Consider the following 57,671-nt stretch of genomic DNA (forward strand, 5'->3'; position numbering starts at 1 on the left):
GCAAACGTCTGGCGCAGCGCTGTGCTGATGAGGTCTTCCTCCGTACCAATTTTCTGTTGCTCCAGAATGTAGAGCGGCTTATAGAACTGGGGGCTGCGCTTGTTGATTTCGTCCTGGAGCATGCTCACCTGCGCGTTCTGGCAGCCCAGGCTGAGCACGGTGGCTCCGGCCACGTTGGGGTGCGTAATGTAGCCGGCCAGCAGGCCGCAGAGCGTCTGGGCATCCTGGCGAATACCGCCGCAGCCGCCTTCGTGCTGCAAAAACCGCACGCCGTCCACGTTGGGAAACAGACGGGGTTTCTGGCGGCTGATTTCGGCCGAGTGCAGGTCGGTAGCCAGAATTTCCTCTACCGTTTTACCAGCCTGCATCAAGGAAATCAGCTCCTGGGTCTGGGGCTGGTAGCTTTTCTTGCGGCCGTAGCCCAGGTCATCGACCAAGGCCGCTTCGAGCACCTGAATGTTGCGGTTTTCGCAGAATACCAGTGGAATAACCAGCCAGTAGTTGGCCGTGCCCACGCGGCCGTCGGCGCGGTGGAAGCCCATGAAGTTGCGCTCCTGCCACTTGGTCACATCGGGTACGGGCCAGTTCAGGCGGTGTACGCCGGTGGTCTGGTCGAACGAGTCGGTGGCGTGCTGAATGTTGGAGGTGGTGAGCAGGCCGCCAAGCGGAATACGCTCCCGCACTTTGCCGACGAGCACGCCGTACATGTGTACCAGGTCGCCGGGCTCGAAGGCCTGGGGCGCTACTTTATGCTTGGCCGGAATAGCCTGGGTGGTCGTTATCATACCATCCTTCCACGGCACGGGCGTACCGATGGGCAGGTCGGTGAGGGCGACCAGCACGTTGTCGTGGGGATGAATCTGGGCTACTAAATGCTTCATGAGGCAAGGGAAACCTTTTGGGTAAAATAGCTGGCTAGCGTGGCCTGGGCGCCATCCTGCAGCAATTGGTGCAGGTATTTCTCGACGCGGGCCGCGAAACCGGGCAGTTGGGCCAGATCATGGCCCCAGAGGGTTTTATTACGCAAAACCGTAGCAGTTAATTCCGCGGGGCTCAGGCGCTGCCAGAGGTCGGCGAAGTAGCCAGCCTTCTCGTCCTGAATCGGGTATTGCTGGCCGTTGGCCTCGCCGTACCACCCGTCGGGGCGCTGCTCGGTGCCGCGCATAAAGAGCAGATAGGCGGCAAAACCCAGAGCCATGTAGTCGGGCACCACGGCCAGTTTCTTGTAGTAATGCAGCAGCGTGGGCACGTTGCGCATTTGAATTTTCATGGTATAGTTGAGCGTGATGCCCAGCCAGCGGTGCTCGATGTAAGGGTTGCGGAACCGGTCGAGAACCTGCATGCCGAAGCGCTGGCCCACTTTCTCATCCACGGCGTAGGGAATGCCAGGCAGCAGATCAGCCAGCATCAGGTTCTGGATAAAGCCAGCCAAAGCCGCGTCGTCCATGGCCCCGCGCACGGTGTCGAAACCGGCCAGGTGGGCCAGCCCGCAGCTGAGCGTGTGGGTGCCGTTGAGCAGGCGCAGCTTCAGCTCCCGGAACAGGTCAATGTTGGGCTGCACGATGACGCCGGCATCGGCCTGCTCAAACGACAGCACCGATTTGACATGCGCGTTGCCCTCAATGGCCCAGAGCAGGTAAGCTTCCGACATCGTGAGCAGGTCGTCGGAGTAGCCTAGCTCGGCTTCCAGGGCGGCCTGGGTGGCCGCGTCGGGGCGGCCGGGCACGATGCGGTCCACGAGCGAGTTGCAGAAGTGGTTGGCCGCTTCGAGCCACTCGATAAAGTCCGCGTCGAGGCCGTTGAGGTGGGCCAGCTCCAGCACGATGCCTTCTAGCTTTGAGCCGTTGTTGGGAATCAGCTCCGTGGGCACAATCACCAGCCCCTTGTCCAGCGCGCCATCGAAGGCCTGGTAGCGGGCATACAGCACGGCCAGCAGCTTGCCGGGAAACGACTGGGGCGGCGTAAGCTGAATCGACTCCGAAACCAGCTGAATACCCACCTCGGTGGTGTTGGAAATGACCACCTGCAGCTCCGGGGTGCGGGCCACGCGCAGCACGTCGGCCCACTGGCTTTTGGCCGACAGTACCCGACTGATGGCCGAGCACACCACATTTTCCTCCACCGTCTGCCCATCGGCCACGCCCCGGATGCAGAGCGTGTAGAGCCCGTCCTGGCGGTCGAAAGCCGTGGCGTCGCCCCCGTCGGTCGACTTGACCACCACGATACGGCCGTTGAAGAAGCCCTGGCGGTTGGCTTTGTCGATGAGGTAGTCGGGCAGGCCGCGCAGCAGCACGCCGGTGCCGAACTGCAGCACTTTTTCGGGCAATTCAAAGTGCGTCGCCTCGGGCATTGCTACTGCCGAGGGCGAGAGGGCAAGTGCCGCTTCTTTGGATAAACTGGCCATGATTCCGAGCCTTAAATTTTGCTTCCTTCTTTCTTCTCCCACTTCTGCTGCCACTTCGGATAGTCCTTGGTCAACAGTTTCTGCGGCCACACGCTGGCGTACACGTAGCCGGTGCGGCGCTCATTCTCAATCTCGCTCAGCGTGCTCTTTTTCACCCCTTCCCGGCCCACGTAGATGGGCTTGTTGGTTTCCAGATCGTAGAACCGGGCCCACAGCACGCTGCCCGCCTCGGGCACGATTACTCGGTCTTTGCCCTTGGGCTGGGTGGCATCGGCAATATCCTTCACCGCGAAGCCGTCCATTTTTACCAGCTCAAACCAGGCAATAGCTGCCTGAATCGACTTTCTCACTTCCGGCGAAGGGTTGTCGAGCGTCAGCAGAAACTGAACGATACCCACGCTTTCGGCGCCACTGAGCGAGGCCAGCTCGAAGGCCCGGGCCTTCACCGGCAGCAGCGTTTTCCGGTCGTGCTGGGCGCACCACACCGTGAGCTTCCCATTCTGCACGTACTGGGTTTTGAGGATGCAGCTGATGCCGCGCTCTACGGCCTGCTGCGCCAGGGGCACTAAGCTCGGGTCGAGGGCGGCGTAGTCGCCTTTGCGGTCGGCCACGGCTTTGAGTAGCGTCAGCACCCGCACCATGGCGTTGTCGTTATAGGTAATCTGGGCGCGGTAGCCGCTGCTGTCGGGGTAAAACTGGGGGAAGCCGCCGTTTTTGTGCTGCATTTTGAGCAGGTAGCGGATGCCCTTTTCGGCCCCGGCGCGGTAGGCCGCGTTGCCGGTGGTTTTGTAGGCTGTAGCCAGATATTCGATTTCCCGGGTCGTGGCGTTGTTGTCAATGGTGGCATCCTTGGCGTTAGCAGCGGCCAGGGTGCTGGCTTTCAGGGCGGCACTCAGCGGGGCTTTGTAGTCCACTTTCTTCTCCTTCACGGCCTTGGGCCAGCCCCCAATGGCGCGCTGATAGACCAGCATTTTCTCGGCGGTGGTATCAATGGCTTCGGCCAGCTTGCCGCCCATTTTCAGGGTCTGGGCAGCCGAAACCGACGAAGTGCCGGCCGTTTTCCACTGCCCGCCGAAGGTCCAGGCGGCGTCAATCTGCCGGGCTTTGGGCGCGTTTTCGGCGGCGTTCAGGTTGTCGCGGTGCCAGGCGTAGTCGCCGCCCTGGCGGTGGCAGCCGGCGTAGTACACGCGGCGGCCCCACTGCGGCGTGCCCTTGCCCGACTGCGCGGCGTAGATATCCGCATCGGCCATGTTTTTGGGAAACTTGCAGTCAACCAAGTAAAACTGCGACTCGGTATGGTAGCGGCCCAGCTTGAAGTTGTCGTCGCCCTCGAAGGTGCAGTTTTTGAGCACCGTTTTGGCGTCTTTGCTGCCCGAGCCATCGTGCCAGATGGCAGCATTCATATTGTGGCAGATGAAGCGGCAATTCTCAGCGTAGGCCCAGCCGCGGGGGCAGTAAAAATCCACGCTGCCTTCCATCGTGCAGTCCTTGAAGTAGTACAGGCCAGCTTCGGCGTCCCAGGGGCTCACCGTGTCGTTGCCGAGGGTCCGGAAGGTGCAGTTTTTCACCGTTAGGCGCGTCGTGCCCTTGCCGGTGTAGAGCGCCATCTGGTGGTCGGTCTTTTTGATCAGCTTTTTGCCGCTGGGGTCCGAGGGGCAGTCGATGGTGACGGGGCCGGTGGCTTCGGCGCCGTAGGTGTTCATCACCGTAAGCTTTTCGAGCGTGATGTCGGGGCTGTTGCGCAGGCTGAGCGTGGCAATGGTCCAGTCGCCCGCAGTAGCCGGGTCGCAGCGGAACATAGCGTTGGCCTGCGAAATGGTGATGATAACGCCGGCTTCACTTTCGCCCTGGAGCGTGATATGGTCTTTACCGTCGATAAAGACCTTTTCCTTGTAGGTTCCTTTTTTGATGCGCACCACCCGTTGCTGAGTGCTGCTGTTGGGCAGGCTGTTGACGGCGGCCTGAATGGTCGGGAAGTCGCCCGAGCCATCCAGCGCCACCGTCAAATGCTGTGCATAGGCCGAGGAAACCTCTCCCAAAATTGCCCCTGCCAGCACAAGCATTGCCTTCAAATACCCTTTCATCAATTTATTCTTCAGTTGGGTTGCCCCGGTTCTACACAAAATCTTCCCGCATCGGCGAGAAGGCATCAATCAGCACGCCCGCCTCGAGGCACACCACGCCGTGCCACACGTCGGAAGGCACGTAAAACGCGTCGCCGGCCCGCAGCACCTGCTTTTCCTCGCCCAAGGTCACTTCAAACACCCCGCTCTGGATGTAGCTCTGCTGCACGTGCACGTGGTGGTGCATGGCCCCTACCCCGCCGGTTTCAAAGGTCACTTTCACCAGCATCATCTGCGCATCGTACGAGATGATGCGGCGGCGCATGCCGGGCCCCACGTCGGTCCAGGCGACGTCCTGTTCGGCAATGAAGCTGGCCGGAAGTTGCTGGGTGGCAGTGCTCATCAGTAGGAATGTTGCGGTGAAAAAACGAGTTAGCGGAGCTGGTCCAGCGGCACGGCGTCCATGTCGGTATACTCGCGGTTTTCGCCGGCCATACCCCAGATGAAGGCGTAGTTGCTGGAGCCGCAGCCGGTGTGAATGGACCACGGCGGCGAGAGGATGGCCTGCTCGTTGCTCACCCACAGCGGGCGGGTTTCGTTGGGCTCCCCCATCATGTGCAGCACGCGCTGCCCCTGGGGCATATTGAAGTACAGATAGGCCTCCATGCGCCGGTCGTGCACGTGCGAGGGCATCGTGTTCCAGACCGAGCCGGTTTTGAGTTGCGTCAGGCCCATTACCAGCTGGCAGCTCTGAATGCCTTCGGCGTAGATGTACTTGTAAATAGTGCGCTGATTGGCCGTTTCCACCGCGCCCATTTCCACCGGCGTGGCTTCAGCCTGGGTTTTAAGCGTGGTCGGGTGCTGGGCGTGGGCCGGAGCCGAGAGCAGGTAGTAGCGCGCCGGCTCATCGGCCGAATGGCTCAGAAACTGCACGTCCTGGCTGCCTTTGCCCACGTAGAGACAGTCCTGGTTGCCCAGCTCGTAGGTGGTGCCATCCACCGTCACCTGACCGGCACCGCCCACGTTAAGAATGCCCAGCTCGCGGCGCTCCAGAAAGTAGTCGGCCTTCAGGTTCGGGGGGCAAGGCAAGGCCAGTGGCTTGTCGGTCGGCACGGCGCCGCCCACAATCATCCGGTCGTAATGGGTGTATACCAGGGTAATATCATCAGCCACAAACAGGCTCTCGATCAAAAAATGCTCGCGCAGTTCGGTCGTGTTCATGCCCGCAGTTTCGCGGGGGCTGACGGCATAGCGTTGGGTCATCGGTGGGTCAGTGATTTAGTGAATTAGTGAGTGAATCAGGCTTGGTTGACTTGGTTGATTTAGAAGAAAAAACTCGCTAAATCACTAAGTCGCTAATTCACTATCGTCCCATCCAGCCGCCGTCGACGGTGAGGATGGTGCCGTGGACATAATCTGCAGCTTCGGAAGCCAGAAAAACGGTGGGACCTTTGAAGTCGGCGGGGGTGCCCCAGCGGCCGGCCGGAATGCGGGCCAGAATGCTCTGCGAGCGGTCCGGGTCGTTGCGCAGGGCTTCGGTGTTGTCGGTGGCAATGTAGCCGGGGGCAATAGCGTTGACGTTCACGCCGCGGCCGGCCCACTCGTTGGCCAGAGCTTTTACCAAGGAGCCAATGGCGCCCTTGCTGGCCGCATAGCCCGGCACGTTGATACCACCCTGGAACGTGAGCAGTGAAGCCGTGAAGATGATTTTACCCGACCCCTGCGCCAGCATGCGCCCCCCAATGGCGCGGGCCAGGCGGAAGGGCGCGTCCAGATTAATATGGAGTACCTCGTCCCAGAGCTCATCTGAATGCTCGGCAGCCGGGGCGCGCTTGATGGTGCCGGCGTTGTTGATCAGAATATCGATGCGGGGAAAATCCTGCTGCACCTTTTCGATAAAGGCGTCTACCGACTCGCGGCTGCTGAAGTCGGCCTGGTAGGCGTGAAACTGCCGGCCCAGGGCCTGCACCTGCTGCTCAGTGTCGGAGCCGCTCAGGGCCAGGGTGGCGGAAACGCCGATGATGTTGGCCCCGGCTTCGGCCAGGCCCAGCGCCATAGCCTGCCCAATGCCCCGGTTGCAGCCCGTGACGAGGGCAAGTTTACCGGCAAGGCTGAAGCTGGAAGAGGAGCTGGGGGTGGACATCGGGCGGGTTGGGTTTGGTAACTTTTTAGGGAATGGCAATCAGTTTCGGGCACTATCTGCCCGGAAACCGGTTTGATAAGATTACACGACTGCGCAGGCAAAAGGAAGAATAGCACAATGTTTATTTGCGCAAACGTTATCGGGAACGTTGCCGATAGCGCAATTTCGGCGGGACCGAAACCGGGATTAGGAGAAATTCGGAATAGAACTCTACTTTAGCCCCCGGAATGCTCCCTCCCACTGCGTTTCAACCAATTGCACTTTAACAAGCCCACCCCTTGGATAACGTTACCATAAAGGATATTGCCAAGGCGCTGAACCTGTCCACCTCCACGGTGTCGCGGGCGTTGCGCGGGAGCTATGAGATTAATGCTGAGACCAAACGGCTGGTGATGGAGTACGCCGAGCGGCTCAACTACCGGCCCAACCCGATTGCGCTTAGCCTGAAGGAAAACCGCAGCCGCGCCATCGGCGTCATCGTTCCCCAGATTGCCAACTACTTCTTCTCGCAGGCCATCAACGGCATCGAGGCCATTGCCTACAACCGCGGCTACCACGTCATTATTTTCCAGACCCACGAGTCGTACGAGCGGGAAGTGGTGAATATGCAGCAGGCCGTGTCGCGCCGCGTGGATGGGCTGCTGATTTCACTTTCCAGCGAAACCTCCGACGTAACCCACCTGCGCGAGCTGCAGGATCAGGGCATGCCCATCGTGCTTTTCGACCGGGTTTCGTCGGAGCTGAACGCCACGCAGGTAGTAGCCGATAATTTTAAGGGCGCTTTCGAAGCCACTGAGCACCTGATCTGGTCGGGCCGGCGGCGCATTGCCCACCTCACCATTCCGCCCTACATGTCCATCACCCAGGAGCGGCTGGCGGGCTACCGGGCGGCGCTGGAAAAGCACGGCATTGCCTACGACGAAAACCTGGTGCGCTACGGTACTTTCGGCCCCGACGAGGTGGGCCCGATGGTGGACGATCTGCTGGCCCAAAACCCGCGCCCCGACGCCTTTTTTACGGCCAGTGACCGGCTCGCGGCAGGCTGCCTGGGCGCACTGCAGAAGCGGAAGCTGCGCATTCCGGAAGACGTGGCCCTCATTGGCTTTACCAACATGAACGTGGCCGAGCTGCTCTCGCCGCCGATGAGCACGGTGGTGCAGCCGGCCCAGGAAATCGGGCAGGTGGCCGTCGAGCGTCTCATCGAGTTGATTGAGCGCAAGCAGAAAGCCGCCCCACCGAGCGTCATCAAAATCCCGACCACGCTGATTGCCCGCGACTCGACGCGTACGGTGGTGGAATAGGCACCAATTCGGACTGCACTTGTGGTAGCCGCAAAACGGCGTCCCGGCCTGGCTGGGACGCCGTTTTTGGTTGAAGCGGCTGCCCTAAACAACAGGCTCCGAGAACGTTCCCGGCAACGTTTGCACAAATAAAGGCCGGAATAAAGCGGCAAAGGATCAGGAATTTACGGTAGACTACCTCTCCTACTTTCCACCCTGACCTGTTTTGTATGCGCGTATTCTGTACTCCCCGTTCCTTTTATCCAACTGCTTCCGCTCTTTTCGCCGGCCTGCTCGTAGCCGCCGCGGGCCACGCCCAGCAAGTGCCCGCCTTTCCGGGTGCCGAGGGCTTCGGCCGCAACGCCACCGGCGGCCGGGGCGGCCAGGTGGTGGAAGTCACCAACCTGAACGACTCGGGACCAGGCAGCTTCCGGCAGGCGTTCAACGAGTTTCCGGGCCAGCCCATTACCATCGTGTTTCGGGTGGGCGGCATCATCGAGCTGGCCACGCCCCTGCGCCCGTCGCGCTCCAACGTGACCATTGCGGGCCAAACCGCGCCCGGGGACGGAATTTGCCTGAAAAAGCACACGTTTAAGATTTTCGGCAACAACATCATCGTGCGCTATATCCGCTCCCGGCCCGGCGACGTGTCGGGCTCCAACTCCCCGGCGGTGTACGGCATCAACATGGAGAACTGCAAGAACTTCATCGTGGACCACTGCTCGATGAGCTGGGCCATCGAGGAAGTGGGCACGTTTTACGACAACAAATATTCGACCGTGCAGTGGTCAATTTTTAGTGAGAGCCTCAACTCGTCGTTCAACGGTAAGGGCGACCATGGCTACGGCGGCGTGTGGGGCGGGCAGTATGCGTCCTACCACCACAACCTGATTGCCCATCACCACAGCCGCGCCATTCGCTTCAACGGTGCCCGCGCCCACGACACCACCGCCGTGGTGGATTACCGCAACAACGTTATCTACAACTGGGGCAACAGCAACGCGGCTTATGGCAACGAAATCGAAATCAACGGCGGGTCGGGCCAGTTAAATCTGGTTAACAACTACTACAAAGCCGGCCCGGCCACGCCGGCCAACCGGGCAGCCAACATTTTTGAAATAACGGAAGCCTACAACGCGGCCCTGCCTAATAAACCGGTGGCCACCGTGTATGCCAGCGGCAACCACGTGACGGCCAATGCCGCCGTGTCGGCTGACAACTGGGCCGGGGGCCTGCGGGTGAAATACTACCCGGCGGCCACGCTGAGCCAGTTCCGGCAGGCCGCGCCTACCACTGGCCTGGCGCCCATTACCACCCAAACCGCTACCGAAGCCTACGCCTCGGTGCTGCTCGGGGCCGGCGCCACGCTGCCCCGCCGCGACGCGGTAGACAGCCGCGTCGTGAACGAAACCGCCACCGGTACTGCCAGTGCCGGCAGCCCTGATGGCAGCGCCACTTACGGTGCCGGCCAGGGCATCATCGACTCGCAGAGCGCCGTGGGTGGCTGGCCAACCTACAACCCGGGCCCCGCCCCCACCGACACCGACCACGACGGAATGCCCGACACCTGGGAAACGGCCCGGGGCCTGAACCCTGCCGATGCCACGGACCGCAACACGTTGGACAGCAGCGGCTACACTATGCTCGAAACCTATATCAACGGCATAGCCGCCACCGTAACGGCCACGCAGGCGCCGGCCAGCCTGCAGTTGGGCGTGTATCCCAACCCGACCCGGGAAGAAGTGCTGCTGCAGCACCCCACGGCCAGTAAGGCCGCCCGCATCGAGGTGTACAGCTTTGCCGGAAAGCGCGTAGCTACCTTTGCCAGCGCAGCCGGTCAGCAGCAAACCCTGCTGCCCTTGCGCCGGCTGGCGGCGGGCAACTACCTGATCCGCTATTCTGACGGCAGCCAGCAGCTCACGGCTAAAATTGTCAAACAGTAAAAATTTCAATTCCTTACTCAGCTTCAACAGAAACGCCCGGCTTGTGCCGGGCGTTTTTAGTTGGATGGCTGACCACTGCGCACTACTCTTCCGCCGGCAGCCGCGACACCAGCAGCACGACCACCACCCCCAGCACGGCCATCAACGCCAACGACCAGCGCAGGTTGGCGGCCGACGCAATGAAGCCCACCACCGGCGGCACGATCAGGAAGCCGATGTAGCCCACTGTGGACACGCCCGCAATGGCCGCGCCCGAGCTGAGCGTGGTAGAGCGCCCCACCAGGCTGAACACCATCGGCACCACGCACGACACGCCCAGCCCCACCAGTGCGAAGCCCAGAGCCGCCGGCAGCGGCTGCGGCCACAACACGGCCAGCAGCAGGCCCACGCTCATCAGCAGGCCGCTCACGCGCAGCAGCGGCTTTATTCCGTACCGATTCGCCAGCCAGTCGCCGATGAAGCGGCCGGTGGTCATGGCTACCATGTAGGTGGCGAAGCCGGCCGCCACCCAGCGCGGCGGCGCGTGCACGGCCTTGTCGAAATACACGCCACTCCAGTCGTACATCGTGCCTTCGCAGGCCATGCAGGCAAAGCAGATCAGTCCGAATTTCAGCAGGTGCTTATCGGGCAAAGCAAAGCGCGGCCGGGCGGGCTTGTCCCCGGCCGCCGCGGGCGTAGGCGGCAGCTCCAGGCTGCGCGGATAGAAAGCAAAAGCCAGCCCGGTAAGCACTAGCCCCACGGCAACGAAGTGGTAGCCGGGCGCGATATTGAGCCCAATGAGCAGCGCACCCACGGCAGCAGCGGCAAACCCGGCCACGCTCCAGACGCCGTGAAACGCGGCAATAATGGAGCGGCTATACAGGGCCTGCACCCCCACCGACTGCGCGTTCATCGAGATATTGAGCAGATTGCGCGACGAGCCGAAGCAGAACAGCACCACCACCAGCTGCCAGGTATGGGCAGTGAAGCCCAGCAGAGCCAGGGCCACGTTATATAGCACAGCGCCCGTGAGCATAATCTGCCGGCTGCTGAAGCGCTGCAGCAGGTAGCCCGTAACGGGCAGCGTGAGCATGAGCCCCATGGGCAAAGCCAGCAGCACGCCGCCCAGCTCAGCTTCGTTCAGGCCCAGTTGCTGCTGCAGGGTGGGAATGCGCGAGGCCCAAGTGGCATAGCCGAAGCCCGAAACCAGGAAAAACACCGCAATAGCCAGCCGGGCCGCCGCCGGCTGGGGGACCGAAGTAGCTACGGCGGCTTGCGGTTCGGCAAGTTGTTGGGATACGCTCATCTTCTCGTTGCTGCAAACCCAGGCTCAACACCCCGGCCGGCCAATGGTTCAACTACCGGTCTTGCTATAGTTCTTCACACCAACTCATCCACAAACAAAACGACGCCCGGCATAAGCCGGGCGTCGCTGTAGCAGACGAAAACACAAGGGCCGGAGCCGTTACTGCTTTACGATTTTGGAGGTGATGCGCTGCTCACCGTCCGAGTACTCTACCAGATACATACCAGCCGTCAGAGCCGAGAGGCGCACGTCGGTGCTGGTCGTGTTGGGCTGGGCCGTAAAGGAAGCTACTTTCTGACCGTTGAAGGAGTATACTGCTACCGTAGCGCCTTTTTTGGCGGCCGGGTGGTTTACCAATAAGTTATTCTGAGCCGGGTTTGGAGCCACATTCAGGGCTTGCTTAGCCACGGCAGCTTTGTTGGCCAGCGCCACCTGCAGGCTCTTGAAGGTTACGTTCTTTAGCAACGCGTAGCGGCCCACACCGCTGCTACCGGCACCAAAGTACAGGCGAACAGTCAGCGTCTGGCCGGCCGCCAGGGTTACACCGCTGCCGGAATTGAGCGCAAAGCGGAAGGTACTGGGTACACCAGGAGCAACATACTGGGGCAGCAAAGCACCCGCCGAAGAAACACCACCGGTGGCAGAGCCAAACGAACCGTTGGACGTGGCTGGCAGCAAACCGCCCGGCGTCGTCACCGTGGAATTGGAAATAGCGGGGCCTTTGCCAGACGTGATGCTAGCGGAGTCGGCCGTGAAGTTGCTGAGCGAGTACATCACGACAATCTTACCGGCCGCCGTGCTCACCATCGAGGCATCCAGAATTACGGAGTCGAGACGGGTAGGTGCCGAAGCAGTAGCCGTGAACTGCTCATAGAAGGTACGACGGGGGTTGGCACCAGGGCCGGGAGGAGTAGCTCCCGAGCTCCAGCCGCCACCATTGGCCAGCACGGCAAAAGCCTGCCCCGTTTCGGTCGAGTAGGGCGCGTAAGCAGCAGCTCCGGTGGGTATCTGCCCATCGGAAATAGTCAGGCGCTTAAAGGTAGCAGCGCCACCCGTCAGGCCGGCCGAGCGCACGGCGGGGTTGTCCTGGTTGTTGACCCGCAAAGGCCACTGTACGAAACCGGGGGTTTGAGCGGCGGCCTGCCCGGCCGTGAGCAAAGCGGCGGCAAATGTGAAACCGGTGAGTAGATTTTTCTTCATGAGAAAGAGAAACTGTGTGGGAATTTTAATTTTAGCGATACTTCCTGCAAGCCGCATTCCACAGGTAAGGAATGCGTCTTCAAGTTTCATTTTTACCGGTACAATGAGAAGCAGATACCGGGTTTAATTTGTGCAAACGTTACCGGGAACGTTGCCAATAAACATTCAACGGGCCCAATCCTTGTTAAAACACAAGCTAATCAGCTTATTGGAACGCTACAGTTTGCCCACGCCTGCACCCTGCACCACTATTTCCTTCACCTGGGCCGCGTCGTTCAGCACCGAGGCATATTGGTAGGGCGGCGTTAACGAGCAGGTGCTGGTAGTGGGCTGGGAGCCGGTGCAGTCTACGTACATATTATCACTCACATCCCATTTACCCAGCACGTCGCTGTTTTTGGATACAACCGGGTTTTTCACATCCTCGAAGTAGTTCTTCTCCACCCGCAGGCATGCCCCTACCCGGCTGTTGATGCCGGTGCCATACACGTGCTTATAGTAGTTGTTAAAGGCATGGCCCGTCCCAAAGCGGTATACCGGCACCCGCTCGTGGATATTGAGGTAGTAGTTGTGGTGAAATGTAACTTTCCGGTCCCCCGCATCCTTGTCGGAGTTGCCGATCAGGTGGGCTTTATGGTGGTCGTGGAAGTAATTCCAGGAAATGGTAATGAAGGCGCTGGCTCCTTTCGCGTCAATCAGGCCATCATACAGATCCTGGTTGAGCTGGGTGGCCGGATCTTGGTTGAAGAACTCGCAGTGGTCAAACCACAGGTTCTGGCTCGTGCCCTGAATCGTGATACAGTCGCCGTCGTTTACCGCCACTTGAGGCCGCTTCTCGTCGTTGATCTTGGTGTTGGTAACGGTCGACATCGTGAACTTCAGGTTCTGCACGATGATGTTGCGCTGGTCGCTGATGGTGAGCCCGACGCCCTCCAGAAAGCCATTTTTGCCCACGCCCAGCAGGGTTTTGTTGGAACTCACCCGCACCGAAGCACCCTGCGTACCGCCCGAAATCGTACCGCTGATGGTAATGATGAGCGGCTCGGCGCTTTTGGCGTACTCCGTTAGCTCGGCCAGGGTAGTAGCGGCCACGGTGCGCCCGCCCGCCCCGCCGGTAGTGCCGCCGTTTTCCGTCGCAAAACCCACTGGCCCGAAGGCCGGCGTGATACTATTGGCCGCTACCGGAGTGCCACCAGCAGTTGCCGGCACCGCGCCGCCCACGGCCGGCGTGGCCGCCTGGGCCGCCCCCGTTACTCCAGCCGATTCTACCGGTTTTTTAGCGCAGGCCAGCATGCTGATCAATAAGCCGGCGGCTACGATTGGTTTGGTAACAATACTCAGGCGCTGGAAACAGGCAACGGGCGCAACAGGTAGCTTAGGGACTTGGAAATTCACAATAGGGAGAGTTAGGAGCCGTTTTTCGGAGTTCACGAAGCCGGCAGAGCAGATACTATACAAAACGAGGAAGCGCAAACCGTTCGTCGGCCGCTCCGCCATTTCCCACTTAACTGGAATGGCCAGAGCTTTCCTCACCACGAGGCCGACGTCCGGTTTGCGCTTTACCTCCTAGCGTTTCGACTGTTGCAGCAGCCAGTTGGCCAGGTCTTTCCCCGCTTGAAAATTCTCGTATTCGGCCGGAATCTTGCGGCCGTCCACGTATTCGTTGTACAGCCACGGGTCACCCACGGCCAGTACGGTGCCCTTGCCCAGCTTGGCAGTGGCCACAATGTTATCCGGGCCCTGCACAATGACGGCTTGGGCAGGTTTGGTCAGCGCCAAGGGCGAGAGTTCTTTGATGTAGGCGGCGTGGGCTTTGGTGAAAACCGGGTTGCCGGGCGTCAGAGTCACTTTGCCCTGCTCAAACTGGCTGCCTTTCACCATGTTCACGCTTTTGCTGGTGTACTGGATACCGAACGATTTGGCCAGCTCGTTGAAGCGCTTGGTTTCGCAGTTGGCCGTGTCGTTGGCCATCAGCACCAGCACGCCGCCGTCTTTCACCCAGTCGGTCAGCACCTTGGTGTCGGCGGCCGTTACGAAGTTGGGCTTAGCCGTTTCCTTCTTGGTGTCCGGGTCCACGATGATGTAGACGTCGACGCCCTTGAGCGAGGCCTTGGTGGGCGCGGTCGGCACCGAAACGGTTTTGGCGCCCAGGTCGCGGAAGGTGTTGCCCCAGAGCCAGAAGCCCGAGTGCATCCGGTCTTCCCAGGTGTAGTGAAACCGCTCCTGCTGACCGGTAATGGCGCTTTTGCGGTACTCGTTGTTGAAGTAGTAGTCGAGGCCGATGGTTTTGTTCTGCCCCACTTTCAGCGTCTCGGCAATTTCCATTTCCAACGCCGCCATAATGAACGGCCCTACCCCTTTCAGGTCGTTTTTGCGCAGCGGCTCACTCAGGTAGTACTCGAAGCTGCCGTCGCGGTATGGGTTGCCGCCCAGGCCGCCCACGCTAACCGTGCCATTGAAGGCCAGGGCGCCGTTTTCCTCGGCCACAAAGGTTTTGATCAGCCCGTCGTAGCCTTTCTTGGCTACTTCAGCGTACTTTTTATCGAGGTAGCCCATGCGTACGCCCTTGGCCAGCATATACACAAACATGCTGCTGCCCGAGGCTTCGGCGTAGTTGCCCTTGCGCTCAGCTTGGTCGACTACCAGGGCCCAGGTGCCGGTTTTGGCATCCTGGTACTTAGCCAGCACCGGGGCCAGGCGCTGCACGTTCTTGATGAGTTGTTGGCGCTGCGGGTGGTTCTGGGGGAAATAGTCGAGCACGTCGACTAGCGCCATGGCATACCAGCCCATGCCCCGGTCCCAGAAGTTGGGGCTCTGGCCGGTGGTTTTGTTGGCCCACTTCTGCTCCTTGCTTTCGTCGTAGCCGTGGTACATCAGCCCCGTTTTGGGGTCTACGAGGTGCTTTTCGATGAGGGCAAACTGCTTGGCCACGTCGTCGAAGCCCTCGGGCTTGTTGAACACGGCGCTGTATTCGGCGTAGAAAGGCTCGGCCATGTAAAGGCCGTCGAGCCACATCTGGTTCTGGTACACTTTCTTGTGCCAGAAGCCGCCTTCCTTGGTACGGGGCTGGCCGTCGAGCTGCTTGCGCAAGAGCTGGGCCGCCTTGATGTACTTCTCCTGCTTGGGCACCGATGTCTGGCTCATCGTGAGCAGGGAGTGGCCGGTGGTCAGGTTGTCGAGGTTGTAATCTTCGAGCTTATACGTCCGGATGGTACCATCCTCGCGCACAAACTGGTCGAGGTCCTTCTGCAGGTAGGTGAAGTACTTGGCCTCGCCGGTACGGTTCCAGACGCGCTCCAGGGCTTTCAGCATCAGGCCCTGCTCGTAGTCCCAACGGGCGGTTTTGCGGGAGCCAATCAAGATGGAGTCGGGGTGCCAGCCGATAAAGGAATCGGCCATGCGCTGCGACATCGGCTTGGCCGGCGCGGCGGTTTGGGCTTCGGCGGCCGAAGAAAGGGCCAGCAGGCTCAATAACAGGGAAACGGGCTTTTTCACGGGTCTTAGAGCTTGGAAATGGTTACCGTTTTCTTGGAAACTTTGTCGCCGAATTCCAGGTCTTTCTTCGCGGCTTTGGTGTCGGTGTTAGCCAGCTTCACGTTCTTGGCCCGGTCGCCCGTCACGCGCATCAGCAAGGCCGCGCCCGGCGTGTACTTGATACCGTCGAGGGTAATATCCTTGCTGTTCTGGATTTCCATTACCGGCAGCGTCTCCTTGGTCAGCATGGTTACGTTTTTCAGCCGGATATTCTCGGCCTCGATGCACACCAGGCCCTTTTTGGCCTGCATCACCGCGTTTTCAATCACGATGTCGCGCAGGGGCATTTCGGGCAGACCGCGCAGCATAATGGCCGTTTCGGCCCCGTTGCAGGTAATATCCCGAATGTCGATGTGGCGGAACTGAGGTGTGCCCTCCCCCAGCGGCTCAGCCTTGATAACGGGCGGCGCCGTCGATTCGCCGGCCAGCGGCACTGGGTCTTTGGCCATGTAGTATAGGTCAAAGATGATGGCCTGGCCCACGATATCCTTCATATCCACGTTGTTGATGAAGATATTCTCCACCACCCCACCCCGGCCCCGGGCCGCCTTGAAGCGCAGCCCGATGTCGGTACCCATAAAGGTGAGGTTGTAAGCATAGATGTTGCGCGCCCCGCCCGACATTTCCGAGCCAATCACGAAGCCGCCGTGAGCGTGGTACACTTTCGTGTCGCGGATAATGAAGTTCTCGGTGGGCACACCGCGCTTGCGGCCCTGCTCGTCGCGGCCCGACTTGATGCAGATGCCGTCGTCGCCTACGTCGAAGGTGCAGCCTTCCACGATGCCGTTTTTGCAGGATTCGAGGTCAATGGCGTCGGTATTCTGACCGTACTCGGGGTTGAGCACCGTCACGTTGCGCACCGTAATGTCCTCGCTCAGCAGCGGGTGCAACGACCACGCGGGCGAGTTCTGAAACGTAACGCCTTCCAACATCAGGCGCTTGCAATGGTCGAGCACGAGCATATCGGGCCGCAGGAAATCCCGAATTTCCTCATAATCCTTCACCGTTTTGCCCTCTTTCCAATAGAAGGCTTCCGGAATGGTCGAGCCCTTCAGCGAAGCCGCCGACGGATACCAGGTGTCTTTTTTGTCGTTCGTCACACCGCCGCCTTCCACCAGCCGTTTCCACTGGGTTTCGGTCAGCTTGCTTTTCTTTACCGAACGCCAGGTGTTGCCCGCGCCATCGAAGGTACCGAGGCCGGTTACGGCAATGTTTTCCAAGTCTTTACCGTAGATCTGGGCCTGGTTGCGCACCGCCTCCACGCCTTCCCAGCTGGTCCGGATCAGGTGGTAGTCGTCGTGCTGGGCGCTGAACTGCACGAAGGCGCCTTTAGCCAGGTGCAGGTTCACGTTGCTGCGCATCTCAATGGGGCCGGTCAGCCAATGCCCGCGCGGCACCAGTACCACGCCGCCACCGGCTTTGCTGCTGGCATCAATGGCTTGCTGAATAGCAGTGCTCTTGGTGAGGCCGTCGGGCAAAGCCCCAAACTTCACAATCGACAGGGTATCGGCGCGGAAGGAGGGCGTTTTAACCGTGGGCAGGTTGGGCCGGGGCTGGTCGGCGGCCAGGGCCGCGCAGCCGGTGAAAAGCAGGCCCAGCGTGGCCGTAAAGGCAAAAGGAAATTTCATACGGGGTGGTTTTACGTCTACCGGAGGGTTGGGAAGCAGACTACAGAAAGGAGAGAATTGGCCGGGAATGAATACCCAAACAATTACACTATTCCAGGAATAGGGCTAGACAAAGACCTTGCCTATACTTCCGTTAAGATTGAAGGAAATTCAGGATTCTTCACCGAAACGGGCATATTATCTATGCAAACGTTACCGGGAACGTTCTCAAACGGTCATCAGCGCTTGTATTTTCAGCATCTGCTGCCAGCATTTTAAAGTCCAGTAGTGCTATTTGCTGCCCCGGCCGCGCAATGAAATGCACCGACGATTGGCTTTTACCCCGGTTGCGCCAAGCGGGACTTTAGTTGTACCACATGGCTTATGTTTATTTAAATTAATTCTAAATAAATTTTGCAAAGCCGAAAGAGGCTACTACATTTGAACATGTTTAGACAGATTCTAAATAGAGAAACAGGTAAAGTTTTAGCCTATCAGCCCGCTTTGCCCGAAGCCTTATTTTGATAATCAACTTTCGCCTCTTATGCGTCAATATCTGCATCACAACGATTTCGGCTGCATTTCGCGCTGCCCCAGTGGCTGCTGTCTGCACCTGTACTTTGGCAATGTGGCTCTGTGCCTGAAGACCGACGAGCTAACCGAATGGCGGCACGTAACGGCCCGCTTGTATCAGCAGCACGCCCCGCTCCTGCCCGACACCACCAGCCGGTGCATCACGCTGCCAGGACCGGTCGAGTATCAGGCTTTCGTGTTCACGCTGGAAGAGGTTTTTCTGCTCCACGACCTGCTGATGAGCGCCGGCCTGCTACTAGAAGCCGAGCTGATTCTGGCCGGCGGGCTGGTGGAATAGCGGCGGAAACGGGACTGATAGTCAACTTTATTTCGCCGGCAACACTACTAAGGCTTAAATATCTGCTGCATAGAATATTAACAACGGTAATAAAGCCCTGACCTAGCGTTCTGCTGAGGTAGGCGAAAAGGCTTTTTTGGGCGCAATCTAGTTTTCTCCCGTAAGTAAAGGGCTGAAGAACCAGAAGTTGAACGCCTATGTCTCGTACTATTATTGTCTCCAACCGCCTGCCCACTAAGGCGCAGCGCACCGAAGAAGGTCTCCATTTTACGCCCAGTGAGGGCGGCTTAGCCACTGGTTTGGGCTCCATTTATAGGGCCGAAGGGAACGTGTGGGTAGGCTGGCCCGGCCTGGAAATTGAAGACCCTATTGAGCAGCAGTTCGTGACCCGGGAGCTGCGCGACGACAGCATGGCCCCGGTATTCCTGACCCAGGACGAAATCCGGGACTACTACGAGGGCTTCAGCAACGAGCTGCTGTGGCCTACGTTCCACTATTTCAGTCAGCACGCGGTGTATGAGCAGGCCTACTGGGACTCGTATGTGGGCGTGAACCAGAAGTTTTGCGACGCGGTGCTGGCTTTGGCCGGACCCGACGACACCATCTGGGTGCACGACTACCAGCTGCTGCTGCTGCCCCAGATGCTGCGCGCGGCCCGGCCCGAGTGCAGCATCGGCTTTTTCCTGCACATCCCGTTTCCCTCGCACGAGCTGATCAGGGTGCTACCCTGGCGGCAGGAGCTGCTCGAAGGCATGCTGGGGGCCGACCTCATTGGGTTTCACACCTACGGCTACATGCGCCACTTCCTCAGCTCAGCGGCCCAGCTGCTGGGCTACCCCAGCCAGAACGGCCTGATTGAGGTGGGCCAGCGCACGGTGCTGGTCGATGCTTTTCCAATGGGCATCGACTATGACAAATACGCGCAGGTGGCCGAGTCGGAGGAGGCGCGGGAGTGCGAGCAGCTCTACCGCGACGCGCTGAACGACTCCCGGGTGATTCTCAGCATCGACCGGCTCGACTACACCAAGGGCATTGCCGAGCGGCTGCGGGCCTACGAGCAGATGCTGCAACTCTACCCCGAGTGGCGGGGCCGCGTAACGCTGCTGATGCTGGTGGTGCCCTCGCGCGACCAGGTGGAGAAATACCGCGCCCTGAAAGTGGAAATAGACGAGCTGGTGGGCCGTATCAATGCCGACTACCGCACTATTGCCTGGATGCCGATTCAGTACTTCTACCGCTCGTTTCCGCTGGAGCATCTCTCGGGCCTCTACCGATTGGCTGAAGTGGCCCTGGTAACGCCCATGCGCGACGGCATGAACCTGGTAGCCAAGGAATTTGTGGCTAGCAAGGGCGACCGGCCCGGGGTGCTCATTCTGAGTGAGCGGGCCGGCGCGGCGCGGGAGCTGTCGGATGCGCTAATTATCAACCCCACCGACACCCGGCAGCTGGCCGAAGCCATGCACGAGGCCCTGGTGATGCCCGAAGACGAGCAGCTGCTGCGCATGAGCAATATGCAGGCCCTGGTGAGCACCTACAATGTGTATCACTGGGTACGGCTTTTCATGGACCGGCTCACCTACATCAAGCTCAAGCAGCAAACCCTGGCCACCGATACGCTGGGGCCGCAGGAGCTGCAGCAGCTCCGCACCGACTTCGACCAGGCCCGGCAGCGGCTGTTGTTTCTCGACTACGACGGCACGCTGGTGCCCTTCACCAAGAACCCGCAGCACGCCAAGCCCGACGAGGAGCTGCGCCTGCTGCTACAGGCCCTGAGTGCCGACCCGCGCAACCGGGTGGTTATCATCAGTGGGCGCGACCGGGATACGCTCTTCCGCTGGCTCGGCGACCTGCCGCTGGACTTCATTACCGAGCACGGCGTGTGGCTGCGGGCCCAGGGTGCCGACGAAGAATGGACGATGCTGCAGCCGATGTCGGCGAGCTGGAAGACTGAAATCCGGCCGTTTATGGAACTGATTGTGAGCCGTACGGCGGGCTCGTTCATTGAAGAAAAGGAATACTCGCTGGTGTGGCATTACCGCCGCGCCGATGCCGACCTGGGCGACGTGCGGGCCCGGGAGCTGGTGAGTCACCTCAGCTTTATGGCTTCCAACACCGATTTGCAGGTGCTGGAGGGCAACAAGGTGGTCGAAATAAAGAATGCCGGCGTGAACAAAGGCGCGGCAGCGGCCCGATGGCTCGCCACCTACCCCGCCGACTTTATCCTGGCCATCGGCGACGACCGGACCGACGAAGACACCTTCCAGGCCATGCCCGAGGATGCCTACACAGTGAAGGTGGGCGAAACCGGCCGCTCCTTTGCCCGCTTCCATATTAAGTCGCACCAGGATGTGCGCCGCACGTTGCGGGCCCTGCTATAACCTCCCCCGGCCCACATCTGCTTGATACGCTGGGTCCATGAGAGAGGGGAGCCACGGCGGCGCAGGAGATACCTGCGGCCTTTTTAGCAGCAAAACGCCCGTTGCGGAAATCCGCAGCGGGCGTTTTGCTTTCGGTTTGGGCATTACGGATTTCCGCAATGGGTGTTTTGGGAGTGTTTTGCTTGTTGGGGATTTCCTCAGTGGCTATTTCGATACCGTTTTGACCATTGGGGAAATCCGCAATGCCTATTTCGCTGCCGTTTTGCCCGTTGGGGATTTCCCCAATGGCTATTTCAACCCCAAAAAGCCCGTTGGGGAAATCTCCAACGGGCCTTTTGGTGCAAGCAGTACCACTTCACCTATACGAAATTCGGCCGGTCGAGCTTTTTGGCAATGCGGTAGGCCGCGTTTACCAGGCCCACGTGGCTGTATGCCTGGGGGAAATTACCCCACTGGGAGCCGGTTTTGGCATCCACGTCTTCCGAAAGCAAACCCAGGTGGTTGGTATAGCTGAGCAGCTTCTCAAACTCCCGAGTGGCATCGTCGAGGCGGCCCACGCAGGCCAGGGCTTCTACGTACCAGAAGGAGCAGATGAGGAAGGTAGTTTCGGGCGTGCCGAAGTCGTCGGGGTGGCGGTAGCGGTAGAAGAGCCCCTCGGGGGTTTTCAGCTCCTTTTCCAGCTCCCGCAGGTGGGTGCGGGCCCGCTCGGAGTTCGGGTCGAGGTAGCCCATCAGGATTAGCTGCAGGCCGCTGGCATCGAGGTGGGGCGAGCCGATGGCGTTGGTATACACGCCCCGGGTGGCATCGTAGCACTCCTCAATCTTGCGGGCGGCGGTGTCGGCCAGCTCTTCGGCCATCTTCTCAATTTCATGGTTGCCGAGGTAGCGGGCCACTTTGCGGGCGGCGTGGGCCCCGGCCCAGTGAAAGAGGTAGGTGTAGCAATGGTACTGGGCAATGTGGCGGAACTCCCAGAGGCCGGCATCGGGCTTGTCCATCGTTTCCTTGATGAGCCGCAGGGCTTCGTACATCATCCGCTCGGAGTCGGCCCGCTCGGCACCCACGAAGCGCTGATCGACGTAGAGCGGCAGCAAGGCCACCAGCACCTGCCCATACACGTCGTTCTGAATGTGAGTGTAAGCGTCATTGCCGATGCGCACGGGCTGGTTGCCGAGGTAGCCTTCCAGCGGCAGTTCCTGCTCCGTGAGTTGGGCCGCCCCGCTGATACTGTAGAGCGGCTGGTACTTACCCTTGATCTTGGTGGAGATGTTGGCGATGTAGTGAAAATACCGCTCCATCTCCTCGAAGTGGCCAATGTTGTTGAAGGCCGTCAGGATATAATACGTGTCGCGCATCCAGCAGAAGCGGTAGTCCCAGTTGCGGGTGCTGCCGGGCGCTTCGGGCAGGCTGGTGGTGGTGGCGGCAATGATAGCCCCGGTGTCTTCGTACTGGTGCAGCTTCAAAGCCAAAGCCGAGCGGATAACGGCCGTCTGGTAGAAGTTGCTGATGCTGGTGCTTTTCACCCAGCGCCGCCAGTATTGCACGGTTTTACGCAGAAACTCCTCGGCCGTACTGTGCAGGGCCGCCTCCAGGGGCGCGCCGTAAGTCAGCACCAGGTAGCGGGTTTCGTTCAGCACGAAGCCTTCCCCGTCCAGAATGTAGGTCAGCGGAATGTCGGTGGTCAGGCGCATTTCCTCCTCCATGCCCAGAAAGGCAATGTGGTTGGAGCTGCGCCGCCGCGTGAGCTGCTGCTGGCCATACTCGGCCACCGGCTCGCACACTACCTGCACCCGGGGCAGACCCGAGAGCGGCTCCAGTTTCCGGATAAACATCAGGGGCTTGTAGTTACGGTCGTACTGGGCGAAGCGCGGCGCGAAGTCGGTGACGCGGTAGCGCCCCCCGGCCGTTTCAACCTCGGTGCAGAGCACGTTGGTATTTTCGAGGTAATACTGCCGGGTACTGAACTCGGCCTCGTCGGCGGGCTTGATGCTGAACTCGCCGCCTTTCCGGGTGTCGAGCAGGCTGCCGAACACGAAGCTGCTGTCGAAGCGGGGCCAGCACAGCCAGGACACCGACGTATCCTGCTTGATGAGGGCCAGGTAGGCGCAGTTGCCGACCAGGCCCATGTCGTAGGTATGTTTCAGGGGTATTTTACTCATAGCCGAAGCGTCAGATAATGCCCGCCGGGGGCGCTTTCCGTGAAGTGTGGAGCTACCTAGTACCCCATTGGCGGCGGTGGGGTTGCCTGCCAACTCCCCGGCGGCCGTTGCGTAAAGCCGGAATGCGCCGTGCCGGCCGGCTTTACTGGTGGCGGCGCTTCATTATTTACCCCAATACTCTCCCGCTTTTGCCCGCTTCCACCGCCAGTGCCCGTCCCCGCCAGTCCAGCCGCCTGCCCCTCTACATTGTTGGCACCGTATTGTTGGTCTTAGTCGCCTGCTACTTCCTGTGGCCCGCCTTCCAGACGACAGCCAAGGAGGCTTTTACCGTGCTTAAAAGCGGGGAGCAGGAACAAGTATCGGCCTGGATTCAGCAGTTTGGCCTGTGGGGCCCGGTCGTCATCGTGGCCGCCATGGTGCTCCAGATGTTTCTGGTGGTCGTCAACGTGGTACTGCTCATCCTGGTCGCCATTCTAGCCTACGGGCCGTGGTGGGGCTCACTGCTGGCCCTGGCCGGCGTCGTTACCGCGTCGTCGGTGGGCTACTGGATTGGCCACTCGGCCGGTGAGGCGCTGGTCGACCGGCTGATTGGAGAGAAGAATGAGCAGAAGATGGTGCGCGAGGTGCAGCGCTACGGCACTTGGGCCGTGGTTATTGCCCGCCTTTCCCCCGCCCTTTCCGACGACGCGGTGAGCTTCGTGGCCGGCGTGGCGCGGCTGGGCTACTGGCGCTTCCTGGCCGCCACGGTGGCCGGCGTGGTGCCACTTATTGCGCTGCTGGCCTGGCTGGGCGAAAACAGCGACCGGCTCAAAACCGGCCTCTGGTGGGTATCGGGCGTAAGCCTGTTGTTGTTTGGGGCGTATGTGTGGTGGGATAAGCGCCGGGCCAAAGCCGAGCCGGAAACGACGGCCCCCGGGAAAAACTGAGAAAATTGGACAAAAAGCGCCGCAATAGGACTCGGTAGCTGCTACCTTTGCGCGCTTAACCGGAGACTGGATTGCGCTTTCTCCCCTCCCTTCACTTCTGATGCAGTGCCCCGTGCGTTTTTCTCCGGGTTTCCGCTGGCTTGCCAGCGTAGCCGCCTTCCTGTGCCTTGCCCTCCCGGCCCGGGCTCAGATTACGGCTCCTTCCTCCCCGCCGCTGCTGCGTGAGCTGACGTTGCGCACCGACACGACCCGTTATTCCTTGAGCCGCAATACCATTGCAGTGCAGGGCGAGCCAAATTTGTACTTCTATTACCGCCAAGACGATGAAACGGCCGAGCTGCTGCTCTACCCCGTGAGCTGGCGGCCCCAGGCCCCGTTGCGCCTGCGCCGCTCGGCCGACTTCGTGCTGCTCGACTCGGTGACGGCCGTGGCCAATCAGCAGTATTACCGCACCAAAATCCGGTTTAAGGACCTGCCGGCGGCGCGCTTTCTGCAGCTCACCTTTACCCAAGCCAACGACAGTGCCGGCCGCCCACCCCTAACCCAGACCGTGAGTCTGCTGCCCATTACGCGCACCACGCTGGAGTTTAAGCCCACCGATACGGAGCTGTTCGTGGGCGAGGAAAAGGTGTTCGACCTGAGCAGCAACAACCCCAAAAACATCCGCGTCTCGACTGAGTGGACCAAGGGCCAGGACATCGACTACCGCATTGTGCAGGAGAAAGGCCAGCTACGACTGCGGGTGGTGCCCAACGCCCTGGGCACGCGCCTGCTCACGGTACGGCCCCAAACCGAGCGGCCCTTCCTCACCGACAACAACCGCCGCCTGAGCTACGCCCTGGCCCCGCTACGCCAGGATTTCACGGTGAAGGCCAGCCGGCTGCGCTTTCTGAGCGTCGATAAAAAGGAAATTACGCTGGATGAAATTTCGCGGCGCAAGGGCGTAGAAATCATCCTCGACAACGGCCGCACCTTCGACCTCAAGCGCACCTACCGCATTGAGGATCAGGAGGAAGCCGGCGGCGCTTTGATAGCCGAGCTCTTTACCCGCCAGTACCTGACCAACGACCGGGTGCTGTGCTGGCTGCGCGTGTATAACACTCACCGCCAAACCGACAGTTACCTTTACATCAAGGAAAACGACCTGCCCAAGTACATCACCAACTTCAACATCTCGCCCAAAACGGCCATCAGCAGCGTGCAGGTGCGGCACCGCGGCGGCGACTGGGGCCCGAGCCTCAACGTAAACCCCGGCGAAACGGTGGACGTGCGCCTCGAAGGGGAATCGTTGCAGAAGGCTCGCTTCCACTTCGAGGATCTGGCCGTTATTCCCTCCGACTCCTCGGTGCGCACCGATGCCGCCGTGGTCTACCGCGTGCAGGTGCCGCTGACTATCGACAAGCGCCGCATTACCATTTTCAACGCGGGCCAGCCCACTGGCTATGCCCTGGCGGTAAAGGAGTTTCAGCGGCCTCACCCGCTCGATTTCGTGGCCGTCAATTTCGGGGAAGCGCCGCGCGTCATCAACCGCCTCAACGGCCCCGTGCTCTACGACCGGACCATCTCCGATGTGGTATTCAGCTTCAACCCCAACGGCATCGACACCGAGAGCCAGCTCTACGGCAAGCAGTACCTCACCTTCGACATCCGGACCCAAAACGCTAAAGGAGAGTTGATTGAGATGCGTACCATTGAAAACGTAGTGGTGTGCCCCGGCGACAACTCGGTGCGGGCCGCCTTCTACCAGGACAAGCAGTGTCAGGTGGGCAACATCAGCCTCAATAACATCCTGAGCTCCCGCAAAACCTACGACCTCGACGACTGGAGCACGATTATCATCACCATCAAGCACAACCAGAGTCAGTACCAGGAAGCGGGCTTCACCCAGAAGCTGGAGCTGGTGCTCAAGCGCCGCATCAAGTTCGATATCGACGTGAGTTTCCCCGGCGGCCTGCTCACCAAATACAAGGGCGAGTCGAGCTACACCTCGTTTGGCGGCATCTCATTGGCTATGCTGGGCCAGCTGAGCTTCTATCATCCTGAGAAAATTAACCGCCTGCGGCCCTATAAGGTGGGCGCCGGCTTCGTGGCCCTCAATGCTTTCGACCTGAGCAAAAGCGGCGGCAACCGCGACCTGGGCGTCGTTATTCTGGGCTCCATCTACCCCACCCGCCGCGACGCCAAGCTCACCTTCCCGCTCTACCTCGGCGGCGGCTACCTGCTCTCCGCCGGCCGCCCCTTCTTCCTGCTCGGCCCCGGCATCGGCGTCAGGCTGTAGGGTATTAATGTGCGAATGTGGGGAATGTGCGAATGTGAATAATGTGTCATTGCGAGCATAGCGAAGCAATCCTTCCTCTGCGCAGTACGACCTGACCTTTTACCAGAAAGCCCTCAACCGTAAGCAACGATTGAGGGCTTTTCATTTTAGAACACCTAGCACATTTCAGAGGACGGATTGCTTCGCTATGCTCGCAAGGACAGGGTTTAAGCACATTCTCCCATTAGCACCTGAGCACCTTACCTCTCACATCTTCACCGGGACTTCGATGGTAATGATGGAGCCCTGGCCGGGACGGGATTCGACGTTGAACGAGCCGCCGAGCATGTCGATGCGGTTGCGGATACCGGCCAGGCCGATGCCTTTGGCGGGCAAGCTAATGGGTGGCAGCTTGAAGCCCACGCCGTTGTCTTCGGCCGAGATATGCAGGTAGTGGTCTTCATGGACGACGTGGATGACTGCTTCCTGGGCCTTGGCGTGCCGGATAATGTTGGCCAGCAGCTCCTGCACGATGCGGTAAGCGGCCACGTCGTAGAGGCGCGGGCGGGGCTGCTCCAGGCCCTGCAGGTGCAGCTGGGCGTGTAGCTGCTGCTTCGGAATGCGCTTTACCAGCTCTTCCAGGGCTATTTTCAGCCCGAAGTCTTCCAGAATGCCGGGCGTTAGCTCGTGGGAGATATTGCGGGTGGTTTTGATGCCTTCGTCAATCAGGCTCAGGGCGGCCGCCCGATAGGAAGGCTCGTGGGAGCGGTTTTCCAGGTTGAGCTTGGCCGCGTACAGCAGCTGGCCCACCCCATTGTGCAAGGCCTCGGCAATGCGCTTGCGCTCCTCTTCCTGAGCCGTGAGGATGGCCGCCAACACCTCCTGCTGCTGGCGCAGCTTCAGCTGGGTGGCTTCCTCGGCTAGGCGCGTCCGCTCGGTTACGTCGCGGATAATAATTAGCCCGCCACTGATTTCGCCCTGCGGCGAGGCCAGCGGGACGAAATACGACTCGAAGTGGCCTTCGCCAGCATGGAACGGCATATCGTAGCGCATCATGCTCATGCCTTTGAGGACTTCCTGCAAGCATTTTTGCCGCTCTTCAATAGCATATTCCGGGAACAGTTCCAGCATGTTCTGGCCCAACACCTGCCCTTCCGACATTCCCGACAAATCCTCCTGCACCCGGTTCCAGGCCGTTATCCGCAGGCTGCCGTCGAAGGCTAGGATACCATCAATACTGTTGTCGAGCAGGCTTTCGGAAAACTCCTTCTGTCGCACCAGCTCCGCCCGGGCCGTGCGCGAATCGGTAATGTCGCGCCACACGATGTGGAGCATATCGGGCTGGCCTTCCCGCATAAAGGGCGTCAGCACGGCTTCTACCCACACTTCTTCCCCCGTGGTACGGTGCATCAGCACTTCCATCCGGCCCGAGCCGGTAGTGCCGGCCTGAGCAATGAGGTCGGCAAAAAGCTTCGTGGCGGGAGTGCCGTCGGGCTGCTGCTCGGGAAGAAACCGGGACACGGGCTGGCCCACTACTTCGTCGGAGTCGAGGGCGGCCAGCAGCCGCAGGGCCGAGGCGTTGCAGTCGATGAAGTACCCTTGCTGCACCAGCGCCACCGCGTCGGCGCTTTGCTCGAAGAGCTTGCGGAACCGCCCCTCACTGGCTTCCAGGGCCAGCTTGATCTGGTGCTGCCGGGTAATATCGAGCACCACCACCCGGCACTGCACCGGAGCCTGGTCGGGGTCGGGGCCCACGCTGGCGCCTTCGAGCAGGGCAAAGAACCTCTGCCCGTCTTCGCGCTGCATCGTGACTTCCAGCGTCTGGCGCTCCTCACTGGCCAGCACGCGGCTGATAAACAGGTTCAGGTCGGCACGCGACTCGGGCGTTACAAACCAGGCGAAGCGGCGACCCACCAGGCGCTGGCGCACCGAGCCCAGCTGCTCACTGGCCTTCAAATTCAGCTGCTCAATGATGCCGCTGGTACTAAGGGTGAAGTAGCCGATGGGCGCGAAGTCGTAGAGGTCGACGTACTGGGCCCGCATCATTTCGAGCTCGGCCTGGGCCAGCAGCAGCTCCTCGTACTGCATTTCCAGCTCGATCTGGTGAATCTGCAGATCCTGGACCAACCGCTGCACGTCGGCGGGCAGCGCCTCGTTCGGGCTCTGCGTCACCAGGCTTTTGCGCTTCTCGGCCCGGGCACGCAGCTCCTGCAGCGCCTGGTACGCAGAAGAGGCCGGCTGAGGGTTAGGGGTATCCATGCAGCTAAGCTAGAGAATTTAACTCCACCGTAGAAGCTCAGCCGTAGCGCCGGGCTTAGCGTCAATGGGTTACTCGGTGGCCTCTTCCGTGCGCTCTACGCCCAGCAGCAGCCGGCCCGTTTCGTGCCCGCCGCTCATGATGCGGCGGCCGTACAGATACACCACCCGCGATGCGCGGCCGGGCAAAGCCAGCACCAACCGCTCGTTACCAAACTCGGCTTCCGGGTTGTCAAGCAGGTGTTGCAGCCGGTGGCGCAGCTCGGGCTGGTTCCAGGCCCCGTCGTTGAGCTTGGTGAGGGCCAAATTGCGCACGGCCTCCGCCTCCACCCCGAAGGCCTGGGCAAAAGCCCGGCTGGCCGTGAGAATGTGCAGGTTCTGGTCGAGAATGAGCAGGGGCTCCCGCACGGTTTCGACGATGCTTTCGGCAAAGCGCGTGGCGGCCTGGGTCTGCTCTTCCAGGCGCTTGAGGTCCGTAATATCGGTGAAGGTGATGACCGTACCGCTGATGTAGTTATCGAGGGTGCGGTAGGGCAGAATGCGCATGGCGTACCACTCGCCCGTGGTGGTTTGAATGTTGGACTCGAAGCCCACCAGCCGGTCGAGCACCTGCTGAATATCAGCGGCCAGATTTTCTTGGCGCAGGTTGTTGGCAAAGTGCGTAATGGGCCGGCCCGCGTCGGATGGCAGCAGCTTGATAATGCGGCCCACCGAGGGGGTAAACCGCTTGATGATCATATCATTATCGAGGAAGATGGTGGCAATTTCGGTGGCATCGAGCAGGTTTTTCATGTCGTTGGCGGCCAACGACAATTCTTCCGTCTTGCTCAGATACTGCATGTTGAGGGTCATCAGCTCCTCGTTCAGGCTCTGCATCTCCTCCTTGTTGGTCATGGCCTCCTCGTTGGTGCTTTGCAGCTCCTCGTTGGCACTTTGTAGCTCCTCGTTGGTGCTTTTGAGCTCCTCCACGCTGCTTTCCATTTCCTCGATGGTAGCCTGGAGGCGCTGCTTAGTGTATTGCAGCTCCTTTTCCAGGGAAGCCACTACGGTATCTTTGCTTAGCTCGCCGTTGGTGCCGGTTTTGCCCAGGCGCAGCTTGCGGGGCGTAGGCATGTCCTCAAACACGACCAGCATTAGGCCCGAGAGCGTATCGAGTTCCTGCAGGTATTTCACCGTAATGCGCAGCAGTTGGTAGCCGGAGTCGGTTTTCACCTTCACGTTGTCGGCCGCCACGTCCTGCTGGGTACTGCTGGCTTTGTGCACCAGCGCGCTGAGCTCGTAGTTGAGCTCTTCGCGGGCCATTTCGAAGAGGTTCATGTTGCCCAGGCCGGGCGCGGGCTCCAGGTAGCGGCCGGTGCGGCCATTCACATACAGGATTTCGCCCCGGGCATTGATGACCACGGCCGGCGGCGTGTAGTTGCGCAGCAGCACCTTTTGCACCAGGGAGGCAAACGGGCCGTCTTTGCGGGGATTGGAAACGTGCATAGTACTGGCCGCGTGGGCGGGAGAGGCCGTCTGACGGGTTAGGGAAAACGGGAAATTAACAAGGCGAATCAGGGGGGACGGGGCCTCGGTGCGGCGCGAAATCTTCCACTTGATGTCCAGGGGCTGAAATAACTCCTGAAAGCCGGTCAAGTTTTCGGAAGGCCCCAGAAACAGCAGTCCGCCGGGGTTGAGGGCGTAATGAAAGACGGGAATAATGTTCTTCTGCAGCTCAGCCGACAGGTAGATCAGCAGGTTGCGGCAGCACACCATATCCAGCTTGGTGAAGGGCGCGTCCTTATTGAGGTTGTGCAGGGCAAAAATGACCAGGTCGCGCACTTCCTTGCGGATCTGGTAGCCGCCGTCCTGCTTTTGAAAGAACCGCTCCAGCCGCGCCGGACTCACATCGGCGGCAATATTTTCGGGGTACAGGCCCAGGCGGGCAAAGTCGATGCCCCCGGCGTTGATGTCAGTGGCGAAAATCTGGATTTTGAGGTGGCGCTGCGGATCTACGCCATCCAGGGCTTCGAGCAGCGTCATGGCCAGGGAGTAGGCTTCCTCGCCCGTGGAGCAGCCCGGGGCCCACACTCGCACGGTGCTGTCCACGGGCTTGGCGCGCAGAATGGGCTGCAGCCGCGCCTTGAGCAGGTCGAAGGCTTCCCGGTCGCGGAAAAACTTGGTAACCCCGATCAGCAGCTCCTTAAACAGTGCCTCCACCTCCAGCGGGTTTTCCTGCAGGTAGCGCACGTAGTGAGTAAACTCCTTGATCTGATGGGAGTTCATCCGCCGCTCGATGCGCCGAAACACCGTATTGCGCTTGTAGAAGCTGAAGTCGTGGCCGGTCTGGGCCCGAATCAGGATAAAGATTTTCTGCAGGGCGTGGGCCGGCTTGGAGGCCGACTCGGCCACCTCACGGCGGGGCCGCGCCATCAGGGGCTTGTTCACGTATTCAAGCAGCTTGGCCGGCAGCTGCTCGGCGGGCAGCACGTAGTCCACAAATTCGGTGGCAATGGCCGAGCGGGGCATGCTGTCGTACTCGGCCGTTTCGGGGGCCTGCACCATCACCATCCCGAAGTTTTCCATCACCAGTTTCAGGCCCGTGGTGCCATCGGTGCCCAGGCCCGAGCAGATGATGCACACGGCCCGCTCCCGGGCATCTTTGGCCAAGCTCTGGAAAAAGAAGTCGATGGGCAGGCGGCGCCCCCGGGGCTGCGTAGGCGCAAAGAGCAGCAGCGTGCCGTGCAGAATGCTCATGTCGCGGGCGGGCGGAATTACGTACACGTGGTTGGGCCGCACCTTCAGGCCGTCGGTGGCTTCTTCTACCGGCATGCGCGTAGTTTGTTGCAGCACCTGCACCATGCTGCTGCTTTGGTCGGGCACCAGGTGCATTACCACCACGAAGGCCATGCCGCTGTCGGCGGGCATGCGGCGAAAGAATTTCTCGAAAGCCTGCACCGAGCCGGCCGAGCCACCCAGGCCCACAATGGTAAACTTCTCCTGGCTGTCGTCTTGGCGCTGTACTTCCCGCAGCTGAAACGGCGTGAGCGGGGAGTCGAGGGGCAGCTCGTGGGGCGAAACGGGGACGATGATTTCCTCGTCGTCGGAAAAAGAATCGGTTGGCGTAGTCATAACGAAAGCAGGGCCATAGGCCACAGCAGAGACGGTAGAATAGCCGATTGTTTTCACCCACCCGCTCCCTGCTGCCTACGGCGTACTTTCAAAAGTACGGACAAAAAAACTATCCTGCCGGGCACTCAAACCACCCTGTTGCGCTTATATATTTCGCTCCGGCCTCTATACCTTAAGCTGGCAGCTGCCGTAGAGCATACAACGGGCACTGCCTTGCCGGTATGGTAAGCCTGGGCGCATTGTTCTATCATTTTACTTTTTTTCCGTGGATAAACCCCACCACGTAATCGTCATTGGTGCTTCGGCCGGCGGCATGCCGGCGCTGAGCCAGCTTGTTGCGCAGATCCCCGCCGATCTGCCAGCCGCTATTCTTATCGTGCAGCATTTTGCTGCCGACTCGTCGGGGCAGCACCTCGTCGACCGCCTGGCCCGGCAAACCGACCTACGCTGCCGCCTGCCCATCGACGGGGAGCGAATTGAGCCCCGCACCTTGTACCTGGCCCCGCCCGACCGCCACCTGCTGGTGAAAGACGGCCACGTGCTGGTAACCAAGGGCCCGCGCGAAAATCACTACCGCCCCGCCGCCGACGCTCTGTTTCGCTCGGCAGCAGCCTACTACGGCCCCAACGTTATTGGGGTAGTACTCACCGGCATGCTGCACGATGGCACCGCTGGCCTCGAATTCATTAAGCGCAGCGGCGGCCTTACCGTAGTCCAGGACCCAGTCGAGGCGGAATTTCCGAGCATGCCGGAAAGCGCCCTGAGCAATGTGGCCATCGACTACGTTTCGCCGTTGCACGAAATGGGTTTCTTGCTGAACCGCTTGGTCCGCATGCCGGTGTCCAGCGCCAAGAACATTCCGGACGATATAAAACTGGAGGCCGCAATTGCGGAAAGAGTCGTGGGCAATACCGAACTGGTTCAACGCATTGGCACCCCCGTAGCCATCACCTGCCCCGACTGCGGCGGCTCGCTCTGGGAACTGAAACACGGTAAGCTGTTGCGCTACCGCTGCCACACGGGTCACGCCTTCACGGCCGATGCCCTGGCGCAGCGCGTGCAGCACGGCCTGGAAGAAAGCCTCTGGGTGGCTCTGCGCATTATGGAAGAGCGCAAAAACCTGCTGACCAACATGGCCAGCCGAGGCGAAGGCAGCTTTAGCATACAGCAGGAAGAGCGCATCGAGGAAATCAAGGTGCACATCAACCGGCTGCGGGAGTTTCTGCTCAACGGCAGCAACGGCAACGATAAAAACGCTACCACGGCCGAGCAGGATACCGCCTCGGGCAGCACCCCCGCCGAGTAAGATTAACGTCTTGGTTGTTGCTAAAATCCTGCTTCACGTTAGAATTGACCATCGCCCCGGCACTTATGCCGGGGCTTTTTTTGCAACTTATTCTGCAAGCATACTATCCTGGAAATCAGTGTTTAATGCGGAGTTTTTCAGTATAAGCCCGGTAGCAAACCCGGCCGCCAGCCGTTTACTTTGAATAGGCCCTCGTCGTGTTCCCGCCCCGCCTATTGGCAGCTTGTTACTCTCTTCTTTCGTAGCTGCCCGCCGCTCTATTCAATGCATCTGACCGCTTTTCTGAGCTATGAATCCGCACTCGTTTGCTTCGGCCCCATCATGTCTGGGGCACGTGTCCTATCTGGACCTGAGTTCTCCCCCTGAGCAGTATGCGCTGCAGCCCGACGGGCCGTGGTCCGGCCCGTCGGAGCCGGCGGGCGCCGTCCTAGTCCAGCACGGCTGCTACCCCGTCGACATCCTCCGGTTTGGCTTGCACCAGGCCCCCGACAATGCGTCGGTGCTGCACTTGGCCCTGTTTTGCCGGGAGCGGCAGGTGGTCCGCTGGGTGCTGCCCAGCGCGGCGTTGTTTGGGCCGGCGCTGCGAGCCCCGACCTACCTAGTGGAGGCGCCCGATTCGTTACCGCTACCCGCCCGCGCCATCGACGGCGGCAACTGCCTGCTGCGCAGTGCCCCGGCCGACCAGGTAGCATTTCTGGAGCAGGATATACAGACCGGCCACCTCCGGCTTACGCTGCGGGGCCGCTGGCTACACGGCCCGTTTTCCCTGGCGCGGGTACACCCCCAGAGCCAGACCTGGGAGCTGGAGGGCCTTCATTGCTTACCGCCCCAGCGCATGCATGCCCGAGCCTAACGCCCCGCCGGACCCACTACGGTGCTCGTGGCCGGGGCAGGTGATAAGCATCCTTGGCAAGCAGCTTTTCAGCATAAACACGGACTACAAAATCCGTATTTACCGACCCTCGAACAATAGTATCGCCTTGAATGTCAATTCTATAAATTACTAACTTTACTTCTTACCCACTCTGTGCCACGAGCTTGCCCTCTGTTGCCGTGTGCACTGCATTACTGTCTGCTTCGCCGGATTTTCATGTCTACTCCTTAATTTCCGCCACGCCATGTACAACCTGAACACCGCTTCTCCCGACGACTACACTCCCTATCTGATCCGGGTAAATTTCAATGAAATCAAGCCCATGGAGCTGGCTCGAATGCTGATGCGCTACAGCAAGCTGCGCCGGCCCCGCCTGCTCATCGACTGCCAGAACATCAAGTGCGTGCGCACCCGGGGCGTGGCCTATTTCGTGTCGCAACTGCTGACGCTACAGGCGGCCGGAGCCAAGGTACTGCTCTGCAACCCGGACCCCATACTGCGCCGGATTCTGCGCGTACTGCACCTAGAAAATACGTTTCAGCTCGACGAATCGGCGGCTGTCAGCACCGGCGCGCAGCGGCAGGTGCCGGCCTGAGCCGGCCGGTAGCGCCTGACTTTTACGGCGGGCATACGTAAGGGAAATCTGCCGGATTGTTGTGCCGGCTATTTCTTCTGCGTATGCCCGCTTCCGTTACCACCGCTCCGGCTCCGGCCAGCACCTCCCCTTTCGCCCCGCTCCGGATTCCGTTTTTCCGGATGCTCTGGATTGCCTCTTTCGTGTCGAACATTGGCACCTGGATGCAAAACGTGGGCGCCGTGGGCCTGATGACCGAGCTGACGCCTTCGCCCATTCTAGTATCATTGCTGCAAACGGCCTCGGCGCTGCCCGTGTTTCTGCTCAGCCTGCCCGCCGGGGCCCTGGCCGACCTGGTAGACCGGCGCCGAATGCTACTGCTCACCCAGGCCTGGATGGCGGCTACGGCTTTGCTGCTGGCCACCGTTACGCTGCTGGGCTTCACCACGCCGTGGCTGCTGTTGCTACTTACCTTCATGCTGGGCCTGGGCGGCGCCCTGAACAATCCCGTGTGGCAAACCGTGACGCCCGAGCTGGTGCCGCGCCAGGAATTGCCCCAGGCCATTGCCCTCAACAGTGTGAGCTTCAACCTGGCCCGCGCCTTCGGGCCGGCCCTGGGTGGCTTGGTTATCGGCTATTTCTCGGCTGGGGCGGCGTTCCTTATCAACGGCCTCTCGTTTCTGGCCACTATCTATATGGTCTGGAGCTGGAAGCGGGAGCCCCAGGTTGTCTCGGCCCTGGCCGGGGAGCGGGTATTGGCCGCCATCCGGGGCGGTATCCGCTACGCCCGATATGCGCCGCCGGTGCAAAACATTCTCATGCGCGGCGTTTGCTTCACCTTCGGGGCCAGCGCCCTGTTTGCCCTAATGCCCGCCGTAGTGGCTCACCGTCTGCACGCGCCCACGTCGTTTTATTCAATGCTGTTGTCCTGCATGGGGCTGGGCGCGGTACTGGGGGCCGTTATTCTGCCCCGCCTGAACCGCTACCTGAGCATCAACTGGCGCGTGACGGTGGCCACCGTGGCCTTCGCGGCGGGCCTCACCGGGCTGGCCTTTGCCGATAGTCACTGGCTGCTGTACGGGCTGCTCACGCTGGTGGGGCTGGCCTGGATGCTGGTGCTCAACTCGTTTAGCGTGGGCGTGCAGACGGTGGTGCCGCGCTGGGTGCAGGCCCGCACCATCAGTTTGTACCTGCTTACTATTCAGGGCGGCATGGCGCTGGGCAGCATCGTGTGGGGCGCGGTGGCCGAGCGGCTCACGATTTCCTGGGCTCTGGCCGGGGCGGCCACCTGGCTGCTGCTGAGCACCTTGCTGGTATTCCGGTTTGCCCTGCGCAGCGGCGAGGCCCTGGACTTTACGCCCGCCCGGCCCCGCCTGGAGCCGGTGCTGGCCCAGGAGCCGGTGCCGGCCGAGGGCCCGGTTATCATCACCACCACCTACCGCATCAAGCCCGAAGACCGCCACACGTTCGTGTTCTTGATGGAAAAGCTGGCCCGCATCCGCCGCCGCGAGGGCGCTATCCGGGTGGGCACTTACGCCGACCTGGCCGACCCGATGCGCCTGGTGGAATATTTCATGGTAGAAACCTGGGAAGAGCACGAGCAGCAGCACGAGCGGGGCGTAAGTTATGAGGAAGCCGACCTCAAAAGCGTGGCCCAGCAGCTGCACCAGGGCCCTGAGCCGCCCCAGGTGGCCCACCTGCTGGCCCAGCACGCCCAGCCCGTCCCGCCCGAGCAGATGATGGTGCCCGGCAGCACCCGCCTGGTAGCCGGCACCGCCGGCGAAGCCACGAGTTAATGTGGGAAATGTGCTGACGTGCTAATACCCAACGTGTCCTTGCGAGGAGGCACAACATTCCGCGCATCAAGCGGCGTCAATCCGTCCTCTGCGAAGGACGCCCCGTTCTTTGACGAGAAAGGGCTTTTCACTTTAAGCCGCTCCGTACATTTTAGAGGACGGATTGTCGCGCTTTGCTCGCAATGACAAACGTTTTCCCTACTTGGCTATCTTCCCAAAACCTTCCGGGTTGCTTCCGGCTTTGCATCTGAATATCCTCTCTCGCCACACATGAAACTTCTCTACAGCTACCTGCGCCACTACTGGGGGCTGCTGGCCCTGGCTTTGCTGCTGGCCGCCATCAACCAGATTTTCTCCCTGCTCGACCCCTACATCTTCCGCCAGATCATCGACCGACACGTGGTAAAGGCGGGCGACACGGCGTTCCACAACGGGTTCTGGGCCTTCCTCCAGAGCGGTGCGGGCCTGCTCATTCTGCAAGCCATGGGCGTGGCCATGGTGTCGCGCATCGCCAAAAATTTCCAGGACTACTACACCAACGTCATTACCCAGCGCCTCGGGGCCGAGCTGTATTCCGACGGCCTGCGCCACTCCTTGGAGCTGCCCTACCAGGTATTTGAAGACCAGCGCTCCGGCGAAACCCTGGGCAAGCTCCAAAAGGTGCGCACCGACGTGGAGCGGCTCATCCAGAGCTTCGTCAACGTGCTGTTTATTTCCCTGGTGGGCATCATTTTCGTGGTCTGGTACGCCATCAGCGTGTACTGGCCCATTGCGGCTGTCTACTTTCTCACCATCCCTATTCTGGGCTCGTTGAGCTTGTTTCTGAGCCGCCGCATCAAGGTTATTCAGAAAACTATCGTGGCCGAAACCACGGCCCTGGCCGGTTCTACCACCGAGAGTCTGCGCAACATCGAGCTGATTAAAAGCCTGGGGCTGGCTCAGCAGGAAACCCAGCGCCTGAGCGCCACCACCGAGAAAATCCTGAAGCTGGAGCTGAAAAAGGTGCGCTACCTGCGGTCCTTGTCTTTCGTGCAGGGCACCTTCGTGAATCTGATGCGCAACGTGATTCTGCTTATGCTGCTCTACTTGGTAGTGCAGCAGATTATTACCGTCGGTGAGTTCTTCTCGTTCTTCATCTACTCCTTCGCCATCTTCGGGCCGCTCCAGGAAATGGGCAGCATCATCAACGTATACCGCGAAACTGAGGCTTCCCTGGCCAATTTCCAGCTCATCCTAGATACACCCAAAGAGGTGAAGCCCGCCCACCCACAGGTTATCGACCAGATTCAGACCCTCACTTTCGACGACGTGCGCTTCAAGCACCTGTCGGCCTCCAACTCGGCCCTCGACGGTATTTCGTTTGAAACCAAGCTGGGCGAAACCATTGCCTTCGTGGGGCCCTCGGGCTCGGGCAAAACCACGCTCGTCAAGCTGCTGGTAGGCCTCTACCCACCTCTGGCCGGCCAGATTCGCTACAACGGCATTCCCGGTTCCAGCCTCGACCTCGACCAGCTGCGCGAGCAAATCGGCTTTGTGACGCAGGACACTCAGTTATTTGCCGGTACCATTCGCGAAAACCTCCTCTTCGTGGCCCCTAATGCCACCGACGAAGAGTGCCTGCGCGCCCTGCACCAAGCCGCCGCCGACGGCCTGCTGGCCCGCGCCCCACTCGGCCTCGATACCGTTATCGGTGAGGGCGGCGTGAAGGTGTCGGGTGGCGAAAAGCAGCGCCTCAGCATTGCCCGCGCCCTGCTGCGCCACCCCACCCTGTTGGTCTTCGACGAGGCTACCTCTTCGCTCGATTCGCTCACGGAAGAGGAAATCAGCACCACGGTGCGGGAGCTTTCGGGCTCACGCCAGCACATCACCATCCTTATTGCCCACCGCCTGAGTACCATTCTGCACGCCGATAAGATCTTCGTGCTGGAGCGTGGCCACATTGCCGAGCAGGGCCGCCACGAGGAGTTGCTGGCCCAGAAAGGCCTCTACTACGCCATGTGGCGGCAGCAAATCGGGGAAAGGCCCGCGCCGGCTGCGGCCGTAAAGCAGCTGGAAAAGGTATAGCGCAGGGCTGGGTGGGTTATTGCTGACATTGTTTGGCCTGTCATCCTGAGCCCTTGCAAAGGCCCTTCCTCGCCTACCCCACGGCAGTTTCTGCCAATGTGACAAAGCCCTTTACTGCGCAGGTGGTAAAGGGCTTTTCGCGTTGAAGAAGGTTTATCAATCAGGTGAGGAAGGTCCTTCGTTTCGCTTCGCTGCACTCAGGATGACAGACGAAAAAGGGCAGCTTAAACAACCTCAGCTACGCACGCAACCTTGCGGGCCGGTTGCGGCTCTTTGGTCTGGCAGTGTTTGGCTTTTGCATATTTTTTGGTGGAGCCAAGCACGAAAAACACCCGGTTTTCGTTGTCAAAACAGCCGCTTACCTCATCCCACGAGCCTTATTTTCGGCAGGGTTCTTGAATTACCAGTCGTATCAGCTAAAAGGACTTTTTCATGACCAACTACCGCACTTTCCGCCGCTTCGCAGGTTTGATGCTTGCCGGGTGGTCGTTGATTTCCACTGCCGCCTCCGCCCAGAACAACACCCGCGACGTACTGCGCGACATCACCGAAGTAGTAGGACTCAAGCCCCGCTTCGAGCTGCAGGCCACTTCGCAGGTGCAAAACGCCGCCGCCGTGGTCTACAACGGCAAACGGTTTCTGCTCTACAACCCGCAGTTTGTGGCCTCCGTGAACCGGGCCGGCCGCACCGACTGGGCCGGCACCAGCATTCTGGCCCACGAAATGGGCCACCACCTCAACGGCCATACCCTGCGCGCCGGCGGCAGCCAGCCCGCCGATGAGCTGGAAGCCGACGAGTTTTCGGGCTTCGTGCTGCGCAAAATGGGCGCTAGTCTGGCCGAAGCCCAGGCCGCCATGGCCGTCGTTTCGGATGAGGAAGCCTCGCCCACGCACCCCGGCCGCTCTACCCGGCTGGCTGCTATCGGCAAGGGCTGGCAGCAGGCCAACACCCAAATTGTAGCCAGTTCCCGCACGGCCGCGCCTTCCTCTGCTCCCGTGGCCGTGGCCAGCAGCCCCACGCCGGTGCGGCCCGTGATGAGCACGGCAGCCCCCATGAATGTGGTGGGCCAGATTGTCTTCCGCGACAACCCCGAGCAGCGCTATTACCTTACCAGCCGCCTGAACGTGGTGCGCATGGCCGACGACTCCCGCAACGGCGAAATCGTGGGCCGCGTCACCCGCTCCAACAGTGCCAGCTTCCCCTACATCCTGGTCGATGCCCAGGACCGCCGCCTCTACATAAGCTCCAGTGGCGGCGTGTTTAACAACCGGGGCCAGCAGGTCGGCCTGCTGTCGGACCCTTCGTAAATAAGCATTTCGCGTTTCTTCAAAAGGCCTGTACCGTTGCGGTGCAGGCCTTTTTTTGTGATATTGAAGCTGTTTAGCCAATGAAATAGAACGTCATGTCGAACGAAGTGAGACATCTCGCGTGCTGACGTTGCCGGAGTAATCATCTACCATTGCACGCAAGATGTCTCACTTCGTTCGACATGACGTGCGGTAGTAATTGAGTACGCGGCCTTTTGCCTGGCCACGTAGTAGCTTTGCCCCTCAACGCTTCATTCTCCGTCTATGCGCTCCTACCCTTTTCTGCTTGTCGATGCCTTTACGGATACTGCGCTGGGCGGCAACCCCTGCGCCGTGGTGCTCGATGCCGACGACCTGTCAGCGGAGGAGATGCAGCGGCTGGCCCGGGAGTTCAACCAGTCGGAAACGGCCTTCGTACGCCGCTCGGCCGTAGCCGATTTCGGGGTGCGCTACTTCACGCCCGCCGAGGAAATTCCGCTGGCCGGCCACCCTACCATTGCCACCATTACGGCCCTGCTGCACACGGGCCGACTGGCGGCGCAAGCACCGCGCACCGAGCTGCACCTGGAGCTGCTGCACGGCCCCATTGCCATTGCGGTAGTGCCTGCAGCAGTGGCCGGCACGCCGGAGCAGGTACTTATGACGCAACGCAAGCCCGTATTCAGCCTCCTGCACGACCCGGCCGTGGTATTGCCCCTTTTCGGCCTCACGCCCGCTGATTTGGTGCCTGGTTCGCCGGTGCAAACCGTCAGCACGGGTACGCCACAACTGATGCTGCTTTTGCGCGACCAGGATGTCCTGCGCCGGGCCCATCTGCCCGACCCGGCCGCCTTTGCCCGTTACCGAGCCGGCAGCGACTTTTTCAGTCCGCACCTGTTTTGCCTGGGTGGCGCTACGCCGGCGGGCCACACGTTTGCCCGCCACTTCGGCACCCCGCCCGATGTGGCCGAAGACCCCGTAACGGGCTCGGCCACGGGCGGCATGGCGGCTTATCTGTGGCACCATGGCTATTTACAAACCCCCGACTTCGTGGCCGAACAAGGGCACTGGCTGGGTCGGGCGGGCACGGTGCAGGTTACGGTAGCCGGGCCGCGCGAGGATATTGAGTCGGTGACCATTGGCGGACAGGGCGTGGTCGTCGTTGAAGGAAAGCTGACGCTGTAGCCAGGCATTATTGCGGGGAATAGCTGAGCGGTAGTGCAACTCCGCGGGGCGGTTGGCTGTTAAGAAAAGCCCACTAGCATTGCTCTTGCGGCAAGTGGCTTTGCTGTATTTTTCCGCCTCCAATTCTGCTTTTGTGCCCGAACTACCCGAAGTTGAAACCTACCGTCGGTTTCTCGACGAAATCATTCTCCACCAACCTATTACTGCTCTCGAAGTGCGCGACGCCCACGTGCTGGGCCTCGATGAGGACATACTGCGCCAGCGTCTGGTGGGCCGCAGCGTCACAGCCACCCGGCGCATCGGCAAAAACTGCTTTCTGGAGCTGAGTGACGGGACGGCCCTGGCCCTGCATTTCGGCATGACTGGCGACGTGGGCGCCTACCGCGACGACCATGACGCGCCCCGCTTCACCCGCGTGGCCCTGCACCTGGCCGACGGCCTGCGCATTGCCTTCATCGACCCGCGTAAGTTTGGCCGCATCCGGCACGCCGACAGCGTTGCTCAGTATCAGCAGGCCAAAAAGCTGGGACCCGATGCGCTGGACGTAACGGCGGCGCACCTGCAGCGGGTGATGAGCCCTAAGAAGATGTTCGTGAAGCCGCTGCTGCTCGACCAGGGCATCACGGCCGGCCTCGGTAACTGGATAGTGGACGAAGTGTTGTTTCAGGCCAAGATCCACCCCGAGCGACGGGCTAACACACTTACCACGAAGGAGTTCAAGGCGCTACAGGCCGCTATTCAATTGGTGCTGAGTACCGCCATCGGCCACGAGGCCACGTACCGGCACTTTCCGGCTTCCTTCCTGATTCATGCCCGCGAGTGGGATGACTCGGCCACGCCCGGCACCGAGCAGCACCGCTTCTGCCCACGCCACCCGAAAGTGGAGATAGAAAAAAGCTACGTTGGCGGACGAGCTACCTACATCTGCCCGAGGTGCCAACCAGCGCCGGACAATATAAAATAATACTATTCACTCCTTTGAAAACCCCGCTCACAATACTATTAGCGGGGTTTTCGCTTATACAAATACTCTGAAGCACAAAATCTTATGTTTGAATTGCGGAGTTTAACTTTGCTTATATAATGTTTAAATAATTGTCTTTTTCCGCGAAAGTCTGAACCAAGTGTTTTACCTTTGAGTTAGGCCACCATCTACAAGGCGATGTGCGGCGGAGAGTAAGAGTGTTGTTGGACGAAGAAAATCATTGCCTATGCCTCACGGCTACTACGCGTTTTTGCGTGTTGTTTCAATCACCAAATTGTCGTTTTCATGAAGAAACTGCCCCTTTTCCTGAGCCTGGCCGCTGCCACCCTATCGTTGGCAGCCTGTGAGAAAGAGTTGGAAGAAGTGAATGAGCCCGTTCAGGAAGTCGCAGCCGTGAAATCCCAGTCGGCTACCGAGCTTCTCTCGGCCAGCTCCTGGCACCTCACTGACCTCACGTCGCGCACCGTTACGGCCGGCTCCCCTGATGCCCCCACGGTGAGCCTGCTGGCCCGCATGAAGCCCTGGCTGCGCGATAATACCTCAGAATTCAAATCCGGTGGCTCCTATACTGTGAGCGAAGGTGCCCTGAAGGCTTCGGCCCAGGCCCCACAGCTGCTCACCGGTGCGTGGCAGCTCAGCGCCAAAGGCGACTCGCTTACCATCCGCCAGGACAACTCCGTACAGCGCTATTCCATTGCCGAGCTGACCACTTCGACCCTGCGGCTGAACCACTCGACCGGCACCAACCCCGTGACGACCACCACCTCGGTGTTTTCGCACTAATCCCGCTTTACCCACCGTTCACGTTCCAACAAAACGGCCTCACCGCACTGGTGAGGCCGTTTTGTGTTGTAATGGGTAGCAGCGTTGAAACGGCAATGGGTTGTGCTGGACTTCGCGTAGTCGTAGGCAGGACGAGGGCGTTCAGGCACAAAAAAGTGTGTTATACCGGCTCAGAAAAAGCCAAGACCAAGACTTTCTTTCTATGTATACCGCTCGAATACTACCTCCAGGTTACGCTCCTGCAACTGGGGTATGCCAACATAATCAAACTCAAGGCGGCGCGTCAGGCGCAATTCGGTAGCCGAGCAGGCCGCTATTGTATGCCGAATGGTAAATGGCTTATTATCCTCTTCAGCGTGAATCAGTAGCTCATTATTTGCCAGCTCGTACGGCGCCCGGCGTACCCGCACGCTGTCTTCCACGGTGTAGAGTGCCACCTTTGCATCGGTCAGATTCAGAATAGGAAACGAGGAAATGTTGGCCAACCCAATCGGCGGCTGAATACGGGCACTTTTATACTTCCAGACCCTGTGAATAGTAGGTGGCGACGAATCCGCGTTTCGCCGGCTTTCCAGCATATGCTGCGCTAACAGGTTGCGGTTGGATTCGTCGGCGGCGCTTAGGGGCTCTGGCTTGCGCCACTGCTCGTAGCTATAACGGGTGTCGCCTCTGGTTGCGGTGTCCGCCTTCAACTGGGAATTGGAGTTAAACAAGGCGCTGTGAATCGTATCGGCCTGCGCGTCGTGCACATCGGCTCCAAAGGCCAATAAGCCTTTGAGGCGCATCATATTTATGTGATAGGGCACAAACTTGTAGCCCGGAAACCACTCGGCAATTTTTGCCTGCACAAGCAGAAAGGCTTCCTCATATTCGAAACTTGGGGAAACCGTAACGGCATGCACCGCCGGATAGTAGCCGTATTCCTTACCCGGTGTATTGTGGTTAGGTCTCTGCTCCCTTGCCAGCATCAAATACGAGCTGTCTACGCCGTAAATGCAGAAGTAGGGCCCGAGCAGGCTAATGGCGAAATGCAGTTCCTGCAGCACGGTGCAGTGCTTTCGGGTTTCTTTTTTAAGTATGACTATCCCCTTATAGCTCGGCTCCGAAAGGAAATTTTCATCCAGAACTGGTTTTTGCAACTGCTGTTTTAGCGCGGCCTGCAAGGGCTTCCACCGGGCTTTATAATTCTTAGCGACGCTTATATTATCATGAATGACTTGCGCGATTTGCTGAGTCCCGGGGTATACGTTGAATAAAGTATCCTGCCGCAATTCCTCATCGACGATGCCAATGGGGTAGTATTTCTTTACCGTCTCATAGAGCGGCCAGAAATCATATTTAGCGGCGTCAAACTTAAAGTATCTATTCATTTTAACGGGGAGTAATGTCTCATTCAAGAATACGCCTTTCCGTCGGATATCAATAACGCTGATAGTAGCTGCCAGCCCGGAGGTTCAAATGGAACTTAGGTTAATCGGATAAGCCCGGCACCCAGCAGCCCATCAAGCAGGTCAGTACCTCACCAGCGGGCCGAAGAGCAAGATGAACGTGATACGTCAACGGTGAAGAATACGTGAACAGGACCGCAGAAACAAGCAAAGCCGGTATAGTATAGACGGTATGGCCATACCACTAACTACTGTACACCTATTTTCAGAAAATAGGTGTACAGCTTATCCTCTTGTAAATCCGCTAACATACCGCCCGCAGCAAGGTTGCCGTAGGCGGCCACCGCTGGCTATGCCGGGAGTCAAAAACACCCCGGCCCCGCTACTCAGTTAGGCTGAGCGGCGGGGCCGGGCTTATGCGGCGAATCAGAGCCTTGCTACTCGTTGTTTTCCCGGGCGGCTTTGCGGGTGAGCGTCGTGAGGGGCGACTGGGTGATGCTGAATTCACTTTCGTAACCGCTCAGCCGCATGTTGGCTACCGGACTTTCGCCGGTAGCGGGCAGGGCGCGGTTGAGCCAGCTCAGAATATCGGTGGTGGTGCCGGGCAGCAGACCGTGGAAAGCGGCCAGCAGCTTGGCCGGCAACGACAGGATAACTTCCCCGTCGCCGCGGCGGCAGGCATTCCAGATCTGGCGGGCGGCCTGGTCGGCACTCATCGTGAGGCCTGGCAGAGAGTCGGCAATGCTGAACCAGGCGTATTCTTTCTGCTGCTGGCCCTTTACCAGGGCGTGGCCGGGGCTGCCCGTGCGCATCAGGCCGGGGCACACGGTGGTTACGCTGATGTCGTACTGGCGCAACTCGGCCCGGAAGCCTTCCGAGAGGCCCACTAGGGCAAACTTGCTGGCACTGTAGGGCATCAGGTGCGGCAGGGCCACTTTGCCGCCCAACGATGAGATATTGACAATGCGGCCCGCGCGGCGGCGGCGCATGCTGGGCAGCACCGCGTACATAGCGTGCAGCGGCGCCCAGAAGTGCAGGGCCATCGACTCTTCGTAGTCGCGCACGTCCATATTTTCGAGCGGGCCGCCGAGGATGATGCCGGCGTTGTTGATGAGCACATCCACGGGCCCCAGGCGGGTTTCGACTTCGGTTACCATGGTGCGCACTTCCTGCTCGCTGGTAATATCGTGGGTGAGCGTGAGCACATCGGCTTCGGCGGCACCGGTCAGCAGCAAATCCTGGCGGGCCCGCTCCAGTTCGTCGGCGTCGCGGGCGCAGATGGCAACGCGGGCTCCTTCGGCCACAGCCTGCCGGGCCAGGATCAGGCCCAGGCCCCGGGAGCCGCCAGTGATGAGCACCACGCGCCCGTGGAGGTCGTAGGAGCCGCGGCGGTTGACAAACAGGGTGGCGGCGGCAAACAGCACGCTCGCGCCGGCAGCAGCCAGCCAGTTGTTTCGGGTTTCTCGCTTCATAGCCTCTTGTAAGCAAAGCCTGGGGTAAAGGTTGCGCTGCCGCCCCAAGCCGGACAAGAAAATATTCGTTTACAACGTTATTGGCCCTGTCGTGTCGTTTTTGGCACCATCTTTACACGGGCAAGGTTATGCTCTCCACGGCCCAACCGGCCCTTCTGCCCCCGAATTTTCCTGCTGACTATGAAGAACTACCTGCTGGCGTCCCTGCTGCTTTTGCCGGCCGCCACCTACGCCCAAACGGGCCCGACGAAGACCAAAACCAAGACCGACGTGGCGGGTACTACGGTGAAGACCAAGGCAAAAACCACCGCGCCGGCCGCCGGTAAGCCCGCCACGCCCAAGCCCGCCCCCACGCCCTCGGCCGAGAAAGTAGATGCCAAAGCCACGGCCCTCACCGACAACATGCGCCAGGCCCTGAACCTGACGCCCGCCCAAACCGAGAAAGTACGCCAGATAAACCTGCTGAGCGTGCGCAACGTGGAAACGGCCCGCCTGCAGTACCGCGCCGATGTGCGTAAGCTCAACGAAGTCATTACCGACATCGGCCAGTCGCGCCTGGCCCAGCTGAAGGACGTGCTGGCCCCCGACCAGTTTGCCAAGTACCAGCGCAAGCGCGAGGAAAAGATGGGCGTGCCCACCACCACCGGCAGCCAGAACAGCGGCGTACCCGGCCTGCCCAGCCGCGGGGAGTAAGCATTGGGGGAAGTGGGTTGGCAATTGTCTACCCTCTTATCCTGAGCTTTTGCGAAGGACTTTCCTCGCCTACCCATTGAGGTTTGCACCAATGTAAAAAGCCCTTTTCTATCCGCTAGAAAAGGGCTTTTCGCGTTTAAGAACGTTTATTACTTAGGTGAGGAAGGTCCTTCGTTCCGCTTCGCTGCACTCAGGATGACAGAGTAAACAACACAAACATCTCCTTATCCTACGCCAGAAACGTGTCGTAGCCCAGCTTCATAATAATGCCGCACACGACTACCAGAAACAGCCCCCGCACGAAGCCGGTGCCGCGCTGCAGGGCTACTTTGGCCCCGAGGGCCGAGCCCAGCATGTTGCAGGCCGCCATGGGCAGGGCTATCTGGTAGATAATCTGGTGGGTGAAGGCGAAAAAGGCTACGCTGGCCACGTTGGTGGCAATGTTAACCAGCTTGGCCGAGGCCGACGCCGTGATGAAGTCGTAACCAAACAACCCCACGAAGGCAAAAAGCAGGAAGCTGCCCGTGCCCGGCCCGAAAAAGCCGTCGTAGAAACCCAGCACCACCCCAATCAGGATGCCGTAGTAGGGTTCCTTGCTGGCGGGCAGGCGCGGGGCGTGAATGGCACCGAAATCCTTGCGCCAGAAGGTGTAGATAGCAATAACCACCAGCAGCCCCAGCACCAGGGGCCGCAGCAGCTCGGCGGGCAGCAAGCTCACGATGCGGGCCCCGGCAAACGAGAACATGCCCGCCGCCACGGCCGCCGCGCCCACCGCCCGCCACCGAATCGGGACCTGGCCGGCGTAGCGGCGGAAGGCGGCCGAAGTGCCGGCCAGCGACGATACTTTGCCGGTGCCGAGAATGGTGGGCACCGGCACACCCTTGAGCAGCAGCAGCATAGCCGGCAGCTGAATCAGCCCACCGCCGCCCACTACGGAATCGACGAAACCGGCCAGAAAAGCAAACAGGCAAAGCAACAGCAGCGTGACAGTCATAAATGGGCACAGAAATGAGGCGGCGAAGATACAACCCGGCCCTGCCTGGTGCTACCCGCCCGGCCCGGATTTGTTGCCCGGCCAGGCCGGCCCCACACTGCAAAGGTTATCCTTCATTCGAATCTGCCGTACCTTCGGGCCATGACCGATACTCTTACCCGGCGCAGCAGGTTGCTGACTTTGGCCGGGGTGCTGCTGGCCCTGTTTCTGAGCTCCCTCGATCAGACCATCGTAGCCACTGCCCTGCCCCGCATCGTGGCCGACCTGCACGGCTTCGACCGGTTTGCCTGGGTGGCTACGGCCTACCTGGTGGCCAGTACGGCCCTGGTGCCAGTGTATGGCAAGCTGGCCGATATGTACTCGCGCCGCAACATTGAAGTCACCGCCATTCTGATTTTTCTGCTGGGCTCGGCGCTGTGCGGCTTGGCCGGCGAGTTTGGCACTTTGCCGCTGCTCGGCGACGGGATGAGCCAGCTCATTATCTTCCGGGCCGTGCAGGGCCTGGGCGGCGCAGGGCTACTGGCCATGGCCTTCATCATCATTGCCGATCTGTTTCCGCCCGCCGAGCGGGGCAAGTACCAGGGCTTCGTGGGGGCTACATTCGGGCTTTCGGCGGTATTGGGGCCGTTTCTGGGCGGCCTGCTCACCGACCACGGCTCGGGAATAATACCGGGCCTGGCGGGCTGGCGGCTGGTGTTCTACGTGAACCTGCCGCTTGGTTTGCTGGCCTTATGGTTTATCCTGACCAAAATGCCCCGCCTGAAGCCCCGGGGCGAAAAAAAGCCACTCGACTACCTCTCGGCCCTGCTGCTGATAACCGGCCTCGTGCCACTGGTGCTGGGCTTGCAACTCAATAAGGCCCAGCATGCCTGGACGTCGCCGCTCACGCTGAGCCTGTTTGGCGGGGCCGCCGTGGCACTGGTACTGTTCGTGCTGCGCTCCTTACGCTGCGCCAACCCCATTCTGGAGCTACGCCTGTTTCGCAACCCGGTGTTTCGGGCGGCTAATATTGCCACGTTTCTGCTCGGCGGCGCTTTTCTGAGCATCGTCATTTTCGAGCCGCTGTTCATGATCAACGTCGTGGGCGTATCGGCCACCCAGGCCGGCGTGAGTCTGATTCCGTTGTCGTTAGGTGTGGTACTAGGCTCGATGCTGGCCGGCCAGATGGTAGCCCGCTTCGGCCACTACAAGCGCTGGATGCTGGCCGGCGGCCTTGTGTTACTCGTGGGCCAGTCGCTGCTGGCTACCATGCCGGCCACCATCGGCTACGGGCAGGTGCTGCTCTATGTGCTCATCTGCGGTGCGGGCTTGGGCCCCAGTATGCCGCTCTACACTCTGGCTATCCAAAACGCCATTGAGCCATGCTTTACGGGCCAGGCCACGTCGGCCAGCCAGTTTTTCCGCCAGATCGGGGGGGCTATGGCGGCCGCCGTGCTCGGTACCATCCTCACGCTGAGTCTGGCTGAGCACCTGCCCGCCTCGTCGGCCGCCGGAGCCGCCACCACCATTTCGGCCGCCGCGGCCGAAGCGCCCACTGTGGTGGCTCGCGCCGTGCCGGCCCTGCCCACGGTCGAGGTGCGGGCCGCCTTCACCCATGCCATTTCACGGGTGTATCTAGCAACTATGTGCCTGGTATTCTGCGGCTGGCTAGCTACTTTGTTTATTCCGGAGCTGCCGCTGCGCAACTCAAACCTGGCGCGGCCGGCGCCAGCACTGGCCACCAGGGGTCGGGAATAGCCGCCGGAAGTGACTGGGCCCGGCATGAAACTACTACGCCCGGATCTGGTTTTACAAGCAGATACCTTATAAAGTGGCAGGCCGCACGCTGCGGCCCGCCGCTCCTTCTGCCTTCCCTATGACTAACAAACCACTTCGTCTCAGCATCCTCGACCAGTCGCCGGTGCGGCAGGGCGCCACGGCCCGGCAGGCTATTCTGGAAACCGTGGAGCTGGCCCAACTAGCTGACCGGCTGGGCTATACTCGCTACTGGGTTTCGGAACACCACAACACCGCCACGCTGGCCGGTTCGACGCCGGAAGTCCTTATTGCTCACCTAGCGGGCGTTACACAACGCATCCGGGTGGGCTCGGGCGGCGTGATGCTACCCCACTACAGCGCCCTGAAGGTGGCCGAAAATTTCCGGATGCTCGAAACCCTGTTTCCCGGCCGCATCGACTTGGGTGTGGGCCGCGCCCCCGGTTCCGACCGGCTCACGGCCTCGGTGCTGAACCCGTCGAACACCTTCACCGAGAATGATTTCATCGAGCAGCTTATGGACCTGAGCCGCTACCTGACCGACACCGTGGAGCCCGATTCCATCCAGGAAAAGGTGAAAGCCGCGCCCCACGCCGACACTGTGCCCGAGCCCTGGATTTTGAGCTCCAGCGGGCAGAGCGGGCTGTTTGCAGCCTACCTGGGCATGGCCTTTTCCTTCGCCCACTTTATCAACCCCGTGGGCGGCCCCCGCATGGTGCAGCTGTACAAAGACCGGTTTAAACCTTCGGTTCATTTGCAGGAGCCGCTGGCAAATGTGGCTATTTTTGTACTATGCGCTGAAACCGAGGAAAAAGCGTGCCAATTGCACGAGTCTCTGGCCCTGCAGATGCTGCGGCTGGAGCGTGGGGAGCGGGTACAAATGCCGCCTTACGAAGAAATTAAAGATTACCAATATTCACCGGCCGAGCAGGAGCGCCTGGCCTACAACTGGCAGCGCATCATCAGCGGCACGCCCCAGCAGCTCAAGCAGCAGCTAACCGACTTAGCTGAGCAATATGGGGTTGAAGAAGTGGTAGCCGTGACCATCACCCACGATTTTGCCGACCGGCGCCGCTCCTACGAGCTGCTGGCTGAGGCATTTGCACTTACCCCCGCCGCCGAGCCGGTAGCCACTCACTGAGCCGGTAGTCGGGCAGTGCGGTAAATTTATACGAAGCTTCGGATGGTTACATCCGGAGCTTTTTGTATTTTTGCCCTCTCTCCTGTATTCTGACTTGCCCTGACTCGATGAAAAAGAGTTTTTTCCTGCTGGCCTTCTTGGTTAGTATGGCTTCGGCCGCCCTGGCCCAAACGGCCAGCAAAGAGCTATATACCGCCGTTGTAAAAAACAAGCCCGCCGATGCGGAGGCTTTGCTCAAAGCCGGCGCTGACCCGAATGCCGCCATTGAGCTGGTCCCAGGCTTCCCCACCACCTTCCTGATTACGGCTGCCGGCAATGGTAATCTGGAGCTGGTGCAGGCGCTGGTAAAGTACAAGGCCCAGGTCAATAAGGCGGATGCTTTTAAGGGCACGGCCCTGATGGCGGCGGCGGCCAAGGGCAGCAAGCCGGTAGTGGAGCTGCTGCTGGCCAGCGGCGCCGATGCTAAGGCCAAGGACGACGACGGTAAAGATGCCCTGGCCCACGCCAAGGAAGGCGCCAACAAGGAAGTTATTGCCCTGATTGAGCAGAAGCTGAAAGCCATGTAACCCAACCGGCAACACTCTGTTGCTGACCCCATTTTGCCCCTGATCCGGGCCCCGCTAGTCGGGGCGGGTCAGGGGCAAAATCGTTTTCCGGGGCTTTTCGGCCCCCACCTTCCCCCCACGGCTTCGTACAAGCGCCTATGTCTCAGCTTCCCCCTGCTCCTGCGGCCGCTCCGGCCACCCCCAGCCTGCTCGCCCGCCTCGGTATCGACTGGTTTCTGGGCGCCTTGCTGCTGGCCGTGGGCCTGGCCTACCTCGCGCCCGGCATCGGCAGCAAGAGTAGCCACGTGCCGTGGTCGGCCCTCACGACGGGCGGCGTGGCGGTTATCTTCTTTTTCTACGGGCTGCGCTTGAGCACCGACAAGCTGCGGGCCGGCATGCGCAACTGGCGGCTGCACCTGGTTACGCAAAGTGCTACGTTTGTGCTGTTTCCGCTGCTGGCGCTGGGCGTGCGGCCCTTCTTCCACGGCCCCAAGGGCGAGGCGCTATGGGCCAGCCTCTTCTTCCTGACCGCGCTGCCCTCTACCGTTTCCACTTCGGTAGTCATGGTTTCCATTGCCCAGGGAAACCTGCCGGCCGCTATTTTCAACGCTAGTATTTCCAGCCTGCTGGGTATTCTCGTCACGCCCCTGTGGGTGAATATGGTGCTGCACACCGGTGCGGCGCAGGTGGGGCTGGGCGGCATGGCGGCCAGCCTGGGCGGGCAGGTAGTGCTGCCGGTGGCGCTGGGTATTCTACTCAACTCCCGCTTCGGAGCCTGGGCCGAGGCCCACCGTCAGCAGCTGCGCGTATTCGACCAACTAATCATCCTGGTGCTGGTGTACACGTCGTTCTGCGAGTCATTTGCCGAAAATATCTTCCGCGACTACCGCACCGCCGATATTCTGGGGCTGGCGGCCGGTATGGTGGCTTTGTTCCTGCTCATTTTCGGGCTCATCACCTTCGTTAGCCGCCTGCTGGGCTTCTCGGCCGAAGACCGGATTACGGCCGTGTTCTGCGGCTCCAAAAAGTCGCTGGTACACGGCACGGTGCTGGCCAAAGTACTTTTTGCCAATACTATAGCTCTGGGCACGCTGCTGCTGCCACTAATGCTCTACCACGCCCTGCAGATTATGATGGCCAGCGTCATTGCCCAGGCCGTGGGCCGCCGCATGCAGGCCCGGGCATTAGCGCCACCTATTTCCACGCCCGCTTAAGCCGGCCTGCTACCCCCATTTAGCAGTTACCTTGCCGGCCTATGAAGCCTTTTCTGTATGCCGCGGCATTGCTCTTAGTGCTGGCTGGTTGCCAGCACCGCCCTGATTCGGTGGCCGGTGCTGCAAAAGCAAAAGCGCCTGCCTGCCCGCCAACGAAGAACATGGGTGCCATCGACTACAAACCCGCCACCTACGGTTTGTACCTGGGCCAATGCCTGGATTCAGTACAGACCATCGTGCCGGTGCATTTCGACCATATGATTAACCGGGAAGATGTCGACCCGTCTTCCCCGACCGACACGGTGCTTTACATAACCATCGGGGAAGATTTGGTCAAGCGCCATGACGACTACGCCGTGGATGCTGATGGCGTGCTGCCCGTGCTGCGGTTTTGGGTGAATGGCGGGCGGGTGCAAGCCTTCGAGTGCAGCATTCGATACGGAGCCACCAGTGCCTCGGCCCCGGACCAGCTGCCTGATTTGCGGGCATTTACGGCGCTGTTTACCCAGCTGCAACCGGCCCAAAACCGCCTTCAACTCGCCCAAAAGCACTATCTGGCCACCACGCACGACACGTATCAGGAAACCTTTACGCTGGGAATTGACAGCATGGCGCAGGCAGATTTTCGCTACCGGGCCACGGCCACGCCCTAACCAGACCGGCCCGGCACGCGCCCGAAGCTGAGCCGGCGGCAGCTAGTGTCCAGCTTAGGCTGTGGGTGGGCATTACCAGTCAGTTTGCCAAGTAATTTCTTAATCCTCTTTTCTAGCCAAAAGCCCTTTTTCACCGTATAGAAGCCTATTCCATCCCCTAATCCGAATATTTCTCCGTTTGATATGAACTATCAAATGGAAAATATGATTGTGACCCTGAAAACATAAAATATTCCCTATGCTTACCGTGCAGTTGAAGGACGCTGGCTTCTACGAAATTTCCTGGCCCACCCAGATTGTGGAGGGTACCACTTTTATCCGGCCCGGTGCCCGCGAATCGGTGCGGGTGTTTGTGCCCCACCACTCGCCCGAAGTAGAGGTATATACCGGCGCCCTGAAGGAAGGCCGGCTCATCTACCAGGGTCCGGCCGATATGGCCGCCCAGCTCACGGTACTCACCAACCGCAACAACTAACGCCCGCTTCGGCGAGCTGCCCGCCACTGGTTCTGGCAACCTAATTTGACCTAAAAAAAGCGTCCGACACAGCCGTGTTGGACGCTTTTTTTGTTGTTGCGGCTCCCAGTATTTAGCGCATCTTTTCCTGGAAGAAAGCCAGCGTCAGGGCCCAGGCCTCGTGGGCGGCGGCTTCGTGGTAGCTGGCCCGCTCGTCGCAGTGGAAACCGTGGTCGGCGTAGGAAATGACGGTATTGATGTAGGGCTTGCCGGCCGCATCCAGGGCCGCCGTTACCGTGTCGACCTGCTCCCGGGGGATGTGCTTATCCTGCCCGCCCCAGAAAAACAGGTGGGGCGCGTGCAGCTCAGCGGCGCGGTCCGCCAGCAGGTGCGTGCCCCCGCCGTAGTACGACACGCCCGCCGTTAGCGGCAGCACCGCATTGGCCAGGAACGATACCCGGCCCCCGAGGCAGAACCCGATACTGCCGATTTTGTCCGTCACTTTGTCCTGCGCTTGCAGCCAGTCGTAAGCCGCCTGCACATCGGCCGCCAGGCCCGCGGGCGTAATGGCCTGAAAATGGGGCATGGCCACGCTGGCAAAATCAGAGTAGGCAATTTCCAGGCCGGGCGCGGCGGTGCGGTGAAACAGCTCGGGGGCAATAACGGCGTAGCCGGCCTGGGCCAGCCGGTCGGCCACGCTGCGGATGTGGCCGTTCACGCCGAAAGCCTCCTGGAGCAGAATGATGCCGGGGTGCGGGCCTTCCGTGGTGGGCCGGGCAGTATAGGCGTTCAGCTGGGTATTGTCGGGGGCGGTGAGGGTAACGGCGTTGGGGTAACTCATGGAATGGTGTGTGGTTGGTGAGTAGGTTGAGCCTGCTAAAGCGGCCAGCTAAGCAGTTTGTTTGTCGCGCTTCCCACACCAACCCACCTATTTTGCGCCAAACAAGCACTGACACTGCCACCCAGCCCCTATTTTAGGCCGATGAAAATACTACTGTGCGCGGCCTCTCTGCTAGCTGCCCTGGCTACCACGGGGTTTACGGATGTACCGACAACCCAGGTACCGGGCAACTCCATCACCCTGCTGGCCCTGAACCAGCCGCCCTGTGCCACCCTGTCCAAGGAATCGGTGGTGACGGCCAAGCTGGCCTACCAGCTGGCCGATACCGAACAGGCTGCCGAAGGATACGAGGTGAGTATCAAGTTTCAGAGCACCAACCCGAAGCTGACCTTTTCCAGCACCCAGCTGGGCCAGGCCCGGCTCACGGCGCGCCACGACACGCTCACTATTACCTACCCCGTGGCGGCCGTGTGGAACAACCCGAAGCTGCTGCGGCCCCTGACGTGCTACTTCTACCTGCACCGCAACCTGGGCAACGGGCGCAGTACCGTCATTGCCAAAACCCCGCCCGTGGTGTTCATCGAGTGCCAGTAAAAGTGTAGCGGCGGCCGGTAACGTCACCCTAGCCCTTGCCCAAATTTCAGAGCATTTCAGTTATAAGAACACTTCTTTTAGAGTTGCGAGCAGTCCCTCAAAAAACGAAAAGTATAGCACGTGGAGCAGCACACACCGCTCATTTTAATGTAAACACCGCTTAAACGAACTTGGGGTTAAGCACCTTCTGCTCCTTACATGGCGCTGAGTTTTGGAGCTTAATCCTAGCTTTCAAAGCCAACCGCTGCTTCTTAATCTACCGGCATCCCGGCAACATAGAGCACCTGCCCGGTGATGAAGCTGGCGGCCTCCGATGAGAAAAACGACACGGCGTGGGCTACGTCGGCCGGGGCGCCGGCCCGGTTCACGGGAATCTGTTGGACAGCCTGCTGCAGATGGGCTTCCAGAGTCATTCCTTTTCTGCGCGCAGTGGCTTCGGTCATGGCCGTGACCACCAAGCCAGGTGCTACCACGTTGGCCGTGATGCCGTAAGGGCCCAGTTCGACGGCCAGGGACTTGATAAAGCCGTGCATACCGGCCTTAGCCGCGCAGTAGTTGGCCCGGTCGCGGTGCCCTTGGGCTGAGATGCTGGAAATATTGACGATGCGGCCCCACCCCGCCGCTCTCATGCCCGGCAGGCACGCCTTGGTCAGCAGAAAGCTCCCCCGCAAATGCACGGCTACGACCTCATCCCAGTCCTGGACCGACATGTTCAACAGGGACCCGTCGCGGGCAAACCCGGCGTTATTGACCAGAATAGTGGGCGCTCCTACCTCGGCCGTAATGCGCTGCACGGCCTCAGCCACGGCCTGTTCACTGGCCACGTCGGCCCCAACTGCCAGGGCTTGCCCGCCGTCACCTACAATGGCCGCGACCGTGCGGCGACCGAGCTGCTCGGTCTGGTCCAGCACGACCACCAGGCAGCCATCGGCGGCGAGGCGTTGCGCAATTCCCGCCCCGATTCCTTGGGCGGCCCCGGTAACGAGGGCTATTTTAGGGATGGAATTCATACAGTTAACGGCTTTCCAGCAGTAAGGGAGTAAGGAGAAGTCTAACTAATGGGTGCGATGAGGAGACGCCCCTCTCTAATCCAGGGCCAGCATGATGGGCGCGAATATCTGTGCCCTGTTTCCCGGCAAAGCCTCGGCCCCCTGCAGCATGAGGGAAGTGGTAAATGTGGGCTGTAGCCCGTGCTGTACCGCCCAGGCTCCCAGAGCTGGATGGCGGGCATCTACCTCCAAGCGGAGCCACTCGCCTTCACCCAGGGTGCTTCCGGCGGCAGCTACCAGCTGTTGCGCGCCAGCCGCGTCGGGTGCCACCACTGGGCCAATTACCACTTGCTCCACGTTACGCCAGGCAGCCGCGTAGCCCCGGATAACCCGATTGTACTCGAGTACCCAGACATGTTCGGCAAATTGGAATAGGTGATGGAGAACGACTTGCCGGTTGGTACCAGTCACCTGCGCATCTAAGTGAAGAATGGCGGCGCTATCCGCCGGGGTTGCTGGCCGTACCAGGTTAGCTCGGGCCGCCACTAGTTGGGTTGAGCAGTGCCTTACGTGCGTGGTAGTCGTGCGCAGCGTTCGGAAACCGAGCTTCTCGTACAAGGGCCGGCCCGCTTCGGTGGCATACAGCGCCACGGGCACTCCGCCGGCCGCATCCAAAGCGTGTTGCATGAGCCGTCGGCCCAGCCCCTGCCGGTTGTAGCGCGCGGCAACCAGGACCATGCCGATAACCGCTAGCGCGGAGCCGTAGGAGGTTAATACGGTGGTAGCTGCCAACTCCCCCTCCAAATCATCCAGGCCGTACACTTGCCCAACCTGGAACAGGAAGCGCCACTTTTGCTCTTCGGCCAGCCACTGCCGGTTTTGCGCAAGTCGCAGGCAAGCCGGCAGGTCCTCCAGGATTAAGCGGCGGATAGGCGTTTCGTGCAGCAGCGCAAGACTACCGTCTGCTCTTGTAGCAGGGGTAGATACGGCACTGGGCACAGGTGAAGCAGCGTGGGGTAACATCATCGTGGTAACAACAGGTTATTTCCGCTGAGCAGCTCTCCCGTTGTTTGAAGCAAACAGCTAAAGAGGCGGTGCAGGAGTGCGACAAACTTGCTAGCTTGCCGGCCTACTTGTATAGTCCGGTTTTATGAAAGCGGCTAGTCCGGTTACCCTACCCTACGCCACTCTCATCCCCTTAGACCGCCAGGCTCCGAACGGCTTGAGTCAGCAGGTGACCACCGGGGTCATTCGCCTCATTCAGCAGGGGTTGCTGCCGGCGGATACCAAACTACCGGGTACCCGCACCCTGGCTGCCTTGCTGGGGCTGCACCGGCAAACGGTAGTTGTGGCCTTTGACGAGCTCGAAACCCAGGGCTGGATTCAGCAGGTGGCCTCCAAAGGCGCCCGGATAAGTAGTCGGCTCCCCGTCATTGAGCCACGCCCGCTACCGGCCGGAGCGGTGCGCCAGTTGGCGGCGCGGGCTGGCTTTGCCTACGAAGCCGTTCCCACCTATCCCACCACGGTCCGTGCCCCCCGTCTGCCACTCGTGCTGGATGCTGGCTCACCGGATAGTCGCCTCGCCCCGTTAGCGGCCTTGGCGCGCAAGTACCGCACCGTGTGTTTGCGCGCGAGCCAGCGCCAGCGTCTTCTGGGCTATGCTGACCCCAACGCCAGTCTGGCCCTGCGGCGGCAGCTGGCGCACTACCTGCACCAGACGCGGGGCCTGCCGGCGCAGGTGGAAAACATTCTGGTGACGCGCGGCAGCAGCATGTCCCTGTATCTACTGCTGCGGCTGTTGCTGCGAGCCGGGGACACGGTGGTGGTGGGGGAGCGTAGCTACCACGGGGCCGACTATGCCTGCCGCCAGCAGGGTGCCCACCTCGAACGGGTGCGCGTCGATGGGCAGGGCTTATGCGTGGAGGAAGTAGAAGCCTTATGCCGGCGGCAAGCGGTGCGGCTGCTGTACGTGACGCCCCACCACCATTATCCGACCACCGTCATGCTCGCCGCCGACCGCCGGATTAAACTCCTGCAACTGGCCGAGCAGTATGATTTTATCATTCTGGAGGACGATTACGACTACGATTTTCACTACGATGGCGCCCCCATCTTACCGCTGGCCAGCGCTGACCGTACCGGACGAGTACTGTACTTGGGGTCCCTCAGTAAGGTACTGGCGCCGGCCTTTCGGGTGGGCTACGTCGTGGCCCCACCCGATATCATCGACGCCCTGGGGCAGTTGCGGCGGCACATCGACCACCAGGGCGACGCGGTGCTGGAGCAAAGTATTGCCGAGCTTTTTGCCGAGGGCGAGTTGGGTTCTCACGTAAAACGCGCCCGTAACCACTACCAGCAGCGTCGGGACGTGTTTTGTACGCACCTGCGGGAAATGGCAAGTCCGTGGCTAAGCTTCGAGGTGCCAGCGGGCGGCTTGGCCGTCTGGGTCCGCTTTGCCGAGAAAGTCAACTTAGGTGAGGTGGCGGCACACTGCCGGTTGCTGGGCCTGGGGATTGGGGATGGCCAGCTTTTTCAAACGCCAACTGAACGCCGCGCTCATCACCTGCGGCTGGGCTTTGCCGCATTAACCCCCGACGAACTAACCCGAAGTGTAGAGATGCTACACGAAGCATTAATTCAGCAATAGCTACCCTTGCAAAAGACAGTACG

At 60.3% G+C, this 57,671-nt stretch carries 44 protein-coding genes (1 of these 44 only partly in view); 24 read left to right on the top strand and 20 right to left on the bottom strand.

Going from position 1 to position 57,671, the window contains the following annotated elements:
• The 6 genes from LGH74_RS11810 to kduD all read right to left on the bottom strand — a co-directional run.
• A protein-coding gene (locus LGH74_RS11810) for a UxaA family hydrolase (protein ID WP_226175910.1) crosses the window boundary here: on the bottom strand, positions 1–881 show its 5' portion. The gene continues 775 nt to the left of window position 1, outside the view; 881 of the gene's 1,656 nt are visible here — the first part of the coding sequence; its start codon is at positions 879–881; its stop codon lies off the left edge, out of view.
• Positions 878–2,404, bottom strand: a complete 1,527-nt coding sequence (locus tag LGH74_RS11815; protein ID WP_226175912.1) for a tagaturonate reductase — start codon at positions 2,402–2,404, stop codon at positions 878–880. The genes LGH74_RS11810 and LGH74_RS11815 overlap by 4 nt, the downstream gene beginning before the upstream one ends.
• 11 nt (positions 2,405–2,415) lie before the next feature.
• Positions 2,416–4,443, bottom strand: a complete 2,028-nt coding sequence (gene pelA / locus LGH74_RS11820) for a pectate lyase (protein WP_226175914.1) — start codon at positions 4,441–4,443, stop codon at positions 2,416–2,418.
• Positions 4,444–4,519: 76 nt separating this feature from the next.
• Positions 4,520–4,870: a cupin domain-containing protein gene (locus tag LGH74_RS11825; RefSeq protein ID WP_226175918.1), complete on the bottom strand. Its 351-nt coding sequence runs from the start codon at positions 4,868–4,870 to the stop codon at positions 4,520–4,522.
• 29 nt (positions 4,871–4,899) lie between these two features.
• Positions 4,900–5,730, bottom strand: coding sequence for a 5-dehydro-4-deoxy-D-glucuronate isomerase (gene kduI, locus LGH74_RS11830; protein ID WP_226175920.1), 831 nt, complete (start codon positions 5,728–5,730; stop codon positions 4,900–4,902).
• Positions 5,731–5,830: 100 nt separating this feature from the next.
• Positions 5,831–6,610, bottom strand: a complete 780-nt coding sequence (gene kduD, locus LGH74_RS11835; protein ID WP_226175923.1) for a 2-dehydro-3-deoxy-D-gluconate 5-dehydrogenase KduD — start codon at positions 6,608–6,610, stop codon at positions 5,831–5,833.
• Positions 6,611–6,888: 278 nt separating this feature from the next.
• Between kduD and LGH74_RS11840 the strand changes: the two genes are divergently transcribed.
• Both LGH74_RS11840 and LGH74_RS11845 read left to right on the top strand, forming a co-directional pair.
• Positions 6,889–7,911: a LacI family DNA-binding transcriptional regulator gene (locus tag LGH74_RS11840; protein WP_226175925.1), complete on the top strand. Its 1,023-nt coding sequence runs from the start codon at positions 6,889–6,891 to the stop codon at positions 7,909–7,911.
• A gap of 209 nt (positions 7,912–8,120) precedes the next feature.
• Entirely contained in the window at positions 8,121–9,833 is a 1,713-nt protein-coding gene (locus LGH74_RS11845; protein ID WP_226175927.1) for a T9SS type A sorting domain-containing protein, read from the top strand.
• A gap of 82 nt (positions 9,834–9,915) precedes the next feature.
• On the opposite strand, the gene LGH74_RS11850 is transcribed toward LGH74_RS11845, so the two are convergent.
• The 5 genes from LGH74_RS11850 to LGH74_RS11870 form a co-directional block, all read right to left on the bottom strand.
• Positions 9,916–11,118 (bottom strand): MFS transporter, encoded by a 1,203-nt coding sequence (locus LGH74_RS11850; protein WP_226175929.1) that lies wholly within the window; start codon positions 11,116–11,118, stop codon positions 9,916–9,918.
• A gap of 159 nt (positions 11,119–11,277) precedes the next feature.
• Positions 11,278–12,318, bottom strand: a complete 1,041-nt coding sequence (locus LGH74_RS11855; RefSeq protein ID WP_226175931.1) for a T9SS type A sorting domain-containing protein — start codon at positions 12,316–12,318, stop codon at positions 11,278–11,280.
• Positions 12,319–12,534: 216 nt separating this feature from the next.
• Positions 12,535–13,611, bottom strand: coding sequence for a pectate lyase family protein (locus tag LGH74_RS11860; protein ID WP_226175933.1), 1,077 nt, complete (start codon positions 13,609–13,611; stop codon positions 12,535–12,537).
• Positions 13,612–13,884: 273 nt separating this feature from the next.
• Positions 13,885–15,813, bottom strand: a complete 1,929-nt coding sequence (locus tag LGH74_RS11865) for a DUF4350 domain-containing protein (RefSeq protein WP_431357449.1) — start codon at positions 15,811–15,813, stop codon at positions 13,885–13,887.
• 5 nt (positions 15,814–15,818) lie between these two features.
• On the bottom strand, positions 15,819–17,480 hold the full coding sequence (locus tag LGH74_RS11870; RefSeq protein WP_226175935.1) for a glycoside hydrolase family 28 protein: 1,662 nt from the start codon (positions 17,478–17,480) through the stop codon (positions 15,819–15,821).
• Between the two features lie 523 nt (positions 17,481–18,003).
• Here LGH74_RS11870 and LGH74_RS11875 point away from each other — a divergent pair.
• Together LGH74_RS11875 and LGH74_RS11880 are read left to right on the top strand one after the other, a co-directional pair.
• Positions 18,004–18,330 carry a hypothetical protein gene (locus LGH74_RS11875; protein WP_226175937.1) on the top strand — a complete coding sequence of 109 codons (327 nt, stop codon included), beginning with the start codon at positions 18,004–18,006 and terminating at the stop codon, positions 18,328–18,330.
• A gap of 197 nt (positions 18,331–18,527) precedes the next feature.
• Complete coding sequence (locus LGH74_RS11880; RefSeq protein ID WP_226175939.1) at positions 18,528–20,708, top strand: bifunctional alpha,alpha-trehalose-phosphate synthase (UDP-forming)/trehalose-phosphatase; 2,181 nt, start codon at positions 18,528–18,530, stop codon at positions 20,706–20,708.
• Between the two features lie 359 nt (positions 20,709–21,067).
• Here LGH74_RS11880 and LGH74_RS11885 read toward each other — a convergent pair whose 3' ends face one another.
• Positions 21,068–22,864 carry a glycoside hydrolase family 15 protein gene (locus tag LGH74_RS11885; RefSeq protein ID WP_226175941.1) on the bottom strand — a complete coding sequence of 599 codons (1,797 nt, stop codon included), beginning with the start codon at positions 22,862–22,864 and terminating at the stop codon, positions 21,068–21,070.
• A 188-nt stretch (positions 22,865–23,052) separates the two neighbouring features.
• Between LGH74_RS11885 and LGH74_RS11890 the strand changes: the two genes are divergently transcribed.
• Together LGH74_RS11890 and LGH74_RS11895 are read left to right on the top strand one after the other, a co-directional pair.
• Complete coding sequence (locus tag LGH74_RS11890) at positions 23,053–23,790, top strand: TVP38/TMEM64 family protein (RefSeq protein ID WP_226175943.1); 738 nt, start codon at positions 23,053–23,055, stop codon at positions 23,788–23,790.
• A gap of 112 nt (positions 23,791–23,902) precedes the next feature.
• On the top strand, positions 23,903–26,068 hold the full coding sequence (locus LGH74_RS11895) for a hypothetical protein (RefSeq protein WP_226175945.1): 2,166 nt from the start codon (positions 23,903–23,905) through the stop codon (positions 26,066–26,068).
• A 246-nt stretch (positions 26,069–26,314) separates the two neighbouring features.
• On the opposite strand, the gene LGH74_RS11900 is transcribed toward LGH74_RS11895, so the two are convergent.
• Both LGH74_RS11900 and LGH74_RS11905 read right to left on the bottom strand, forming a co-directional pair.
• A complete protein-coding gene (locus LGH74_RS11900; RefSeq protein ID WP_226175947.1) occupies positions 26,315–28,306 on the bottom strand; it encodes a PAS domain S-box protein in 1,992 nt (663 codons plus the stop codon).
• A gap of 69 nt (positions 28,307–28,375) precedes the next feature.
• On the bottom strand, positions 28,376–31,414 hold the full coding sequence (locus LGH74_RS11905) for a CheR family methyltransferase (protein WP_226175949.1): 3,039 nt from the start codon (positions 31,412–31,414) through the stop codon (positions 28,376–28,378).
• Positions 31,415–31,679: 265 nt separating this feature from the next.
• Here LGH74_RS11905 and LGH74_RS11910 point away from each other — a divergent pair, with 265 nt between their 5' ends.
• The 9 genes from LGH74_RS11910 (at position 31,680) to LGH74_RS11950 (ending at position 42,268) form a co-directional block, all read left to right on the top strand.
• Complete coding sequence (locus LGH74_RS11910) at positions 31,680–32,720, top strand: chemotaxis protein CheB (RefSeq protein WP_226175951.1); 1,041 nt, start codon at positions 31,680–31,682, stop codon at positions 32,718–32,720.
• A gap of 334 nt (positions 32,721–33,054) precedes the next feature.
• Positions 33,055–33,573: a hypothetical protein gene (locus LGH74_RS11915; RefSeq protein ID WP_226175953.1), complete on the top strand. Its 519-nt coding sequence runs from the start codon at positions 33,055–33,057 to the stop codon at positions 33,571–33,573.
• A 265-nt stretch (positions 33,574–33,838) separates the two neighbouring features.
• Positions 33,839–34,189 (top strand): STAS domain-containing protein, encoded by a 351-nt coding sequence (locus LGH74_RS11920; protein ID WP_226175955.1) that lies wholly within the window; start codon positions 33,839–33,841, stop codon positions 34,187–34,189.
• Between the two features lie 83 nt (positions 34,190–34,272).
• The gene (locus tag LGH74_RS11925; protein WP_226175960.1) at positions 34,273–35,964 is read left to right on the top strand and encodes an MFS transporter; all 1,692 of its coding nucleotides are present in this window, start codon (positions 34,273–34,275) and stop codon (positions 35,962–35,964) included.
• Between the two features lie 270 nt (positions 35,965–36,234).
• Positions 36,235–38,028 carry an ABC transporter ATP-binding protein gene (locus LGH74_RS11930; RefSeq protein WP_226175961.1) on the top strand — a complete coding sequence of 598 codons (1,794 nt, stop codon included), beginning with the start codon at positions 36,235–36,237 and terminating at the stop codon, positions 38,026–38,028.
• A 432-nt stretch (positions 38,029–38,460) separates the two neighbouring features.
• Positions 38,461–39,336: a M48 family metalloprotease gene (locus LGH74_RS11935; protein WP_226175962.1), complete on the top strand. Its 876-nt coding sequence runs from the start codon at positions 38,461–38,463 to the stop codon at positions 39,334–39,336.
• Between the two features lie 264 nt (positions 39,337–39,600).
• Positions 39,601–40,500, top strand: a complete 900-nt coding sequence (locus LGH74_RS11940) for a PhzF family phenazine biosynthesis protein (protein WP_226175963.1) — start codon at positions 39,601–39,603, stop codon at positions 40,498–40,500.
• 133 nt (positions 40,501–40,633) lie between these two features.
• A complete protein-coding gene (mutM, locus tag LGH74_RS11945; protein WP_226175965.1) occupies positions 40,634–41,464 on the top strand; it encodes a DNA-formamidopyrimidine glycosylase in 831 nt (276 codons plus the stop codon).
• Between the two features lie 306 nt (positions 41,465–41,770).
• On the top strand, positions 41,771–42,268 hold the full coding sequence (locus LGH74_RS11950) for a hypothetical protein (protein ID WP_226175967.1): 498 nt from the start codon (positions 41,771–41,773) through the stop codon (positions 42,266–42,268).
• 200 nt (positions 42,269–42,468) lie between these two features.
• On the opposite strand, the gene LGH74_RS11955 is transcribed toward LGH74_RS11950, so the two are convergent.
• Together LGH74_RS11955 and LGH74_RS11960 are read right to left on the bottom strand one after the other, a co-directional pair.
• Entirely contained in the window at positions 42,469–43,638 is a 1,170-nt protein-coding gene (locus LGH74_RS11955; RefSeq protein WP_226175969.1) for a hypothetical protein, read from the bottom strand.
• A gap of 455 nt (positions 43,639–44,093) precedes the next feature.
• Entirely contained in the window at positions 44,094–45,128 is a 1,035-nt protein-coding gene (locus LGH74_RS11960) for an SDR family NAD(P)-dependent oxidoreductase (RefSeq protein ID WP_226175970.1), read from the bottom strand.
• A 180-nt stretch (positions 45,129–45,308) separates the two neighbouring features.
• Between LGH74_RS11960 and LGH74_RS11965 the strand changes: the two genes are divergently transcribed.
• A complete protein-coding gene (locus tag LGH74_RS11965; RefSeq protein WP_226175971.1) occupies positions 45,309–45,821 on the top strand; it encodes a DUF4890 domain-containing protein in 513 nt (170 codons plus the stop codon).
• Between the two features lie 229 nt (positions 45,822–46,050).
• Here the strand turns inward: LGH74_RS11965 and LGH74_RS11970 are convergent, their stop codons facing one another.
• Entirely contained in the window at positions 46,051–46,815 is a 765-nt protein-coding gene (locus LGH74_RS11970; RefSeq protein ID WP_226175973.1) for a sulfite exporter TauE/SafE family protein, read from the bottom strand.
• 141 nt (positions 46,816–46,956) lie between these two features.
• Between LGH74_RS11970 and LGH74_RS11975 the strand changes: the two genes are divergently transcribed.
• The 6 genes from LGH74_RS11975 to LGH74_RS12000 all read left to right on the top strand — a co-directional run bounded on the left by LGH74_RS11975 (position 46,957) and on the right by LGH74_RS12000 (position 52,598).
• Positions 46,957–48,552 carry an MDR family MFS transporter gene (locus tag LGH74_RS11975; protein ID WP_226175974.1) on the top strand — a complete coding sequence of 532 codons (1,596 nt, stop codon included), beginning with the start codon at positions 46,957–46,959 and terminating at the stop codon, positions 48,550–48,552.
• A 118-nt stretch (positions 48,553–48,670) separates the two neighbouring features.
• Positions 48,671–49,711, top strand: coding sequence for an LLM class flavin-dependent oxidoreductase (locus LGH74_RS11980; protein ID WP_226175975.1), 1,041 nt, complete (start codon positions 48,671–48,673; stop codon positions 49,709–49,711).
• Positions 49,712–49,818: 107 nt separating this feature from the next.
• The gene (locus tag LGH74_RS11985) at positions 49,819–50,277 is read left to right on the top strand and encodes an ankyrin repeat domain-containing protein (RefSeq protein WP_226175976.1); all 459 of its coding nucleotides are present in this window, start codon (positions 49,819–49,821) and stop codon (positions 50,275–50,277) included.
• Between the two features lie 137 nt (positions 50,278–50,414).
• Positions 50,415–51,470 (top strand): bile acid:sodium symporter family protein, encoded by a 1,056-nt coding sequence (locus LGH74_RS11990; protein WP_226175978.1) that lies wholly within the window; start codon positions 50,415–50,417, stop codon positions 51,468–51,470.
• Positions 51,471–51,511: 41 nt separating this feature from the next.
• Complete coding sequence (locus LGH74_RS11995; protein ID WP_226175980.1) at positions 51,512–52,123, top strand: hypothetical protein; 612 nt, start codon at positions 51,512–51,514, stop codon at positions 52,121–52,123.
• 238 nt (positions 52,124–52,361) lie between these two features.
• Positions 52,362–52,598 (top strand): hypothetical protein, encoded by a 237-nt coding sequence (locus LGH74_RS12000; protein ID WP_226175982.1) that lies wholly within the window; start codon positions 52,362–52,364, stop codon positions 52,596–52,598.
• Between the two features lie 112 nt (positions 52,599–52,710).
• Here the strand turns inward: LGH74_RS12000 and LGH74_RS12005 are convergent, their stop codons facing one another.
• Positions 52,711–53,418, bottom strand: a complete 708-nt coding sequence (locus LGH74_RS12005) for a dienelactone hydrolase family protein (RefSeq protein WP_226175984.1) — start codon at positions 53,416–53,418, stop codon at positions 52,711–52,713.
• A gap of 141 nt (positions 53,419–53,559) precedes the next feature.
• On the opposite strand from LGH74_RS12005, the gene LGH74_RS12010 reads away from it, so the two are divergent.
• Positions 53,560–54,012, top strand: a complete 453-nt coding sequence (locus tag LGH74_RS12010) for a hypothetical protein (RefSeq protein WP_226175986.1) — start codon at positions 53,560–53,562, stop codon at positions 54,010–54,012.
• 251 nt (positions 54,013–54,263) lie between these two features.
• On the opposite strand, the gene LGH74_RS12015 is transcribed toward LGH74_RS12010, so the two are convergent.
• On the bottom strand, positions 54,264–55,022 hold the full coding sequence (locus tag LGH74_RS12015) for an SDR family oxidoreductase (protein ID WP_226175988.1): 759 nt from the start codon (positions 55,020–55,022) through the stop codon (positions 54,264–54,266).
• A gap of 75 nt (positions 55,023–55,097) precedes the next feature.
• Positions 55,098–56,027 carry a GNAT family N-acetyltransferase gene (locus tag LGH74_RS12020; protein WP_226175990.1) on the bottom strand — a complete coding sequence of 310 codons (930 nt, stop codon included), beginning with the start codon at positions 56,025–56,027 and terminating at the stop codon, positions 55,098–55,100.
• A 124-nt stretch (positions 56,028–56,151) separates the two neighbouring features.
• Here LGH74_RS12020 and LGH74_RS12025 point away from each other — a divergent pair, with 124 nt between their 5' ends.
• Positions 56,152–57,648 carry an aminotransferase-like domain-containing protein gene (locus LGH74_RS12025; RefSeq protein ID WP_226175991.1) on the top strand — a complete coding sequence of 499 codons (1,497 nt, stop codon included), beginning with the start codon at positions 56,152–56,154 and terminating at the stop codon, positions 57,646–57,648.
• Positions 57,649–57,671 lie beyond the last annotated feature (23 nt).

Source organism: Hymenobacter lucidus, from assembly GCF_020447265.1.
In the GTDB taxonomy this organism is placed as follows: Bacteria; Bacteroidota; Bacteroidia; order Cytophagales; family Hymenobacteraceae; genus Hymenobacter; species Hymenobacter lucidus.

What these genes read in the sequence shown, in the direction of transcription:
- LGH74_RS11955 (WP_226175969.1), bottom strand. Translation starts at nt 43,638, where the DNA reads ATGAATAGATACTTTAAGTTTGACGCCGCTAAATATGATTTCTGGCCG.
- LGH74_RS12015 (WP_226175988.1), bottom strand. Translation starts at nt 55,022, where the DNA reads ATGAATTCCATCCCTAAAATAGCCCTCGTTACCGGGGCCGCCCAAGGA.
- LGH74_RS11900 (WP_226175947.1), bottom strand. Translation starts at nt 28,306, where the DNA reads ATGGATACCCCTAACCCTCAGCCGGCCTCTTCTGCGTACCAGGCGCTG.
- kduI (WP_226175920.1), bottom strand. Translation starts at nt 5,730, where the DNA reads ATGACCCAACGCTATGCCGTCAGCCCCCGCGAAACTGCGGGCATGAAC.
- LGH74_RS11905 (WP_226175949.1), bottom strand. Translation starts at nt 31,414, where the DNA reads ATGACTACGCCAACCGATTCTTTTTCCGACGACGAGGAAATCATCGTC.
- LGH74_RS11970 (WP_226175973.1), bottom strand. Translation starts at nt 46,815, where the DNA reads ATGACTGTCACGCTGCTGTTGCTTTGCCTGTTTGCTTTTCTGGCCGGT.
- LGH74_RS11880 (WP_226175939.1), top strand. Translation starts at nt 18,528, where the DNA reads ATGTCTCGTACTATTATTGTCTCCAACCGCCTGCCCACTAAGGCGCAG.
- LGH74_RS12005 (WP_226175984.1), bottom strand. Translation starts at nt 53,418, where the DNA reads ATGAGTTACCCCAACGCCGTTACCCTCACCGCCCCCGACAATACCCAG.
- LGH74_RS11885 (WP_226175941.1), bottom strand. Translation starts at nt 22,864, where the DNA reads ATGAGTAAAATACCCCTGAAACATACCTACGACATGGGCCTGGTCGGC.
- LGH74_RS11940 (WP_226175963.1), top strand. Translation starts at nt 39,601, where the DNA reads ATGCGCTCCTACCCTTTTCTGCTTGTCGATGCCTTTACGGATACTGCG.
- LGH74_RS11870 (WP_226175935.1), bottom strand. Translation starts at nt 17,480, where the DNA reads ATGAAATTTCCTTTTGCCTTTACGGCCACGCTGGGCCTGCTTTTCACC.
- LGH74_RS11825 (WP_226175918.1), bottom strand. Translation starts at nt 4,870, where the DNA reads ATGAGCACTGCCACCCAGCAACTTCCGGCCAGCTTCATTGCCGAACAG.
- LGH74_RS11860 (WP_226175933.1), bottom strand. Translation starts at nt 13,611, where the DNA reads ATGCTGGCCTGCGCTAAAAAACCGGTAGAATCGGCTGGAGTAACGGGG.
- LGH74_RS11850 (WP_226175929.1), bottom strand. Translation starts at nt 11,118, where the DNA reads ATGAGCGTATCCCAACAACTTGCCGAACCGCAAGCCGCCGTAGCTACT.
- LGH74_RS11985 (WP_226175976.1), top strand. Translation starts at nt 49,819, where the DNA reads ATGAAAAAGAGTTTTTTCCTGCTGGCCTTCTTGGTTAGTATGGCTTCG.
- kduD (WP_226175923.1), bottom strand. Translation starts at nt 6,610, where the DNA reads ATGTCCACCCCCAGCTCCTCTTCCAGCTTCAGCCTTGCCGGTAAACTT.
- LGH74_RS11855 (WP_226175931.1), bottom strand. Translation starts at nt 12,318, where the DNA reads ATGAAGAAAAATCTACTCACCGGTTTCACATTTGCCGCCGCTTTGCTC.
- LGH74_RS12000 (WP_226175982.1), top strand. Translation starts at nt 52,362, where the DNA reads ATGCTTACCGTGCAGTTGAAGGACGCTGGCTTCTACGAAATTTCCTGG.
- LGH74_RS11935 (WP_226175962.1), top strand. Translation starts at nt 38,461, where the DNA reads ATGACCAACTACCGCACTTTCCGCCGCTTCGCAGGTTTGATGCTTGCC.
- LGH74_RS11815 (WP_226175912.1), bottom strand. Translation starts at nt 2,404, where the DNA reads ATGGCCAGTTTATCCAAAGAAGCGGCACTTGCCCTCTCGCCCTCGGCA.
- LGH74_RS11845 (WP_226175927.1), top strand. Translation starts at nt 8,121, where the DNA reads ATGCGCGTATTCTGTACTCCCCGTTCCTTTTATCCAACTGCTTCCGCT.
- LGH74_RS11990 (WP_226175978.1), top strand. Translation starts at nt 50,415, where the DNA reads ATGTCTCAGCTTCCCCCTGCTCCTGCGGCCGCTCCGGCCACCCCCAGC.
- LGH74_RS11960 (WP_226175970.1), bottom strand. Translation starts at nt 45,128, where the DNA reads ATGAAGCGAGAAACCCGAAACAACTGGCTGGCTGCTGCCGGCGCGAGC.
- LGH74_RS12025 (WP_226175991.1), top strand. Translation starts at nt 56,152, where the DNA reads ATGAAAGCGGCTAGTCCGGTTACCCTACCCTACGCCACTCTCATCCCC.
- LGH74_RS11980 (WP_226175975.1), top strand. Translation starts at nt 48,671, where the DNA reads ATGACTAACAAACCACTTCGTCTCAGCATCCTCGACCAGTCGCCGGTG.
- LGH74_RS11920 (WP_226175955.1), top strand. Translation starts at nt 33,839, where the DNA reads ATGTACAACCTGAACACCGCTTCTCCCGACGACTACACTCCCTATCTG.
- LGH74_RS11995 (WP_226175980.1), top strand. Translation starts at nt 51,512, where the DNA reads ATGAAGCCTTTTCTGTATGCCGCGGCATTGCTCTTAGTGCTGGCTGGT.
- LGH74_RS11950 (WP_226175967.1), top strand. Translation starts at nt 41,771, where the DNA reads ATGAAGAAACTGCCCCTTTTCCTGAGCCTGGCCGCTGCCACCCTATCG.
- LGH74_RS11965 (WP_226175971.1), top strand. Translation starts at nt 45,309, where the DNA reads ATGAAGAACTACCTGCTGGCGTCCCTGCTGCTTTTGCCGGCCGCCACC.
- LGH74_RS11930 (WP_226175961.1), top strand. Translation starts at nt 36,235, where the DNA reads ATGAAACTTCTCTACAGCTACCTGCGCCACTACTGGGGGCTGCTGGCC.
- LGH74_RS11975 (WP_226175974.1), top strand. Translation starts at nt 46,957, where the DNA reads ATGACCGATACTCTTACCCGGCGCAGCAGGTTGCTGACTTTGGCCGGG.
- LGH74_RS11875 (WP_226175937.1), top strand. Translation starts at nt 18,004, where the DNA reads ATGCGTCAATATCTGCATCACAACGATTTCGGCTGCATTTCGCGCTGC.
- LGH74_RS12020 (WP_226175990.1), bottom strand. Translation starts at nt 56,027, where the DNA reads ATGATGTTACCCCACGCTGCTTCACCTGTGCCCAGTGCCGTATCTACC.
- LGH74_RS12010 (WP_226175986.1), top strand. Translation starts at nt 53,560, where the DNA reads ATGAAAATACTACTGTGCGCGGCCTCTCTGCTAGCTGCCCTGGCTACC.
- LGH74_RS11925 (WP_226175960.1), top strand. Translation starts at nt 34,273, where the DNA reads ATGCCCGCTTCCGTTACCACCGCTCCGGCTCCGGCCAGCACCTCCCCT.